This window comes from Actinospongiicola halichondriae, from assembly GCF_049103745.1.
Classification (GTDB): Bacteria; Actinomycetota; Acidimicrobiia; order Acidimicrobiales; family Salinilacustritrichaceae; genus Salinilacustrithrix; species Salinilacustrithrix halichondriae.
In genome coordinates, this window is sequence record NZ_CP171622.1 from 3,902,903 (window position 1) to 3,959,054 (window position 56,152).

At 69.3% G+C, this 56,152-nt stretch carries 56 protein-coding genes and 2 pseudogenes (2 of these 58 cut by a window edge); 28 read left to right on the forward strand and 30 right to left on the reverse strand.

Annotation, left to right across the window (positions count from 1 at the left end; translation table 11 throughout):
* From AB8619_RS19330 to AB8619_RS19350, 5 genes are all read left to right on the forward strand, one after another.
* A protein-coding gene (locus tag AB8619_RS19330) for a pirin family protein (protein WP_436794261.1) crosses the window boundary here: on the forward strand, window positions 1–115 show its 3' portion. The gene continues 623 nt to the left of window position 1, outside the view; only the last 115 of its 738 coding nucleotides appear in the window; the start codon falls outside the window, past its left edge; the stop codon is at window positions 113–115.
* Window positions 112–639, forward strand: a complete 528-nt coding sequence (locus tag AB8619_RS19335) for a VOC family protein (protein WP_436794262.1) — start codon at window positions 112–114, stop codon at window positions 637–639. Before AB8619_RS19330 ends, AB8619_RS19335 begins: the two co-directional genes overlap by 4 nt.
* An 11-nt stretch (window positions 640–650) precedes the next feature.
* Window positions 651–1,199 carry a hypothetical protein gene (locus AB8619_RS19340; RefSeq protein WP_436794263.1) on the forward strand — a complete coding sequence of 183 codons (549 nt, stop codon included), beginning with the start codon at window positions 651–653 and terminating at the stop codon, window positions 1,197–1,199.
* A 120-nt stretch (window positions 1,200–1,319) separates the two neighbouring features.
* Entirely contained in the window at window positions 1,320–2,042 is a 723-nt protein-coding gene (locus tag AB8619_RS19345; protein WP_436794264.1) for a hypothetical protein, read from the forward strand.
* Between the two features lie 39 nt (window positions 2,043–2,081).
* Entirely contained in the window at window positions 2,082–2,903 is an 822-nt protein-coding gene (locus tag AB8619_RS19350; protein WP_436794265.1) for a crotonase/enoyl-CoA hydratase family protein, read from the forward strand.
* Here AB8619_RS19350 and AB8619_RS19355 read toward each other — a convergent pair whose 3' ends face one another.
* Window positions 2,904–3,200 (reverse strand): hypothetical protein, encoded by a 297-nt coding sequence (locus AB8619_RS19355; protein WP_436794266.1) that lies wholly within the window; start codon window positions 3,198–3,200, stop codon window positions 2,904–2,906.
* 151 nt (window positions 3,201–3,351) lie between these two features.
* On the opposite strand from AB8619_RS19355, the gene AB8619_RS19360 reads away from it, so the two are divergent.
* Together AB8619_RS19360 and AB8619_RS19365 are read left to right on the forward strand one after the other, a co-directional pair.
* On the forward strand, window positions 3,352–3,957 hold the full coding sequence (locus AB8619_RS19360; RefSeq protein ID WP_436794267.1) for a GNAT family N-acetyltransferase: 606 nt from the start codon (window positions 3,352–3,354) through the stop codon (window positions 3,955–3,957).
* 54 nt (window positions 3,958–4,011) lie between these two features.
* Window positions 4,012–5,454 carry an MFS transporter gene (locus tag AB8619_RS19365; protein WP_436794268.1) on the forward strand — a complete coding sequence of 481 codons (1,443 nt, stop codon included), beginning with the start codon at window positions 4,012–4,014 and terminating at the stop codon, window positions 5,452–5,454.
* A 74-nt stretch (window positions 5,455–5,528) separates the two neighbouring features.
* Here the strand turns inward: AB8619_RS19365 and AB8619_RS19370 are convergent, their stop codons facing one another.
* Together AB8619_RS19370 and AB8619_RS19375 are read right to left on the reverse strand one after the other, a co-directional pair.
* Window positions 5,529–6,290, reverse strand: a complete 762-nt coding sequence (locus AB8619_RS19370; RefSeq protein WP_436794269.1) for a flavodoxin family protein — start codon at window positions 6,288–6,290, stop codon at window positions 5,529–5,531.
* 175 nt (window positions 6,291–6,465) lie between these two features.
* Window positions 6,466–7,173, reverse strand: a complete 708-nt coding sequence (locus AB8619_RS19375; protein WP_436794270.1) for a hypothetical protein — start codon at window positions 7,171–7,173, stop codon at window positions 6,466–6,468.
* Between the two features lie 91 nt (window positions 7,174–7,264).
* On the opposite strand from AB8619_RS19375, the gene AB8619_RS19380 reads away from it, so the two are divergent.
* On the forward strand, window positions 7,265–12,058 hold the full coding sequence (locus AB8619_RS19380) for a hypothetical protein (RefSeq protein WP_436794271.1): 4,794 nt from the start codon (window positions 7,265–7,267) through the stop codon (window positions 12,056–12,058).
* 5 nt (window positions 12,059–12,063) lie between these two features.
* Here the strand turns inward: AB8619_RS19380 and AB8619_RS19385 are convergent, their stop codons facing one another.
* The 5 genes and pseudogenes from AB8619_RS19385 to AB8619_RS19405 form a co-directional block, all read right to left on the reverse strand.
* The gene (locus AB8619_RS19385) at window positions 12,064–12,786 is read right to left on the reverse strand and encodes a VIT1/CCC1 transporter family protein (protein ID WP_436794272.1); all 723 of its coding nucleotides are present in this window, start codon (window positions 12,784–12,786) and stop codon (window positions 12,064–12,066) included.
* Window positions 12,787–12,986: 200 nt separating this feature from the next.
* A complete protein-coding gene (locus tag AB8619_RS19390; protein WP_436794273.1) occupies window positions 12,987–14,387 on the reverse strand; it encodes a WS/DGAT/MGAT family O-acyltransferase in 1,401 nt (466 codons plus the stop codon).
* A gap of 46 nt (window positions 14,388–14,433) precedes the next feature.
* Window positions 14,434–15,198, reverse strand: coding sequence for a hypothetical protein (locus AB8619_RS19395; RefSeq protein WP_436796422.1), 765 nt, complete (start codon window positions 15,196–15,198; stop codon window positions 14,434–14,436).
* Window positions 15,199–15,204: 6 nt separating this feature from the next.
* Window positions 15,205–15,393, reverse strand: a pseudogene (locus AB8619_RS19400) (SWIM zinc finger family protein); the annotation flags it as partial.
* Between the two features lie 228 nt (window positions 15,394–15,621).
* A complete protein-coding gene (locus tag AB8619_RS19405) occupies window positions 15,622–18,423 on the reverse strand; it encodes a DEAD/DEAH box helicase (protein WP_436794274.1) in 2,802 nt (933 codons plus the stop codon).
* 23 nt (window positions 18,424–18,446) lie between these two features.
* Between AB8619_RS19405 and AB8619_RS19410 the strand changes: the two genes are divergently transcribed.
* Window positions 18,447–18,575, forward strand: a complete 129-nt coding sequence (locus AB8619_RS19410) for a hypothetical protein (RefSeq protein WP_436794275.1) — start codon at window positions 18,447–18,449, stop codon at window positions 18,573–18,575.
* Here AB8619_RS19410 and AB8619_RS19415 read toward each other — a convergent pair.
* The 5 genes from AB8619_RS19415 to AB8619_RS19435 form a co-directional block, all read right to left on the reverse strand.
* Window positions 18,565–19,578 carry a hypothetical protein gene (locus tag AB8619_RS19415; protein ID WP_436794276.1) on the reverse strand — a complete coding sequence of 338 codons (1,014 nt, stop codon included), beginning with the start codon at window positions 19,576–19,578 and terminating at the stop codon, window positions 18,565–18,567. The two genes, AB8619_RS19410 and AB8619_RS19415, sit on opposite strands and share 11 nt — an antisense overlap.
* A gap of 75 nt (window positions 19,579–19,653) precedes the next feature.
* Window positions 19,654–20,043, reverse strand: coding sequence for an FKBP-type peptidyl-prolyl cis-trans isomerase (locus AB8619_RS19420; protein ID WP_436794277.1), 390 nt, complete (start codon window positions 20,041–20,043; stop codon window positions 19,654–19,656).
* Between the two features lie 9 nt (window positions 20,044–20,052).
* A complete protein-coding gene (locus tag AB8619_RS19425) occupies window positions 20,053–20,649 on the reverse strand; it encodes a TVP38/TMEM64 family protein (RefSeq protein ID WP_436794278.1) in 597 nt (198 codons plus the stop codon).
* Between the two features lie 56 nt (window positions 20,650–20,705).
* The gene (locus AB8619_RS19430; RefSeq protein ID WP_436794279.1) at window positions 20,706–21,569 is read right to left on the reverse strand and encodes a hypothetical protein; all 864 of its coding nucleotides are present in this window, start codon (window positions 21,567–21,569) and stop codon (window positions 20,706–20,708) included.
* A gap of 49 nt (window positions 21,570–21,618) precedes the next feature.
* The gene (locus AB8619_RS19435; RefSeq protein ID WP_436794280.1) at window positions 21,619–22,605 is read right to left on the reverse strand and encodes an isopenicillin N synthase family dioxygenase; all 987 of its coding nucleotides are present in this window, start codon (window positions 22,603–22,605) and stop codon (window positions 21,619–21,621) included.
* A 40-nt stretch (window positions 22,606–22,645) separates the two neighbouring features.
* On the opposite strand from AB8619_RS19435, the gene AB8619_RS19440 reads away from it, so the two are divergent.
* Entirely contained in the window at window positions 22,646–23,434 is a 789-nt protein-coding gene (locus tag AB8619_RS19440; RefSeq protein ID WP_436794281.1) for an alpha/beta hydrolase family protein, read from the forward strand.
* Here the strand turns inward: AB8619_RS19440 and AB8619_RS19445 are convergent.
* On the reverse strand, window positions 23,414–24,445 hold the full coding sequence (locus AB8619_RS19445; protein WP_436794282.1) for an NAD(P)-dependent alcohol dehydrogenase: 1,032 nt from the start codon (window positions 24,443–24,445) through the stop codon (window positions 23,414–23,416). The genes AB8619_RS19440 and AB8619_RS19445 overlap by 21 nt on opposite strands.
* Window positions 24,446–24,534: 89 nt before the next feature.
* Here AB8619_RS19445 and AB8619_RS19450 point away from each other — a divergent pair.
* Window positions 24,535–25,216: pseudogene (locus AB8619_RS19450) on the forward strand (TetR/AcrR family transcriptional regulator C-terminal domain-containing protein).
* A gap of 21 nt (window positions 25,217–25,237) precedes the next feature.
* Here the strand turns inward: AB8619_RS19450 and AB8619_RS19455 are convergent.
* From AB8619_RS19455 to AB8619_RS19470, 4 genes are all read right to left on the reverse strand, one after another.
* Complete coding sequence (locus tag AB8619_RS19455; RefSeq protein WP_436794283.1) at window positions 25,238–25,735, reverse strand: N-acetyltransferase family protein; 498 nt, start codon at window positions 25,733–25,735, stop codon at window positions 25,238–25,240.
* Window positions 25,732–26,448: an MBL fold metallo-hydrolase gene (locus tag AB8619_RS19460; RefSeq protein ID WP_436794284.1), complete on the reverse strand. Its 717-nt coding sequence runs from the start codon at window positions 26,446–26,448 to the stop codon at window positions 25,732–25,734. Before AB8619_RS19460 ends, AB8619_RS19455 begins: the two co-directional genes overlap by 4 nt.
* Window positions 26,449–26,514: 66 nt before the next feature.
* Window positions 26,515–27,258, reverse strand: a complete 744-nt coding sequence (locus AB8619_RS19465; RefSeq protein WP_436794285.1) for a CAP domain-containing protein — start codon at window positions 27,256–27,258, stop codon at window positions 26,515–26,517.
* 116 nt (window positions 27,259–27,374) lie between these two features.
* Window positions 27,375–28,163: a PaaX family transcriptional regulator C-terminal domain-containing protein gene (locus AB8619_RS19470; protein WP_436794286.1), complete on the reverse strand. Its 789-nt coding sequence runs from the start codon at window positions 28,161–28,163 to the stop codon at window positions 27,375–27,377.
* Window positions 28,164–28,189: 26 nt separating this feature from the next.
* On the opposite strand from AB8619_RS19470, the gene AB8619_RS19475 reads away from it, so the two are divergent.
* Window positions 28,190–29,179, forward strand: coding sequence for a fatty acid desaturase family protein (locus tag AB8619_RS19475; RefSeq protein WP_436794287.1), 990 nt, complete (start codon window positions 28,190–28,192; stop codon window positions 29,177–29,179).
* Between the two features lie 7 nt (window positions 29,180–29,186).
* On the opposite strand, the gene AB8619_RS19480 is transcribed toward AB8619_RS19475, so the two are convergent.
* A complete protein-coding gene (locus tag AB8619_RS19480; RefSeq protein WP_436794288.1) occupies window positions 29,187–30,107 on the reverse strand; it encodes a diiron oxygenase in 921 nt (306 codons plus the stop codon).
* A gap of 161 nt (window positions 30,108–30,268) precedes the next feature.
* Between AB8619_RS19480 and AB8619_RS19485 the strand changes: the two genes are divergently transcribed.
* Window positions 30,269–31,081 carry a maleylpyruvate isomerase family mycothiol-dependent enzyme gene (locus AB8619_RS19485; protein WP_436794289.1) on the forward strand — a complete coding sequence of 271 codons (813 nt, stop codon included), beginning with the start codon at window positions 30,269–30,271 and terminating at the stop codon, window positions 31,079–31,081.
* Window positions 31,082–31,103: 22 nt separating this feature from the next.
* Here AB8619_RS19485 and AB8619_RS19490 read toward each other — a convergent pair whose 3' ends face one another.
* Window positions 31,104–31,847: an MOSC domain-containing protein gene (locus AB8619_RS19490; RefSeq protein WP_436794290.1), complete on the reverse strand. Its 744-nt coding sequence runs from the start codon at window positions 31,845–31,847 to the stop codon at window positions 31,104–31,106.
* Window positions 31,848–31,914: 67 nt separating this feature from the next.
* Between AB8619_RS19490 and AB8619_RS19495 the strand changes: the two genes are divergently transcribed.
* Window positions 31,915–32,547 carry an HD domain-containing protein gene (locus AB8619_RS19495; protein WP_436794291.1) on the forward strand — a complete coding sequence of 211 codons (633 nt, stop codon included), beginning with the start codon at window positions 31,915–31,917 and terminating at the stop codon, window positions 32,545–32,547.
* Here AB8619_RS19495 and AB8619_RS19500 read toward each other — a convergent pair.
* From AB8619_RS19500 to larB, 3 genes are read right to left on the reverse strand one after another with little or no spacing between them, the layout of a single operon-like run.
* Entirely contained in the window at window positions 32,536–32,802 is a 267-nt protein-coding gene (locus tag AB8619_RS19500) for a DUF4031 domain-containing protein (protein WP_436794292.1), read from the reverse strand. The genes AB8619_RS19495 and AB8619_RS19500 overlap by 12 nt on opposite strands.
* A complete protein-coding gene (gene larC, locus AB8619_RS19505; protein ID WP_436794293.1) occupies window positions 32,803–34,017 on the reverse strand; it encodes a nickel pincer cofactor biosynthesis protein LarC in 1,215 nt (404 codons plus the stop codon).
* A complete protein-coding gene (gene larB, locus AB8619_RS19510) occupies window positions 34,014–34,781 on the reverse strand; it encodes a nickel pincer cofactor biosynthesis protein LarB (protein WP_436794294.1) in 768 nt (255 codons plus the stop codon). Before larB ends, larC begins: the two co-directional genes overlap by 4 nt.
* 19 nt (window positions 34,782–34,800) lie before the next feature.
* Between larB and pheA the strand changes: the two genes are divergently transcribed.
* From pheA to AB8619_RS19525, 3 genes are all read left to right on the forward strand, one after another.
* A complete protein-coding gene (gene pheA, locus AB8619_RS19515; RefSeq protein WP_436794295.1) occupies window positions 34,801–35,757 on the forward strand; it encodes a prephenate dehydratase in 957 nt (318 codons plus the stop codon).
* Between the two features lie 79 nt (window positions 35,758–35,836).
* Complete coding sequence (locus AB8619_RS19520; protein ID WP_436794296.1) at window positions 35,837–36,376, forward strand: NfeD family protein; 540 nt, start codon at window positions 35,837–35,839, stop codon at window positions 36,374–36,376.
* The gene (locus AB8619_RS19525) at window positions 36,373–37,911 is read left to right on the forward strand and encodes a flotillin family protein (RefSeq protein WP_436794297.1); all 1,539 of its coding nucleotides are present in this window, start codon (window positions 36,373–36,375) and stop codon (window positions 37,909–37,911) included. Before AB8619_RS19520 ends, AB8619_RS19525 begins: the two co-directional genes overlap by 4 nt.
* An 18-nt stretch (window positions 37,912–37,929) precedes the next feature.
* Here the strand turns inward: AB8619_RS19525 and AB8619_RS19530 are convergent, their stop codons facing one another.
* Window positions 37,930–38,937 carry an NADP-dependent oxidoreductase gene (locus AB8619_RS19530; RefSeq protein ID WP_436794298.1) on the reverse strand — a complete coding sequence of 336 codons (1,008 nt, stop codon included), beginning with the start codon at window positions 38,935–38,937 and terminating at the stop codon, window positions 37,930–37,932.
* 118 nt (window positions 38,938–39,055) lie between these two features.
* On the opposite strand from AB8619_RS19530, the gene AB8619_RS19535 reads away from it, so the two are divergent.
* The 3 genes from AB8619_RS19535 (at window position 39,056) to AB8619_RS19545 (ending at window position 41,366) form a co-directional block, all read left to right on the forward strand.
* Complete coding sequence (locus AB8619_RS19535; RefSeq protein ID WP_436794299.1) at window positions 39,056–39,946, forward strand: alpha/beta fold hydrolase; 891 nt, start codon at window positions 39,056–39,058, stop codon at window positions 39,944–39,946.
* 17 nt (window positions 39,947–39,963) lie between these two features.
* Complete coding sequence (locus tag AB8619_RS19540) at window positions 39,964–40,623, forward strand: 4a-hydroxytetrahydrobiopterin dehydratase (RefSeq protein WP_436794300.1); 660 nt, start codon at window positions 39,964–39,966, stop codon at window positions 40,621–40,623.
* 128 nt (window positions 40,624–40,751) lie between these two features.
* Entirely contained in the window at window positions 40,752–41,366 is a 615-nt protein-coding gene (locus tag AB8619_RS19545; protein ID WP_436794301.1) for a GGDEF domain-containing protein, read from the forward strand.
* Window positions 41,367–41,450: 84 nt separating this feature from the next.
* Here AB8619_RS19545 and AB8619_RS19550 read toward each other — a convergent pair whose 3' ends face one another.
* Together AB8619_RS19550 and AB8619_RS19555 are read right to left on the reverse strand one after the other, a co-directional pair.
* Window positions 41,451–42,485 (reverse strand): LLM class F420-dependent oxidoreductase, encoded by a 1,035-nt coding sequence (locus AB8619_RS19550; protein WP_436794302.1) that lies wholly within the window; start codon window positions 42,483–42,485, stop codon window positions 41,451–41,453.
* Window positions 42,486–42,490: 5 nt separating this feature from the next.
* Complete coding sequence (locus AB8619_RS19555) at window positions 42,491–43,393, reverse strand: crotonase/enoyl-CoA hydratase family protein (protein WP_436794303.1); 903 nt, start codon at window positions 43,391–43,393, stop codon at window positions 42,491–42,493.
* 51 nt (window positions 43,394–43,444) lie between these two features.
* On the opposite strand from AB8619_RS19555, the gene AB8619_RS19560 reads away from it, so the two are divergent.
* Window positions 43,445–44,194, forward strand: a complete 750-nt coding sequence (locus AB8619_RS19560; protein WP_436794304.1) for an SDR family NAD(P)-dependent oxidoreductase — start codon at window positions 43,445–43,447, stop codon at window positions 44,192–44,194.
* A 95-nt stretch (window positions 44,195–44,289) separates the two neighbouring features.
* Here the strand turns inward: AB8619_RS19560 and AB8619_RS19565 are convergent, their stop codons facing one another.
* Window positions 44,290–45,510: an acetyl-CoA C-acetyltransferase gene (locus AB8619_RS19565; protein ID WP_436794305.1), complete on the reverse strand. Its 1,221-nt coding sequence runs from the start codon at window positions 45,508–45,510 to the stop codon at window positions 44,290–44,292.
* A gap of 39 nt (window positions 45,511–45,549) precedes the next feature.
* Here AB8619_RS19565 and AB8619_RS19570 point away from each other — a divergent pair, with 39 nt between their 5' ends.
* Complete coding sequence (locus AB8619_RS19570; protein WP_436794306.1) at window positions 45,550–47,127, forward strand: NAD(P)/FAD-dependent oxidoreductase; 1,578 nt, start codon at window positions 45,550–45,552, stop codon at window positions 47,125–47,127.
* On the opposite strand, the gene AB8619_RS19575 is transcribed toward AB8619_RS19570, so the two are convergent.
* Window positions 47,128–47,955 carry an SDR family NAD(P)-dependent oxidoreductase gene (locus AB8619_RS19575; RefSeq protein ID WP_436794307.1) on the reverse strand — a complete coding sequence of 276 codons (828 nt, stop codon included), beginning with the start codon at window positions 47,953–47,955 and terminating at the stop codon, window positions 47,128–47,130.
* Between the two features lie 61 nt (window positions 47,956–48,016).
* Between AB8619_RS19575 and AB8619_RS19580 the strand changes: the two genes are divergently transcribed.
* The 5 genes from AB8619_RS19580 (at window position 48,017) to AB8619_RS19600 (ending at window position 52,256) form a co-directional block, all read left to right on the forward strand.
* Entirely contained in the window at window positions 48,017–49,600 is a 1,584-nt protein-coding gene (locus AB8619_RS19580; RefSeq protein WP_436794308.1) for a sulfatase, read from the forward strand.
* Window positions 49,601–49,979: 379 nt separating this feature from the next.
* Window positions 49,980–50,501 (forward strand): type 1 glutamine amidotransferase domain-containing protein, encoded by a 522-nt coding sequence (locus AB8619_RS19585; protein ID WP_436794309.1) that lies wholly within the window; start codon window positions 49,980–49,982, stop codon window positions 50,499–50,501.
* Between the two features lie 2 nt (window positions 50,502–50,503).
* Window positions 50,504–50,764, forward strand: a complete 261-nt coding sequence (locus AB8619_RS19590) for a DUF7218 family protein (protein WP_436794310.1) — start codon at window positions 50,504–50,506, stop codon at window positions 50,762–50,764.
* Between the two features lie 16 nt (window positions 50,765–50,780).
* Complete coding sequence (locus AB8619_RS19595) at window positions 50,781–51,485, forward strand: MgtC/SapB family protein (RefSeq protein ID WP_436794311.1); 705 nt, start codon at window positions 50,781–50,783, stop codon at window positions 51,483–51,485.
* Window positions 51,486–51,572: 87 nt separating this feature from the next.
* Window positions 51,573–52,256, forward strand: a complete 684-nt coding sequence (locus AB8619_RS19600) for a Dps family protein (protein ID WP_436794312.1) — start codon at window positions 51,573–51,575, stop codon at window positions 52,254–52,256.
* Between the two features lie 18 nt (window positions 52,257–52,274).
* On the opposite strand, the gene AB8619_RS19605 is transcribed toward AB8619_RS19600, so the two are convergent.
* Window positions 52,275–53,138 (reverse strand): acyl-CoA thioesterase, encoded by an 864-nt coding sequence (locus AB8619_RS19605; RefSeq protein ID WP_436794313.1) that lies wholly within the window; start codon window positions 53,136–53,138, stop codon window positions 52,275–52,277.
* 136 nt (window positions 53,139–53,274) lie between these two features.
* On the reverse strand, window positions 53,275–55,488 hold the full coding sequence (locus AB8619_RS19610) for an MMPL family transporter (protein WP_436794314.1): 2,214 nt from the start codon (window positions 55,486–55,488) through the stop codon (window positions 53,275–53,277).
* Between the two features lie 157 nt (window positions 55,489–55,645).
* Between AB8619_RS19610 and AB8619_RS19615 the strand changes: the two genes are divergently transcribed.
* On the forward strand, window positions 55,646–56,152 hold the 5' portion of the coding sequence (locus AB8619_RS19615) for a response regulator transcription factor (protein WP_436796415.1). It continues 216 nt past the right edge of the window; the window shows 507 of its 723 coding nt (coding positions 1–507); its start codon is at window positions 55,646–55,648; its stop codon lies off the right edge, out of view.

Sequence of the window (56,152 nt, forward strand, 5' to 3'; positions counted from 1 at the left end):
GACGTTGCACCATGGCGATGCAGCCCGACTCACCGATGCCGGGTCGCACACCATCACCGCCCACGAACGGAGTGAGGTCATCGTGTGGGAATCCGATCAGCAGGTGTCGCGATGAGCGGCAGCAAGTTCGTCGAAGGGCGCGCCGAGCACGGTGAGGACGTCGACCGCTCGGTCGAGTGGGACCGCATCCGCGCCGAGCACCTCCGGCCGTCCGCCGACCGACCGCCCTCGTCGGCACGTGGCGTCCATCACGTGGCGCTGCTCTCGTCCGACGTCGAGACGACGATCCGCTTCTACCAAGACCTCCTCGAGTTCCCGCTCACCGAGGTCTTCGAGAACCGGGACTACCGGGGGTCGACGCACTTCTTCTTCGACATCGGTCACGGCAATGCGCTGGCCTTCTTCGACTTCCCCGGACTCGGGCTCGGGGAGTACGCCGAGGTGCTCGGCGGTCTGCACCATCTGGCCATCTCGGTCGAACGTGACCGTTGGGAGCACCTGAAGGCCAAGCTCGACGACGCCGGTGTCGGCTATCACGAGGCCGGCGGCTCGTCGCTGTACCTGTCCGGCCCCGATGGCGAGCGCATCGAGTTGATCTCCGACCCACTCCAGGAGATGTACGGGCACGCCATCGGCTAGGACCGAGTGCCGTGCGCGCCGATCTCATCGTCCCTTCGCCCGCCGACCTCCCCGGGGTCGGCTGGGTGGCCATCGGCGACGGCTTCGGGGCCGAGGGCGAAGCCGGCCCCGGGGCGCTCCTCGACTGCGTCGGTCCCGACTTCCCCGACGCATCGGTGGTCGAGAGCGCGTCGTCGCCCCATTTCCTCCGGCCACCGGCCACGCTCGTCCACGGCACCGGCGTCCGGTTCGAGACCGAGGCCGCGGCCGAGGCCGCGCACGCGATCCTCTCCGGTCCGGAGTTCGCGGCGTGTCTGGGGCGGAGCGTCGCCGCCGACCTCGAGGCCGGAGACACCACCGCCGAGCTCTTGGGCATCGACCGGGTCGCCACGATGCACGGACACCGGGTGCGCTTCACGGGTGGCGACGGCCGCGGCGTCCGGCCGGTGAACCTCGACATCGCCACGGTGCGGGTGGGCACGACCGTGGGCGTCCTGTGGTGCGGCGACACGCCGGATGCGTTCCCCGCCGATGACCTCGGACAGATCCTCGGCCGTATCCGAGACCGCGGTCGTCCGTGACGCGGTGACTCCGCGACTTCCGGCTCGGCTGCGATGACCGGGATGTCCTCTTCCGCTTCGTCACGATTCGTGCTTCAATGACTACGGAACGTACGGGACGCATGAGGAGGAGCGGGCAGGATGGGGGACTTCGACCAGTGCCCCACCTGCGCAAAGCCGGTCATGGGGCGGACAGCGCTGCTGGCCCACCTCGAGTTCTCCCACGGTGTCGCCGACCCGATCGAGCACCTGCTCGAACTCGAACGACCCGATCGACCCGATCGCGACTGGACCAGGTTGGCTCGTCGCGGCGGGGTCGTGGTCGCCGGAATCGCCGGTGCGGCCGTGGTGGCGATCCTGGCCGTCGGGGCGATCGACGGATCCGACGAACCCGGCCAGGACCTGGCCGCGACGGTCGCGCCGGCGGCCGCTGACGCCCCGCCCGAGGATCCGACCTCCACGTTGGCGCCCACCACGACCGTTCCGCCGACGACCGCCGCTCCGCCGACGACCGTCGTGGCGACCACGGCACCGCCCACGACGACCACCGCGCCGGCGTTGCCGAAGAGCGAGGCAGTCGGTGACGACTTCCGGAAGCCGTTCCTGCGCGACGCCCAGGTCGTGTCGTGCGCTGCCGCCGACGGCGACGACGTGTACGTCGTCGGCTTCACCTTCTCGGGGGCGCTCGACATCGTCCTCGACGGCGTCGGCTACCCCGGTTCCAGCGGCGACGGTGACCATGTCATCGAGCACCGGATCCCGTCGGGGTCCACCGCGTACCTCGACCGCATCGACGTCGCCGACGGCGGGGGCACGCTCCACATCGTCGACATCACCCCGCCGCTGTACCTCGGCGGCTGCTGAGTCACGCGTCGGCCGGGTCAGGTGACACAATCTGACGCTGTGTCAGATTCCATCGCCCCGCCCGCCGTCCTGACCGAGCGCCGAGGTCACGTCCTCGAGATCACGCTCAACCGGCCGGAGAAGAAGAACCCGTTCAACCCCGAGATGCTGGTCCGTCTGGCCGACATCTGGGACGAGCTCGACGCCGACGACGACCTCCGTGTCGCGATCATGACCGGCGCCGGGGGCAACTTCTCGGCCGGCGCCGACCTCGACCGCCTCGTGGGTGCGCTGCTCTCCGGTGCTCCGCCCGAGAACGAGTTCGAGGCACGGCTCCAGGACGACCTCTCGCTGATCTACAAGGGGTTTCTCAAGGAGCACCAGCCGAAGAAGCCGATCATCGCTGCGGTGGAGGGCTACTGCTACGCCGGCGGAACCGAGATCCTGCAGGCGTTCGACATCCGCGTCGCCGGCGCCAACGCGCAGATCGCGATCTCGGAGGTGTGCCGCGGCCTGTTCCCGATGTCGGGGTCGACGATCCGACTCCCTCGCCAGATCCCGTTCACGGTCGCCTGCGAGCTGTTGCTGGTGGGCGAACCGATCAGCGGCACCCGCGCCGCCGAGGTCGGTCTCGTCGGTCACGCCGTCCCGGACGGCGAGGCGATGGACAAGGCCCGTGCGCTCGCCGACAAGATCGCTGCCAACGGGCCGCTGGCCGTTCGTGGCATCAAGGAGTCGATCCGCGCGGCTGCCTACCTCCCCGAGGCCGAGGCCTTCGTGCGGGAGATGGAGATCGGGATGGGTGTGATGGGGTCCAAGGACGCCCGCGAGGGTCCCAAGGCCTTCCTCGAGAAGCGCCCGCCGGTGTTCACCGGCGAGTGATCAGGCTGCTCGTCCGTACCGCTGGAAGCCCGGGATCGTCGGACGCATGGCGATCGCGGTGAGGCGGGCCCGGAACTCGACGGGCACGCCGACCTGACGCCAGGCATCGACGGCGGGCACGTCGACCCGGAGGTGCTGGGCCACGGGGGCGACGCCGCCGCCGGCGGCACAGGCCACGTCGACGAGCGTGCGGTCGACGACGCCCCGGAGGGGCCGCGGGATGAGCAGCTCGGACGCGCTCGCTGCCACCTCCGACATCCTCCCGACCAGGTTCATCGGGTCATGGTGCACGTTCATCTGTCGCTCCTCGTAGGCGATTTCGCTCCGCCGCTCCATCGCAGGTCCTCAACGGTAGCGGCGGCCCATACCCACGCCGCGTCCGACGTAGAACGCAGAGCGTGATGTTCATCTGCCGGACATCTGCGGTCGAGGCTACGGTCGCCCGTCGATGGGGAACTCGCGGGTCATCGTCCATGCAACGGCGACGGACCTCGACGACCTGTCCGAGGGCCTCGCTGCGGCCTTCGTCGACGACCCGGTCCAGCGGTGGCTGTTCGCCGGCTCCGACGACTTCCGGGGCGCCTTGGACCGGTTCTTCCGGTTCTTCGTCGACGAGTACTTCGCGGTCGGTCACGTCTACGTTGCCCGGGCCGATCCCGGAGCCGGTGGCGCCATGTGGGCGCCACCGGACCGCGACATCCTCCACGACGCCGACCGCCTCGCCCAGCTCGTGGCGCTGATGGGGGCCGAGATCGGCGAGGACCCGACGCCACGGCTGATGGAGCTGGCCCGGGCCTCCGAGTACCGCCCGGCCGCTCCGCACTTCTACCTCGGCATCCTCGGCGTGGCCCCCGAAGGCCAGGGCGGAGGGCTCGGTGCCTCGCTGCTCGATCCGGTGCTCGCGGCGTGTGACGCAGCGGGCATGGTGGCGCATCTCGAGTCGTCCAACCCCCGGAACCTCGGCTTCTACGAGCGCCTCGGCTTCGAGACGGTCGACGAGTACCGGTGCGGTGGCGATCCCCTGATGACGATCATGAGCCGCCAGCCGCGCTGACCTCGCAGCCGGCGATTGGTGATCCACCCAATTCGGGCAACTAGCGTTGCCAAAATGGGGGACCAGGAAACTTCGGAAGCGTCGTCGGAACGGTCGGGCGGGAGGATCCGCGCGCTGCTGTCGCCCGGTGACGGACTGCCGCTGCGCGACGTCGCCGCCGCCGGCGGGTGGTACCCGCTGGTGGTCATCACCTCGCTGAACGTCGTCGACGAACTCGACCGCGCCGTGCTCGGCGTGTTCGGCCCCAACGTCCAGCGCTACTTCGGGATGAACGACGCCACGTTCGGGCTCCTCGTCGGTGTCCAGGTCACGGCGCTGGTGCTGCTCGCCGTGCCGATCGGCTACCTCGGCACCAAGATCGACCGCGGCAAGATCCTGCGGTGGTCCGCCCTGGCGTGGAGCGTCATGAGCTTCGCCACCACCTTCGCCGTGAAGCTGCCACTGTTCTTTCTCGCCCGCTTCGGCGTCGGCATCGGCAAGTCGGGCGTCGAACCCGTCGGCAAGTCATTGCTCACCGACTACTACCCGCCCAACGCCTGGAACCGGATCCTCGCCGTCCACAACGCGGCCAACCCGGTCGGCGCCCTGCTCGGCCCGGCGCTCGCGTTCGCCATCGCGGCCGTCGTCGGGCTCGAGCCGGTGACCGAGGTCGTCGACGGCGTCGCGAAGGAGGTGATGCGCTCGCCCGACAACGTCTGGCAGTGGGCGTTCCCCGTCCTCACCGTCCCGTCGGTGATCGCGCTGATCGCGTCACGGAAGCTCAAGGAGCCAGAACAGCAGATGGTGCGCGGGCTCGCCGGAGCGACGCTGAGCGTCACCGGGGCGCCGTCGGGCATGAACTTCAAGGAGGCCGTCGGCCGTCTCCTGCGCATCCCGACCTTCAAGCGCCAGATCCTCGGCATCGGCGTGCTCGGTTTCGCCCTCGTCGGTGTCGTCGCCTTCCTCAACATCTTCCTCGAGCGCGAGTACCAGATCGATGCCACCGGTCGAGCCGTCATCGGCATGATCCTGGCGACGGCGTCGCTGCTCGGCACGCTCATCGGCGGCAACGTCGGCGAACGCATCTTCGCCACCGATCCGGCTCGTGCCGTGAACCTCGTCGGACTCTCGATCGCGGTCTTCTCGGTCCTGCTCGCCTTCGCGGTGTTCCTGCCCAACGTGTGGGTGTTCGTTCCGGTCGCGTGGGTCGGTCTCCTCGCGCTGCAGATCGGCATCGCGCCGCTGTACACCGCGCTCTCAGCGATCAGTCCGCCGCGCCTGCGGCCGCTCATGTTCTCGTTGCTCGGGCTGATGGTCGCCGTGATGGGTGGCATCGCCGGCGGGGTGATCGTCGGCGCCATCGCCGAGGCCCACGACATCCGGTGGGGCCTGGCGTCGCTCGCACCCACGGGCATCATCGGCGGTCTGTTGATGGCGCGCGGCTCGACGACGATCGATGCCGACATCGCGGCGGTGGCCGAGGAGTCGAAGGACGACCCCCTCGCCGCCTTCCTCTGATCACCACCGGCCGCCCGGTTCTGGTGAACGATCGCGCCACCTCGTGGTGGTGAGTGTTCACCAGAACGAGGGGGTCAGCGGGTGGGGTCGGGGTAGCCGAAGCGCCGGCCGGCCTCCCAGTCGCTCGACACGTTGCCGTAGGCGGGGACGCCGCCGGCGTCGCGCAGCATGCGGGCGGTGTGGAGCAGGTTCCACGTCATGAAGGTCGTGTTCTTCATGGTGAAGTCGCGGTCGAAGCCGTTGGGAATGTCCGATCCCTCGACCGGGTCGCCGTAGCTGGGGCCGGGGCCGACCTCGCCGATCCATCCGGCGTCGGGCTGGGGCGGCACGGTGTACCCGATGTGGGCGAGGCCGTAGAGGACCTCCATCGAGCAGGCCTTCACCCCGTCCTCGTTCCCGGTGACCAGACAGCCGCCGGTCTTGCCGTAGTAGAGGTACTGGCCCTTGTCGTTCTTCTCGCCCGACCACGAGTAGAGGCGCTCGATCGCCAGCGTGGCGACCGACGACTTCACGCCGAGCCAGATCGGCGTGCCGATCACGAGGATGTCGGCGTCGAGCACGGCTCGCTGGATCATCGGCCACTCGTCGACGTCGACCCCGCCGTCGGCCGCGTCGATCTCGCTCATGTCGGGCGACATGCCGAAGGCGATGTCGTGGTCGACGACCCGGAACTGCGTCACCGAGACCCCGGCCCTCTCCATGATCGTGACCGAGTGATCGATCAGGTACTGCGTGTGCGACGTCGACGGTGACCGCTTGAGCGTGCAGTTGAGATACACGGCCTTCAGGTCGTCGTAGGCGGCGGGTGCGTCGGTCAGGTCGTCCGAAGTGGCCATGGGGAGAGCTTGCCGCGTCGTTCGTGGCCCCGCTCGGCGGGGTGTCCGTCGAGGTTCTCGGAATCGACCGCAAGGACCCTGACCAATCCACGTTCCCTGGTCAGGATTCACATCTCAACGGGGGTAGTCGTCGATGTCCGGTGTGTCGAAGAAGCGTCGAACCGCGGCCCAGCGGTCACTCGCGGTGTTGGCGGCGTTCGCCATGGCCGTGGTCCCGATCACCCCGGCGGGTGGCGGCATTCTGGGCGACACGCTGCGCGGCGTCCTCGACCCATTGCTCGACGGACTCGACCCCGTGCTCGACCCGGTCCTCGGTCAGGTCGGCGACGCCCTGCGGATCCCACTCGACGAGACGGTGGACGGACTCCTCGAGGGGACGGTCGACGACCTCATCACCGTGGCTGACGATCTCCTCATCCCCGACGACGGCGCGCCCCTCTCGCCGCCGGCGTTCGACGACCTGGCAGCGCTCTCGCTCCTCGAGCCCGTCGATCCGCTGATCGAGGACGTGGTCACGCCCGGTGTCCTTGCCCCCGCGGGCGAGGTCCTCGGACCGCTCGCCGGCACGGGCGTCGGCACGGGCGGATTCGACGTCGGCACCGTGACCGATCCCGTCATCGGTGTGGTCCGCGACGCGCTCGAACCCATCGGGCTCGATGCCGCCGCGTACGTGGTGCGGACCGAATACCGCGCGCCGAACGGCGACATCGTCGAGCACACCCAGGACGCCGTGGTCGACGTGCCCGCCCCGGTCGACGTGAGCGGCGACGGCCTCCCCGACGTGAGTGTCGAGCTCCGCATCGTCACCGCCCGGCCCAGCCTGCCGCGTCCTGCGGCTCCCCACCGCACCGGCGACGCTTCCCGTCTCGGTCGAAGGGATCATCGCCCCCGATGGTTGGAGCTCCCCCGAGCGCCTGGCCGTCGGATTCGACGCCCTCGACGACGACCTCCCTGCGGTTTCCCGAGCCACGATCGTGGACGACGGGACCCAGACCGGCGACCTCGCCGCCGACCTCCACACCACCGACCCCGGCGACTCGCTGGCGCTCATCGCCGGCATCTACGACCAGGGCGCGGACCAGACCCGCGTCGACCCGACCGATGTCCGCATCGACTTCAGCCCGATGCCGATCGACGTCACCCTCGAGGCTGCGGGTGTCACCGGCGGATTCGACGACGGCCGCGTCTCGATCACCACCAGCGAACCCTCCCGGGTCGAGGCCGCGGTGCTCGTCGGCGACGGCAGCGGCGACACGACCGAGGTCGCGGCGATCATCGACCGCGTCCCGGGCGCCATCGACATCGGCCTCCAGCAGGTCGGCGCTGCCGGCGTGACCCTCGACTACGAAGCCTCGGGCCTGGTCGACCTCATCGCCCTCCGCCTGGCCGAGACCACGGCCGGCATCACGCGCTCGGCCCAGGTCGGCTTCGAGGGCGTCCAGGCGACGTCGGCGTCGTTCACCGTTTCGGCCGACGACCTCTCCTTCTCGGCGTCGGCCCCCATCGACGCCCTCACCATCGAGATCGTCGACCCGAGTGGCATCGTCGACCGCGCCACCGTCCTCCGTGCCCGTCTCGAAGGCCTGCCCGACACACTCGACGTCGACCTCGGCGACGGCACGGGATCGAGCCTCGGGCTCGATGCGGGCACCGGCACGCTCGGCTTGTTGGAGCTGCAGCTCACCAGCGGACCCGACACGGCGCTCGCTCCGGGCGTCGACGGTCTCCTGCTCACCGACGTGACCGACGAGTTCGTGACGTTCGTACGGTTGACCGATCTCCGGAACGTGTCGGTCTCCACCACCGACGGCCTTGCGGCGCACCTCGAGACCGCTGGCGGTCAGCCGTTCGCGGCGATCGTCGAGCAGGAGGGGACCAACGGTGTCGACGAGCTCGTCGCATCGCTGTCGGCCCTGCCCGCCGTCGTCGACGTGGCCGTCGCCGACGTCCCCGGTGGCACCAGCCTCGGATGGGCTGCGTCTTCGGTCGTCGACACGCTGTCCCTGCAGGTCGCCCAGGCCGGCGGCCTCTCGGCCGAACTCGTCGTCACCGATCTGCCGACGACACTGGACGTGTCGCTCACCGACGACGGCATCGCCTGGACGGCATCCGACGGCGTGCCCGAGGTCGTGGCCCAGGTGCACGACGCGTCGGGTCTCGCCGGTCGGGCCACGGAGATCCGTGCCCGTCTCGTCGATCTTCCTGCGGCGTTCACCGTCGGCCTCGCCGGCGGCGGGATCCAGGTCGACGCCTCGCCGGATGCGATCGGTCTGGTCGAAGTCCTGGCGACCGACGGCACCACCGAGATCGGCGTCGCCGACGGCGTCGACGGGCTCGTCCTCCTCGATCGTCCCGACGGCTTCGCCGCCGCCGCTCGGATCACAGGGCTCCGGTCGCTCACCTTCGACCCCGATCCCATCGCCCTCGAACTCGCCACCACCGGTGGTCGGGTGTTCGAGGTCGACGTGCAGCAGTCGGCCGCGAACGGATCGGGCACCGACGTCCGCGCCACCATCGACCGCCTCCCGTCCGCGCTCGCGCTGTCGCTCGACGAGATCGCCGGCGACGCCCGCCTCGACTACCAGGCCTCGGCCACGGTCGATTCCCTCCTGGCCTCCGTCGAGCAACGCGACGGTTCTGGCGGGGTCACGACCATCGGGCTCGAGGTCCACGACCTCCCCCGGACGCTCGCCATCACGCTCGGCGAGTCGGCTGTCACCTACCACGCGTCGTCGATCGTCCCGCTGCTGCGGGCCGAGATCATCGACCCGTCGGGTCTGGCCCGCAACGCCACCCGACTCCTCGTGGAGCTGGTCGACCTGCCCACCGATCTCACCGTCGGCATCTCCGACGCCGGAGCGCTCAGCTTCGACGCTCATGGTGGCGCGGTGGGTTCGCTCGAGGCGCTGTTGACCTCCGGTCCGGAGCTCGGTCTCCCCGACGGGATCGACGGCATGTTGTTGATCGACACTCCCGATGACTTCGTCGCCGCCGTGCGGATCACGGGCCTGCGCCACATCACGTTCGATCCGAGCGACGGCACGGCCTTCTCGCTCGGGACGGTGGGCGGCCGGATCTTCGAGGTCGACATCCGACAGGAGAGCGCGGACGGGTCGTCGACCACGGTCCGTGCGACGCTCGACAAGCTGCCGGCCGATGTCACGATCTCGCTCGCCGGTGACGCAACGGGCGGTCTGTCGCTCGACTACACCGGCTCGGCGGTCATGGACCAGCTCCGGGCGACCCTCGTGCAGGAGACGCCGGGCGAATCGCCCACGCAGGCGATCATCGAACTCGACGACCTCCCGACGCACCTGTCGCTCGACGTCGCCGAGGGCGGCTCGGTGACCTACTCGGCTGCGGCCCGGGTGTCCCGACTCGCCGTCCAGATCGACTCGCCCGACGGTCTCTTCGACCGGGCGACCTCACTCCGACTGCTGGCCCTCGACCTCCCGACCGGGATCTCGGCCCAGCTCACCGCCGATGGCGCGCTGTCGGCCACGACCACGGGCGGTTCGATCGGGCTGCTCGAGGCGTTGATCACCAGCGGTCCCGACATCGGTCTCGACGGATCGGTCGACGGGCTCGTCCTCCGGGACACCGCCGACGACTTCGCCGTCTTCGTGCGGATCACGGGCCTGTCGGGCATCGGGTTCAGCACCACCGAGGGTGGAGCGACGCTGTCGCTCGACACCGACGGCGGGCGCATCCTCGAGGTCGACGCCCAGACCGAGAACGTCGACGACGGGACCTCGACCGGGATCCGGGCGACCCTCGACACGCTTCCGTCTTCGGTGTCGCTGAGCCTCACCGACGACCCCGATGGTCGGGGCATCGAGTACCTGGCCTCTGCGCCGATGGACCGGCTCTTCGCCGACCTCGTCCTGGCCGACACCGAGGGCACGAACACCTTCACCCTCGAGATCCTCGACCTCCCCGAGACCATCAGCCTCGATCTCCAGGCCAGCGGTGCCATCAGCTACGCCGGATCGGGCCGGGCTGGACAGCTCGCCGTCCTGGGCGAGAACCCCGATGGCATGTTCCTGCGGGCCAACCGACTCCAGGCGCTGCTCCAGGACCTGCCGCCGACCCTCGAGGTCGTGCTCGGTGAAGACGGAGGCCTCCTTCTCGATGCCGGAGCGAGCACGCTCGGGCATCTCGAGGTGCTGGCCACCAACGGTCTCGACATCGCTCCCGATCCGGGTGTGGTCGGTGCGATCATCCGCGACACCGCCGACGACTTCGTGATCTCGTTGCGATTCGACGACGTGCGCCGCCTGGCCGTGAACCCCGACCCGGTGGCCATCGAGGTGGCGACCGCCGGCGGGCAGACGTTCGTCGTCCAAGCGCTGCTCGACGGTGGCGAACTCATCGACCTCGGTGACGGGGCGATCTCGATCGAAGCCGTGATCGACGTCCTGCCCACCGACGTCGTGCTCGGCTTCGGGCTCGCTGACGGGAGCCAGCAGCTGTCGATCGACGGTTCGTCGTCGATCGACGCCGTGAGCTTCCAGCTCGCGCAGACCGCCGACGGCGCTGCAGCGCCGCTGACGGCCGACCTGCTCATCGAGGAGGTGCCCACGTCGCTCGACCTCTCGGTCGACATCTCGGGCGCCATCACCTACGCCGCTTCGGCGCCGGTGCCGCTCCTCGCCATCGACGCCGTCGACCCCTCGGGGCTCTTCGACCGGGCGACGGATCTCGGGCTCCGACTCGAGGGACTCCCGCTCGGCGTCGACCTGGGCATCTCCGAGGCCGGCGCCGTCGTCATCGACACCACCGGCGGCAAGCTCGGTCAGATCGAAGCCCTCATCACCGACGGTGCCGACAACCGGGTCCCCGTCGGGTACGACGGGATCCTTTTCGAGGACCTGGTCGACCGCTTCGTGGTCTCGGCCCGGTTCACCAACCTGTACGCCGGTGACGTCGCCCAGGTGCCCCAGCCACGAGTGGCCCTCACCACCGACGGCGGTCGTCCGCTCAGCCTCGGCCTCTACGAATCGGTGCCGGGCAAGGCGAGCCGCATCCCGGGCGTCGCCTACACCGAGGCCTCGCTGGTGAACCTGCCGGCTCAGGTCGACCTCGAACTGCTCGACGGCGCACCCGGCACGATCAACATCGCCTACGACGCCAGCGCGACGGCACAGGCCCTCACGCTCGAGACGAACGCCGGCAACCGCTGGGTGACCGAGGCGTCGATCACCAACCCCGTGCCTCGGCACTTCCTGGCCTGCCAGGCCGCCGACGGTCGATGCGCCGACAGCGGGCGGAACAACGCCAGCGTCGGATCGTTCCGGTTCCTCGCCGACCAGCACACGACGCTCAACGTCCTGGACTGTGCGGCCCCGCTCAACAGCAGCTGCACCCGCCAGAACGGGAGCAAGCTCACGAGCGTCGAGAACCTCCGGGTGAAGTCCTTCGGCTTCGAGGCCGACTTCTCCGACTGCGGGTTCCTCGGCCAGCAGGCGTGCGGTCACCTCTTCGCCGACACGCTCCCCGACGGCGCCGGCAACAGCTTGTCGAACGCCGACACGCTCCAGGGGCGCATCTTCAACAAGGACGGCAGCACCGAGCTGACGCTCGACTTCGGGGCCAACTTCAAGGCGGCGAAGCGGCTGGTCGTCTTCAGCAAGTTCCCGAACCTGTTCTTCTCCCGACTCAGCACGACGAAGACCGGGTCGGTGAACTGCACGTCGGGGACGGGCATCAACATCAAGGTCCAGATCCTCTTCACCCTGAACCTGAACGGCAACACCCTGCTCTGCTGAGCAGGTCAGGCGATCGACGAACCGACGAGTTCACCGATGCCGTAGGTCACGGCCATGGCGAGTGCGCCGCCGACGACGAGCCGCAGTACGGCCGTCCTCGGCGGTGCGCCGCCCAGGCGTGCGCTGACGACGCCGGTGATGAGCAGGGCCACCAGGACCGCGACGAAGGTGATCGCGATCCGGGTTCCGGACGGCGGAACCAGGATGGCGACCAGGGGCAGCACGGCGCCGAGGGCGAACGCCACGGCCGACGAGCCGGCCGCGACCCACGGGCTGGCGAGCTGGTGCTGGTCGATGCCGAGTTCGATGCTGAGGTGCGTGCCGAGTGCGTCGTGCTCGGTCATCTCGTCGGCGGCGCGTCGGGACGTCTCCGGTCCGAGCCCTCGCGCCTGGAGCAGATGGACGAGCTCGGCGTGCTCGGCCTCGGGCATCGCTTCCAGCTCGGCGCTCTCCTTGGCGATCAACGCCTGCTCGGTGTCGCGCTGCGAGGACACCGACACGTACTCGCCCAACGCCATCGAGACGGCGCCCGCGCACAACCCGGCGACGCCGGCCGTGGCGATGGCCGAGGTCTCCGTCGTGGCCGCGGCGACCCCGACGACCAGACCGGCGGTCGAGATGATGCCGTCGTTGGCACCCAACACGCCGGCTCGCAGCCAGTTGAGCTTCGCCGCCACCGAGTCGGAGTGGGGCTCGTGGCGATGGGTCATCTCACTCCGGCTCGACATGGCAGTGAGCGTACGGAATCGGCGGGGGATTCCGGCAGGCGGAGGGTGGCGACCGCCCCATCCCGCCGGCCCGTTGCGGAACGTACCGATCGGCACGTTGCGCTACGGAAACGTGGTGGAACGTACCGATCGGTACGTTGCGAACATCGGCGCCACACGAGTCGCCGTCAGGTCCGCCCGCCGGTCGGGGGAACCCGAACTCAGGCTTCTTCGAGCTCGACCAACGACTCCTCGAGGTGCTCGAGCAGGTTCTGGAGGTGGGGAACGGCATTGCGGTCGCCGATGAGGCCGAAGTCGAGCGACCCGTCGTAGCTCGAGAGCGTGATGTTGAGCGCCTGGCCGTCCATGGGGATGCTCACCGGGTACGAGCCGTCCATGCGAGCCCCGTTCCAGTAGCGGGTCTCCTGCGGCCCGGGCACGTTCGAGATCGTGATGTTGTACGGCGGCCGACGGAACGAGTCGAAACGGAACAACGGGCCGGTCGCCATCGGGATGAACGAGATGGCCGACAGCGCCATGATCTGCCCCTGCGACAAGCCCTCGAACCGCGCCTTGCCCGCATCCATCGACGCCTTCACCAACTCGAAGCGCTCGGCACCGCTGTCGGTGTGCGTCGCCAGGTTGGCGAGGATCACGCCGACGGCGTTGCCCCCGGACCGGTCGTCGACGGCGCGGAGCGACACCGGCACCATCGCGATCAGCGGCGTGTCGGGAAGCGCGTTCTCGCCCGCCAGGTAGCGGCGCAGCGCCCCACCGCACATCGCCAGGACGGCGTCGTTGAGCGTGCCGCCCAGACGCTTGCCCGCAGCGCGGACCCGGCCGAGGTCCCACGACTGCGCCGCGAAGCGCCGGGCACCGGTGATGGGCACGTTGAGCATCGTCTCGGGTGCCTGGTATGGCAGTACCGAGGCGTGGTGGTCGAGGCCGTCGCGGATCGTGTCGGTGAAGCGGCCGCCGGTCGCGGCGAGGTCGAAGCCGAAACGGCCGAGTGACGACGCGGTGTTGAGCGCCCCCGCGGCGAGGTCCTGCCAGCCCGGGATGCCACGCCCCTCCGGCACGGGTTCGGTCTTGGCTTCGCGGACCCGGGTCCGTGCCGCCCAGGGCGGGGGCATGTCGCGTTCGTCGGGATCGGTCGACAGCGCGTCCGACAGCATGCGCATCGCCGACACGCCGTCGACGAGCGCGTGGTGGATCTTGGTGTAGACCGCGAACCGACCGTCGTCGAGCCCCTCGATGAGGTGCGCCTCCCAGAGCGGTCGATTGCGGTCGAGGAGCGTGCCGTGCAGTCGGCCCACGACCTCGAGCAGTTCGCGGATCCGACCGGGCCGGGCCAGGCCGGTGTGCCGGACGTGATAGCTCAGGTCGATCTTGTGGTCGACCTCCCACTGGATGCGTCCGATCAGGGGCTTGCTGCCCGGTCGCCGGCACAGGAGCGGGTGGAGTTCGTGCGGGTCGGTGAGTGCCGACTCGTAGATTCCTCGCAGGTAGTCCCAGTCGGCGCCCTCGGGCGTCGTGAACAGCTGCAGACCGCCCACGTGCATGGGTCGTTCTCGGGCTTCCATCACGACGAAGGGAAGGTCCGTCGGGTCCATCAGTGCCATGCGCCGGACCCTAGGTCAGGGGTCGGTTCAGGATCCGGCGTTCGGCTCAGTCACGCAGGTCGCGCAGGAGGAGGTCCTCGACGTCGGCCTCGGGCGGCGCCGCCATCGCCCACCGGCCCGACGCCTTGGAGAACAGGTACCAGAGGCCGTCGTGACTCCGACGGAACTGGAGGCGACCTTCAGCCGTGACCCGGTTGCCGCCGACGTGCACCCGGCGCTCGGCGAAGCCGGTGTCGATGACCAGGTCTCGGGCCGCAGCCATCTCGAGTGGGGGAGGCGTCCAGCGTGGCTCGTCGTTGGCCCGGACGCCCGTGGCTCCTGCCATCTTCCATGCGGTGGCCAGGACATCGAGCTCGACGGCCGGGATGCCGCTGCGGAGCGCCAGCTGATCGCGCTGGAGGGGCGAGGCGTCGACGGCTCGGCGGGCGAGGTCGGATCGCTCGTCGAGCGCGAGTCCGGTGTCGGTCGCTCCGGCACAGAGTTCCCACGCTCGCCGCGCCGCGTCGGCGACGAGGGCACGCAGACCGTGGCCGTCGAAGGGTGCGTGGGCCGGAGGCTCGCTCGGCCACGCCGCGGGGCGACTCGGGGCGTTGGCCACGAGCGGGACCGAGGGCAACTCGACGGGGGTTCGTGCCCAGGCGTCGGCGGCGTCGACGCCCTCACGGTCGTCGTCCGTGGCGTCTTCGCCGTCGATCGATTCGGGGGCGGGATCGCCGGCCCGCCGGGCACGCACGCCGTCGAGCACCTCGTCGCGACGCCGGCCGCGCAACAACAGCAACACGAACGGGTCGGCGTCGAGCGCGTCGGCCACGAGGTAGCAGGCTGCGGCCGCGTGCTTGCACGGGTCGACGTCGTCGGGGCACGAGCAGGCGGTCCGCAGGTCGCGCGCGGGGGAGGAGTTCGACCTCGACCGCGGCAGCGTCCTCGACGACACCGGGGTCGAGTTCTCCGTCGAGCAGCGCTGCGGCATGCCCGGCCTTGGCGGCGATCGCATCGAACACTGCATCCCACTCGTCGTCGCGGAACTCGCGGACGTCGAGATACACCTCGTAGGGATCGGGCTCGGAGCCCTGTACGAAGCCGGTGACCGCACCGGGCTTGATCGTCAGGTCCTCGGCCCGACCCTGACGGGCGTAGGTGCGACCGCGGCTGAGCCGTCCCGTCGACCCGCCGGCGATGCCTTCCAGCGCTTCGATCCACGCCTGACCCCACCACGTGGCACCGAAGGCCCGGCTCATGACTCGCCGCCCAGGTCGATGAGGGCCCAGAGTTCGTCGTCGTTCAGTTCCGAGACCCAGGTCTCGCCGCCGACGATCACCGAATCGGCCAGGGCGCGCTTGGTCTCGAGCACTTTGGCGATGCGCTCCTCGAGCGTCCCCTCGCACACCATGCGATGTACCTGGACGGGTCGGTCCTGGCCGATGCGCCACGCCCGGTCGCTGGCCTGGTCCTCGACCGCGGGGTTCCACCAACGGTCGTAGTGGAAGACGTGGGTGGCTCGCGTCAGGTTGAGGCCGGTGCCGCCGGCCTTCAGCGAGATCACGAACACGGGTACGTCGCCGGCCTGGAACCGGTCGACCATCTGTTCGCGTTGCTTGACCGGAACCGAGCCGTGGAGGAACTGCGACTCGATGCCCAGCGTGTCGAGGTGCGCCGACAACAGATGGCCCATGTGGACGTACTGGGTGAAAACCAGCGCGGCGTCACCCTCGTCGACGATGACCGACAACAGGTCGGAGGCCGCGTCGAGCTTCCCCGACCGACCGACGAGCGGGGTCTCCTGGCCGAGGTACTGCGCCGGGTGGTTGCAGATCTGCTTGAGCGCGGTGAGCAGTTTGAGGACCAGACCACGGCGATCGAAACCGTCGGCCTTCTCCACGTCGTCCTTGAGCTCGTCGACGACCGCCTTGTAGAGCGTCGCCTGCTCGACCGTGAGGCCGACGAAGTGGTCGGTCTCGGTCTTCGGTGGGAGATCGGGGGCGATGTGCGGATCGGTCTTGCGGCGCCGCAGGAGGAACGGTTGGACCACGGCAGACAGCCGAGCGGTGGCCTCCTCGTCGCGCTCCCGCTCGATCGGCGTCGCCACCTCGCGCTGGAATGTGTCGAGCTTCCCGAGGAGCCCCGGCGTGGTCCAGTCGAGCAGGGCCCACAGGTCGGACAGCCGGTTCTCGACCGGCGTGCCCGTGAGCGCGAACCGGGCCGTCGACGGGATCGTCCGCATCGCCCGGGCCGTGCGGGACATCGGGTTCTTGATGGCCTGCGCCTCGTCGGCGACGACCAGCCCCCAGGGGACCTCGGACAGCTTCGCGGCGTCACGACGAGCGATGCCGTAGGTGCACACGACGATGCCTTCGTTCCCGGCGCCGGCGGCGATGACGTCGTCGAGGCTGCGACCGGTGCCGTGATACCGACGAACGTCGACACCGGGCGTGAACTTCGCGGCCTCCCGCTCCCAGTTGGACATGAGGGTCGCCGGACAGACCACCAGCGTCGGCCCCGACCCCCGGCGCAGGAGATGCAGCGCCAACACCTGGATGGTCTTGCCGAGGCCCATGTCGTCGGCCAGGACCCCGCCGAGGCGGAGGTCGGCCATCTCGGCGAGCCACGCCAACCCACGCTCCTGGTAGGGGCGGAGCTCGGCGTCGAGATCGGCCGGGACCTCGCGGGCCCGCACGTCGTCGACGTGGTGGAGTCGTTCGGCCAGGTCGACGAGGGGTCCGGTGAGCTCCGCCTCGACCGCATGGCCGTCGACCGAGACCGTGCCCGACAACGCCGCGGCGAGTACGTCGCCGAGACCCACCTCGGTCCGCTCGTTGAGCTTCTTCAGCCGCGCCGGATCGGCTCGCACCCAGCGTCCGCGCAGCCGGACGACAGGACGCTTCGCCTGCGCCAACTGGAGGAGTTCGCTCTCGGTCAGCCCGGCGCCGTCGACCGTTGCGTCCCAACGGACCTCGCCGATCGAGTCGAGGTCGAGGCCGCTGCTGCTGACGGCTTCGGGCTGGGCCGTGCCCACGACCGGGCGGAGTTCGATCGCTGCGAACACCTCCGACGGCCACAGCACGGGCAGGCCCGCTGCCGCGAGGTCGTCGGCCACCGGACCGAACAGCGCCTCGACCTCTTCATCCGTGAGCTCGAGCTCCTCGGGCGTGGACTCCTGGAGGAGTCGACCTGCTGGCGGCCACACCGAGGCCGCACGTCGCAGGGTCAACAGGAGGTCGGTCTCGACGTCGGTGCCGAACCGGGCGATGACCGCCGCCGGTGCGGTCCACAGCTGTGCGGCATCGAGCACGAGGCTCGGGTCGACCCGACTCTGGACCTGGAGCACGCACCGGACCGGCTCGAACTCGATGTCGGCGTGGTCGAACGGGTCGGGGTCGTCCTCGTCGTCCGGCCGGGGCTTGGGCTTCGGGAGCTCGACCCGGAGGCCGAGCATCGTGTCGCCACCGGTGCCGGCGGTGACCGAGCTGAGCCAGGACTCGACAGCGGTCACGTCGGTCGTCGACTGGGCGGCGAAGGCGTCCGATCCCGACATCGCCGCGGCCGACGAGGTACGCACGAACGCGTCGGCCACCGCGTCGAGATACGTCGTCGTGGCCACGTGGGGCGACAGCATGCGACCCGGGACATCGGTCGGCAGGGCGTGGACGGCGGCCGGGAGGGCGTCGGCCAACTGCGTGAGCCGCGTCCGATCGTCGACATCGAGCGGCCCGATGCGCCAGGTGTCCGCGCCGTTCGCGGCCGCAGACGGGAGCAGCCGACCCCGACTGATGAGATCGAGCGCGAGACGAGTCGCCACGGAGAGCGCACGTACCGACGGACGTACGTCCTCGTCGGCCGCGAGCGCAGCCAACGGACCGATCAGCTCGGCGACCGGCACCAGGTCGGCCGGCACGTCGGCGGGACCGTCGGCGAGCATCAGGTTCAGCGTCGAACGGCCTGCGCCGTCGTCGGTCTGCGGGTCCCACAGCGCAACCACACCGTCGCGACCCACGGCTCCTGCGACGAACGTCGCTTCGAGTCGTGGCCCCAGGTGCATCCTGTCGACGCTATCGAGGGCCGGTGACAGCCAGAACCTGCGGACGCGACCTCGTCGCGAATCCTGCGCTGGTCGCGCCGATGGAGGTGATCGCCCCGCTGCTCGAGGAGCAGCGGGGCTCGTGGTCGAGTGGTCTCGGCGTCAGCCGGTGAACGTGGGCTGGGCCTTCGTGGGCACCGCCGGCGTCGCCGTCCCGGAGCCGACGCCGTCGTCGGGGGCCGTCGTCGAGGTGCTGGTCGTGGTCGTCGACTCGGTGGTCGTGGGCAAGGGACAGTTGCCCGGCACCGGGGCGTACGAGCCGCTGCCGTTGCCGTCGACCTGCACCGAGGCGCCGACGCCGACGTCGGTTGCCTCGGCGATGGCAAAGCTCGAACCGCCGCCGCCACCGCCACCGGAACCGCCATCGACGGCTGCGCCGCCGCCACCGCCGCCGAAGAAGCCGCCACCGCCTCCGCCGCCGCCTCCAGAGCCGTTGGTCACGGCGTCGCCGCCGTCGCCGCCGGCGAGCGAGCTTCCTGCTCCACCGTCGGCCCCGATCTCTTGTTGGTACGTGCCGCCGAGGCCACCGTTGCCACCTGCGGCCGAGGTGCCCGGGTCACCGGGGCCACCCCAGTTGGGGTTGCCCGGGTCGCGAGCCTCGCCGAGCGAACCGTCTCCCGGTCCGGAGGCGCCGTCGCCGCCGTTCATGTTGTAGGCGCCGCCGCCACCGCCACCGCCGGCGACGATGACCGGGTCACCGTCGATGGTCACGTACGAGGCGCCGCCGCCACCACCGCCACGGATCGAGTTCGACTGGGTGTTCAACCCGCCGTTCCCGCCGCCGCCGAAGCCGCCGTCGGTGGAGCCGGAGATGCCGGGGCCGCCGACACCACCGATGACGATGGTCAACACGTCGCCCGGCGTCACCGGGACCGTGCCGGCGATGTCGCCGCCGGTGCCTGGCGTGGCCTCACCGCTGCCACCGTCGGCGCCGGCGAGGTCGAACTCGACCGCGCAGATCGAGCCGTCGTCGGGGACGGTGTAGGTGACTGCGTCGCCGGTGTAGGCGAGCGGGATGGACTCCGTCGCCGTCCCGGCGGAGGCCGCCGTCGTCCAACAGGTCGCCAGGACCAGTGCACCAGTGGATGCGATTGCGAAAGCGCGCGTATGACTCATGGAGTCCTCCCGTGATGTCGCGACGTCCGCCGTCGCTGCTGCCCCGACGGTACCGCCGAACGGGAGGGCTGTCGATCAGCGGACGGCGAGGAGGTCGACCACGAAGACGAGGGTCTCGTTCGGGCCGATGACGCCGCCGGCGCCCTGCTTGCCGTAGGCCTTGTCCGGCGGGAGCACCAGACGACGGCGACCGCCGACCTTCATGCCCTGGACGCCTTCGTCCCAGCCGGAGATGACCATGCCCGCGCCGAGGCGGAAGCTGAACTGCTCGTTGCGATCCCAGCTGGCGTCGAACTGCTGGCGCGTCTTCCACGCCACGCCCACGTAGTGGACGTCGACGGTGTCGCCGCTGGCGGCCGTCTGGCCCTCGCCCTCGACCAGGTCCTCGATCATCAACTTGATGGGCGGGATCTCGCCCGGCGGGACGTAGACGTGCGGCTTGCTGGAGAGGTCGTGTTCGGCCATCTCGGCAACCTAGAGGATGAGGTCGAGCACACCGCCGCCGGCGACGACGTAGAGGACCGTCGGCGGGATCAGACCGACGCCGGTGCCGATGACGATCGTGCGGGTCGGGATCGACGAGAGACCGAGGAGCCAGTCGGCCGGTGCTGCCAGGTAGGTGAGGGTGCGCAGCGCGAGGACGGCGAGGAGGCCCCGTCGGGCGATCCGCTCGTCCCACTTGCGGAAACTGGCCGGCATCTTCGCCTCGACCGTCTGGCGGCCGACCGTGCGGGCGAACCAGACGCCGGCACCCGACGAGAGATACCCGGCGACCAGGCACACGGCGATGGCGACCGGTGCGGGGAAGACGACGGCTGCCGGCAGCACGAACACGAGGCCGGGCACGCCGACCGGGACCAGCAGGGTGAAGAGCACGGTGTAGAGGAAGGGCCCGAGCCAACCGGCGCTGTCGACGAGATCCTTCAGACGTTCCTCGTCGCCGAGGACGTCGGTGAGACCCGAGCGACGGGCCACGACGAACACGGTGATCGCGAGGCCGATGAGCAGCAGCCTGCGGCGGCGGTTCCGTCGGGGCGCGCCGAGCGCGGGCACGGGGTCGGCGATCGTCACCCCCAACGATTCGTCGGCGGGCCCCCCGGTACCTCCCTGTGGCTACGCGGCTGTGGTCACTCCGCGACGGGTCGGAGCGCTCCGACGAGTTCGACAACGCCGGCGCCGTAGGTCTCGTCCAGTTCAGCCTGGACGGCGGGGTCGGCGACGGCCACCCCGATCTCCACGACGCCGCGGACGATGTCGGTCGAGGCGTGGAAGGCGTCGAGCGAGCCGAAGACCTCGTCCTGGATCGACCGCAGTTCCGCCTCGGTCCGCTCCGCTTCGCTGACGCACAGCGCACCGCCGAACCGGGATCGGAGCTCGCTCTCGTGGCGGTCGAGATCGCCGGTGAATCGGACGTTGAGGACGAGCTTGGTCGGGTCGTTCATGCCCAGCTCGGTGGCCGCGGAGTTCATCGACTGGTCGACCCAGAGCCCGGCGAAGTCGGTTTGCGCCTGGGCATAGGCGGCGGCTGCCTGTTGTCCCTCGTCGGTCGCGGTCGCCTCGTCGATCACGCTCCACCCGCCGTCGGGCGCTTCGCACGGGGTGGCGAAGTCGGTCGGACCGCTGACGTCGTCGTACACCGGGTCGGTGGGCGGCTCGGTCACGGTGAAGGTGTCGCCGTCCCAGGTCCCGACGACGGTGAACTCGCCCCATGTCGTCCCGTTGGCCGACTCGGCGTCCAGCGTCGACCAGTCCCAGCCGACGATGTCGGGTCCCCCGCACTGCGGCGGGTACGACTCGGCCACACCCCCGAGGCAGAGCTGGGGACCGTGGTCTGCGCTCTCGAGCACGGTCGTGGTGGCGGTGTAGGTGGCGTCGGACGGCGCTGCTGGAGCTGTCGTCCCGCCGTCGTCGTCGGTGGCGACCGGCGTGCCGTCGTCGGCGCATGCCGCCACGAACAGGGTGAGGGCGACGATCGGCCACAGGAATCTCATGGTGGTCAGACGTCGAACGACCCGCATTGGTTCCCGCGGATTCCCGGCGTCAGTCGACGCGGCGTGCGTCCTCGACGAGGTTGATCTCGTAGAGGACCTGGTCGAGCAGGTCGGCGGCCTCGATGCCGGCGTAGCGGACCGGGTGTTCGGGGGTCACGCACGACGGGAGGGGAGCGAGGATCGTCCACGGCGTCGGATGGCAGAACTGCACGACCGAGTAGCGCTCGCCGTCGTGGTCGGGATCGGCCACCACCCGGTGCCAGCCACTGGGGATGATCCCGTTCGAGATCCGCTCGAGCATGATCCCGGTGTTGACGATGACATGCCCGTCCGGCGGCGCCGCGTCGACCCAGACGGTCTCGCCGTCCGATCCGGTCTCGACCTGCAGGCCCTTCGACGTCGCCCGCGGGAGGACGGTCGTGAGGTTGATGTCGGCATGCGAACCCGCCCACACGTGCGGCGCGTCCGGCGCCGACGACATCGGTGGGTAACGGATCGCCCGGTTGAGGACCGGGCCGTCGGTGAGCAGCGGATCGAAGAAGTCCTCGTGCGCGCCGAGTCCGGTCGCGACGATGCGCAGGAACCGACGCTGGAGGTCGAAGACCTGGTCGTGGAACTCGGTCAACACCTTCGTGATGCCGGGCACGGCCGCCTCGGGCAGCACCGGGTCGTGGAATCGGTGCGGGTACTTGCGCCGCATCGGATGCCCCTCCGGGATCGTCGGACCCCAGTTGAGCATCTCCTTCCAGTCGGGCACGTCGGACGTGGCCGCGGTCTCGACCAGCAGCCCGGTGTAGCCGGCCTGGCCGTGGGTGCCGGGGGCGATGGTCTGGTCCTTGACCGACTGTTCCATCGAGAAGAACTGCTCGAGCATGCCGTAGGCGTCGTCGAGCATGGTCTCGGACAGGTCGGTGTCACAGAAGACGAAGCCGGTGGCCAGGCTCTGCATGACGCCGTCGACCACGGCTCGGCGGGCCGCGCTGTCTCCGTTCTCGAATGCCAGGAGGTCGACGTCGAGGATGGGGTCGCTGCTCACGTCAACGACGGTATCGCCGTCGAACGGCAGACTGCCCGCCATGACGGAGGGGATCGCGGTGACGAGGCCGAGTCGGATCCCGTATGGCGACCACCGGGAGCAGTTCGGTGATCTCTGGATGCCCGACGACGACGGGCGGCCGCTGCCGGTCGTCGTGCTCGTGCACGGCGGGTTCTGGCGCCAGCAGTACGCCCTCGACCTGATGGACGGTCTCGCCGAGTCGTCGGTGGACCGTGGGTACGCGGTCTGGAACATCGAGTACCGGAGGGTCGGGGGTGCCGGCGGCTACCCGCAGACGCTCGACGACGTCTCGGCTGCGGTCGATCATCTCGCCACGCTCGGCGACGACCGCCTCGATCTCGGGCGGGTCGCGATCGTCGGCCACTCGGCCGGCGGGCACCTCGCGGTGTGGGCGGCCAGTCGCGGGTCGCTCCCCGCCGGTGGATCGTGGGCCGCTCCCGTCGTCCAGCCGATGGTGGCCGTATCGCTCGCCGGCGTGCTCGACCTCGTGGCTGCGGCCGAGTCCGGCGTCGGTGGTTCGGCGTGTCCCGACCTCCTCGGAGGTGCACCGGACGCCGAGCCGCACCGCTACGCCCTGGCGTCGCCGATTGCGCTCCTGCCGTGCGGGATCCTCGTCGTCGGGGTGCACGGCACCCGAGACGACATCGTGCCGACGGAGCAGTCCGAGCGATACGTGCGGGCTGCGAAGGCCGCCGGTGATCCGGCCGAGTTGGCCGTCATCGAGGGCGCCGACCACTTCGACGTGATCGATGCCACGAACGCGGCGTGGACGGCGGTCCTCGACCGGCTAGTCCTCGCCTTCGGCTGAGGTGACCCGCAGGACCAGCTTGCCGCTGACCCGACCGGTGGTGAGGAGGTCGAGGGCCTCGGCCGCCTGTTCGAGTGGCAGGACCCGGTCGACGGCCGGCGTGACCTTCCCCGCCTCGATCAACGCGTTGATCTCGAGCAGGTCCTCGCCGTTCTCGGACGAGATGAAGGTCCCGAGCTTCTGGGACACGAACGGCGACAGCGCCATCGCCCGCAGCTGACGGTCGGTGCCACCGAGCCAGCGTCCCCCGCCCTCGCCGCCCACGATGACGAGCGTGCCGTCGTCGTCGAGGACCCGGCGCAGGTGGGTGAGCTTCCGGTTGCCGCCGGTGTCGATGATCACGTCGTAGCGCAGCGAGCCCTCGGTGAAGTCGGTGGTCGAGTAGTCGATCACGTGGTCGGCGCCGAGCGATCGGACCAGGTCGACCTTGCCGGTGCTGGCGACCCCGGTGACCTCGGCGCCGTAGGCCTTGGCGATCTGCACGGCGTAGGAACCCACGCCGCCGGACGCGCCGACGACCAGGACTCGCTGGCCGGGCTCGACCTTCGCGTGGTCACGTACGGCCTGGAGCGCGGTGAGACCGGAGATCGCCACAGCGGCAGCGTGTTCGGGGTCGAGGTTGGCCGGCCTCGGCGCGAGCTTGGCCGCCTTGGCCACCGCGTACTCGGCGAAGGCGCCGATACCGACGCCGTACACCTCGTCGCCGATGGCGAATGCGTCGACGTCGGCGCCCACCTCGACGACCGTGCCGGAGAGGTCCAGGCCCGGAACCGGCTGCTTCGGTGCTCGGATGCCGAATCCCGCGGCGCGCACCGCGTAGGGCAGGCCGGCCATGAGGTGCCAGACGCCGCGGTCGACGCCGGCGGCGTGGACCCGGACGAGGACCTCGTCGGGGCCGACGGTCGGGCGTTCGATCTCCTCGACCGACAGGACCTCGGCGGCGACGGTGCCGAAGCGTTCCTGTCGAACGGCTCGCATCGTGGTGGTGGGGGCGGGGGTCGTTGTGCGCATCGGGGGAATCTCCTGCTTGGTTCACTTACGCTGTAAGTAGTAACACTTATGGTGTAAGTTCGTCAACCACGAGTCCGGAGGACCACGCCATGCCGACGACCGAACCCCGTTCCCGCCTCGATCGCGACACCGTCCTGCGATCTGCGGTCGCGCTCGCCGACGAGATCGGGATCGAGGCCATGAGCATGCGGAGGCTCGGGGAGGTCGTCGGCGTCGAGGCCATGTCGCTGTACAACCACGTCGCCAACAAGGACGACCTCCTCGACGGCATGGTCGACCTGGTCTTCGCCGAGTTCGAACTGCCGCTCCTCGACGAAGACTGGAAGGTCGCGATGCGGCGGCGAGCGCACTCGGCCCGCGCCGTCCTCGGGGCCCACCCCTGGGCGATCGCGCTCGTTCGAGTCGCGGACCTCGCCCGGCCCGGCCACCCTCACGCACCTCGACGCCGTGCTCGGGTGCCTGCGCGCCAACGGCTTCTCGCTCGAACTCGCCGGCCACGCGTTCGCGCTGCTCGACGCCTACACCTACGGCTTCGCCATGCAGGAGGCGACGCTGCCCTTCGACACCGGCGAGCAGACCGCCGAACTCGCCGAGTCGATGATGGCCGAGATGCCTGCGGGCGAGTTCCCGCACCTGGTCGAGTTCGCCGCCGGCCGGGTCATGCAACCGGGCTACGACTTCGGCGACGAGTACGGATTCGGCCTCGAACTGGTCCTCGACGGTCTCGAGCGCCATCTCGACGTCGAGGGCGTCGGGGGCCGACGCCTGTGACGTCGAGAATGGGGTGCGGGGTCAGCTGAGGCGGCGTTGGAGCAGGACCAGGTCGAGCCAGCGGTCGAACTTGCGGCCGATCTCGGGCATCCGGCCGACCACCTCGAACCCCAAGGTCTCGTGGAAGGTGACCGACCCCTCGTTCTCCGCGTCGACGGCGGCGACCATGACGTGCATGCCAGCGTCGACGGCGTGCGCGATGAGGGCCTCCATCAGCGCCCGCCCGACGCCCTTGCCTTCGTGCCCAGCGGCCACGTGCACGGTGTTCTCGACCGTGTACCGGTAGCCGGTCCAGTGCGGGTTGCGGAACTCGCCGTACGCCGAGAAGCCGACGACGTCGCCGCCGTCCTCGGCCACGAAGACGCCGTTTCCGGCAGCGGTGCGGATGGCGAACCACGCCTCGCGTTCGGCGAGAGTCTGCGGTGTCTCCGACCAGGTGGCGGTGGTGGTGACCGAGACGTTGTAGATGTCGACGATCGACGGCAGGTCGGCAGCGGTCGCCGGCCGGACGATCGTCACCGGCCGAACATGCGGAGGAACATGTCCTTGTCCTCCGGCTGGAAGACCATGTTGAACTTCCGCACGTAGTCCATGTCGGCCGACGGCTCGGCCGAGTAGAGGTGGCCGGGGAACAGGGTGGCGTCGCCGGGGACCTTGGCCAGCTTCTGGGTGAGTGACTCGTAGAGCTGGCCGGCGTCGCCGCCGGGGAGGTCGGTGCGGCCGCAACCCTCGAGGAACAGGGTGTCGCCGGCGACGAGCTTGTTGTCGACGAAGAAGCACTGGCTGCCCGGCGTGTGTCCGGGGGTGTGGATGCACTCGATCGGGATCTCGCCGACCATGACGGTGTCGCCCGACACGTGGGTGACCAGGTCGGAGTCGCTGGCGCCGGTGACCCGCTGGACCCAGGGCTTCTCGTCCTCCTGGACGTGGATCGGCACCGGGTGCAGTGCGAGGAGCTCGGCCACGCCCTGGATGCCGTGGCCCATCATGTCTCCACCCACGTGGTCCGGGTGGTAGTGCGTTGCGAGGGCGCCGGTGAGCTGCATCCCGTCGGCGGCGACGACGTCGAGGAGTCCCTGGATGTCGTAGGCGGGGTCGATCGCCATCGCCTCGCCGGTCTCCCGATCGCCCACGAGATAGACGAAGTTGACCATCTGCCTGGCGATCATGTCGCCCTGGGCGAAGTCCCGCCCGGCGAGCAACTGGCGGAAGTAGAGACGATCCGAACTCATCCGATGCACCCTACGGGGGAGTCGTGAGGCTCAGCCGAACGTCTCCCTGAGCGCCCGCCCGGTGACCTATCCCCAGAAGTTCTGGGTGACCCAGTACTGGCCGCTGGCGTCTCGGACGCAGCCGACCGTCACGTGGCTGAACGCCGGGTTCTGGATGTTGTGGCGGTGGCCCGACGACTTCATGAAGGCCTGGAACAGGCTGCCGAGTTCGTAGCCCCGGCCGACGTTCTCGGCGGCGGTCGAGTAGTTGCGGTGCTTGGCGATCTGGCCGCCGTAGTTCGGGTTGTGGGCCAGGTTCTGACCGCTCGACATGTGGTCGCTCCAGTTCACGGCGATGTACTGGATGCCGGTGTCGAACGAGAGGTTGCCGCTGCGGTTGGCGTTGATCTGGTTGTACATGTAGCTCTCGCACCCGGTGTCGCGGTTGGCGACCGAGGGGGGCGGGGGCGGCGGTGCGGTGGTGGGCGGCGGGGGCGGCGGTGCGGCCTGCGTCGCCGGCGGGGCGGTGGGCTGCGGAGCCGGCGCTGCCGTGGTGGGCGGCGGGGGCGGTGCCGTCGTGGTGGTGGGGGGAGCCGTGGTGGTCGTCGTGGTGGGCTCGGGCAGGGCGCCGACGGCGCCGAGGCCCTGGGCCCCTTCGACTGCGGCGTCGACGAGGTCGTCGACCTCGGAGATCGCCTCGGTGACCGGTGCAGCCGCCTCGACGGGTGCGTCGCCTGCGTCGCTGCCGGCGTTGGCAGCGACGGCGACGCCGGTGACCGTGACGGTCAACCCGACGATTCCGACCCAGATGGACTTCCTCCCGAATGCCATGACTAGTCCTTCGGCCCGGAAGCACCAGAACTTTCGGAATTTCCCACTCCGAGTGGCGGCTTATCGACGGCTTCGTCCGGAATACCCCCGAGTGACTACGCCGAGTGACCAGTCATTCAAGGATTCTGGAATGACTGATGCCACGCGCGCCACGTGTCCTTGAAGGCCGAGTCGAATCGCAGGAAGGTGTCGCGAAGCCTCGAACCCGGCCAATCCGGGCGCAGGAACTCGACCGGGAGGTCGGGGTCGGCCACCAGCAGTCGCACGGCGTCGGCGGCGACGACGAACGTCTCCCCGAGGGCCTCGATCTGTCGGCGGTCGAGGGCGTCCTGCCAACGCTCCATCTCCGCGGTCGTGGCCCTGGCACGTTCGGACCAGTCGTCCAGTGCGAAGTGTCGGATGAGCGCGTCCGGGTCGTCGGGCCGGACATCGCGGAGCCACGTCGCCTGATCGTCCATGACGGCTCGGGCATCGACGTCGTGGTCGGCGTGCAGTTCACCGGGGCGCATCCACACCCCTTCACGGATCTCCGCCAGCTTCAGCCGTGTCGCCGCCGTGCGGAACGCCGATCGGTCTGCGGCGCTGCGGCGTTCACCCGTCACCACGGCGGCGATCCAGGTGCCGTCCCATGGGCGACGCGTCTGGTTCCGTGCCGACTGCTGGCGTGCGTGCCGCACCAGCAGCGGTCCGGTCAGCGCGTAGTGCCCGTCCTCGGCGACGACCTCGCCGTTCGCCAGCATGCGCGACAGCGCAGTCCGGGTCGCGCCCTCGCGCAGTCCGAACAGCTCACCCGAGCGGACGAGCGCCAAGGCGGGCAGGCGCGGCGGGTCGACGCCGAGCAGGGTCGACGCGATGACCGACCGGGCCGTGAGCGGCCGTCGGTTGATGTCACGTGTGGACGACACGTGTTCCAGAAACGTAAGATGCGATCATGGTCTCGGCAGATGGTGGCACGCGCACGATGGTCCCCGGCGACGAGGCACTCCCGCAGGTGCTCCCGACCGACCGGTTGCTCGAGTCGGCGAAGCCGGTGCGAGAGATCCGTGACGAACTCCGCCAGATCGACGACGTGCGCAACGTGGGCAGCGTGGTCCTGTGTTGGGCTCAGGTCGCGGCGACGATCGGCTTCGCCCTCCACGTCGACACCATCTGGTCGTGGGCCATCGCCTTCGTCTTCATGGGGGCCGCACACGCTCGTCTGGCCATCCTCATGCACGAGGCAGCGCACAAGCTCCTGTTCTCGAACAAGCGGGTCAACGACCTCGTCGGCCGCTGGATCGGCTCGTATCCGAGCCTGGTGCCGATGGAGTTGTACCGGCGGAGTCACTTCGCCCACCACAAGGAGGAGTTCGGCCCCAACGAACCCGATCTGCCGCTCTACAACGGCTATCCGATCACGCGATCGTCGATGAAGCGGAAGCTGTGGCGCGACCTGCGAGGCAACACCGGTTGGAAGAGCCTCAAGCCCCTGGTCCTCGCGGTGGCGAAGGAGGACGGCTTCGGCATCGCCCGCAAGATCCTCCTCACCCAGGTGGTCCTGGCCGTGGTCCTCACGGCGTGGGGCGTGTGGGCTGCCGGTCTCGTGGGGCTCCTCACCTATCCGGTCCTGTGGCTCGGATCCTGGATGACGATCTGGCGGGTCATCAACCGGCTGCGCTCGATCGCCGAGCACGGCGGGATGGAGATGTCGCCCGATCGCCGCCGCACCACCCATCACGTGCGCCAGAACCTTCTGGCCCGCTTCTGGGTCGCCCCGTTCAACACCGGGTGGCATCTGGCCCACCATGTCGACATGGGAGTGCCGTTCCGCAACCTCCCCGCCCTCCATCGCGAGCTCGAGGACGCGGGGTGGGTGACCGACGCCTACACCTATCCCAACTACCGCTCGCTCTGGCGGGCGTTGTCGTCGCGTCCCGAGTAGGTCGGGATCAGTCGAGCGGTTGGCCGCCGGCGTCGACGCCGCAGGTCTGCTGCCAGGCCTTGGGCAGGTCGCCGCGGAAGACCCCGTTGTCCTGGAGGACGCGGAGCACCGGTCGGGTCGCCTGGTGACGGAGGGCGGCTCGCTCGGGGGAGACCCGGGCGGCCTTCCAGGTGTCCCAGTCCGGGAGACCGACGGTCGTGTACACGCCGGGCTGGACCAGGAAGTCGAACATCTGGCCGACGACGAACGGCGCGACGTGGCGCACGGCGAAGCGGTCGCGCCAGTTGGCGGTCGCCCACAGCTCGCCGAAGACCGCGCGGGCGAAGCTCAGATGACGCGCCTCCTCCGAGCGGTGGTAGCGGCTGACGTCGCGGATGAAGGGGTCGGTGTCGGGGTGTTCCGACGCCAGCTTCTGGAACAGGTCGGGCGCTTCCTCGCCGGCGAGGACCAGGGTGAACAGCAATGCGGGGCGCGAGGTGATCTGCGCCGTGCCGAACCGCTCGAGCATCCGGAAGATCGGCTTGTCCATCGGCTTGGGGGCCTGCCCGTCGAGCTGGGTCAGCACCCGGGCGAAGAGCCGCTGGTGGCGGGTCTCCTCGCCGATCTCGTGGAGCATGTAGGTGATGCGTGGATCGGTCAGGTCGGGCGCCATCGCGATCATCCGCGAGAACCCGGCGTTGAGGATGGCCTCGAAGCGCAGACCGTTGTCGAAGATCGATGCCAGTTCCTCCCTCGCCAGCGTGTGCCGCTGTTCGGCGGTGAGGTCGAGATCGAGGCCGGCGACCGACAGCAACTCGTCGGGCAGCACCTGCCGCGACAGGTCGAGGTGACCCTGGACGTCGACGTCCGGGTCGATCACCCGCTTGGCCGAGGCGGTGTTGAGACGCTCGATCCGCGTGGTGGTCGGTGCGTCGGTCGTGATGGTCATCGGTTCGTCCCCCGGGAGAAAAAAGAGCGCGTGTTCTCTTTGAGAGTCGCATGTGTCCGGTTCGGGTGCAACATGACGTTTGTCTCGTCCGAGTCTCGTCGTCGGACTGGTCCTCGCGCCGGTCCTCGCGTCGGCGCAGGATCGCCGCATAGGGTCCGGCCATGCCCGCCGCCACAGACCGTGCCGCCCTCGTCGCCGCTCTCGACGATCAGTTCGATGCGCTGCTCGCGCTCGGCCGTGACCTGACCGACGACCAGTGGAACACCTCGAGCGACGTGCCCGGATGGACGGTCAAGGACAACTTCAGCCATGTCATCGGCACCGAGCTGATGCTGCTCGGCCGACCCGACGCCACGGTCGACGTCGCCGGCGCCGCCCACGTGAAGAACGACATCGGGTCCTTCAACGAGGTGGCCATCGAGACGCGGCGCTCGCGGTCCGGCCGTGAGGTGCTCGCCGAGTTCGCCCTCGTCGCCGGCGAGCGCAAGGCAGCGTTGGCCACGATGACCGACGCCGACTTCGACGCCGAGTCGTTCACCCCCGCAGGCAAGGACACCTACGGACGGTTCATGCAGATCCGGGTCTTCGACTGCTGGATCCACGAGCAGGACTGCCGCGGGCCGCTCGGCATCCCCGGCCACGAGTCCGGGCCCGCGGTCGAGGTCATGCTCGACGAGATGACGACGGCCATGGGCTTCGTCGTGGGGAAGAAGGCGGGGGCCACCGAGGGTCAGTCGGTCCGCCTCGTGCTGACCGGGCCGACGAAGCGGACGATCGACGTGCGGGTCGACGGTCGGGCGACCGTGGTCCACGACCTCGACGACCCGACGACGACGATCACCCTGCCGATGTCGCTGTGGGTCCGCTTCGCCGCCGGACGTCGGCCGGGCGACCCCTCGCACGAGGACGTCGCCATCGCCGGCGATCAGGCACTGGGCACGTCGGTGATCGAGAACGCGGCGTACACCATCTGACCGGGCGGCCGGTGCGGCCGCCTCAGGGTTCGACGACGACGGGGTCACCCGTGGTGATCGTCCCCGGTTCGAGGACCCAGGCGTAGGCCCGGGACCAACCAGGGTGGAGGCGGTGGTCCATCCGGTCGGAGCGACCGATGAACCACTGGTCGTTCTTCCGGCACGGTTCGGCCCACCCGGAGATCTCGCACGTCACGTTCCCGATCAACAGGCGGACGCCCGGTCGCAACGTCGACCAGTCGATGCCCGCCACCGTCACGTTCTCGCCCGCGAGTCCTGGTCCGATCGGGTGGCCCTCGTCCGCGAGCGCGTCGATGACCTCGGTCGACCAGAGACACAGGGCCTGGAACGGACGCCCGTGGTGTTTGCGGTTCGCCTGGCGGTCGCCCACGAGACCGCGGAACCCCACCTCGGCCGTGGTGATCGCAGCCTTCGGCACGCCGCCGTCCGATGCACTGAGTTGGACTACGGAACCGACCCGGGTGGGGACCCCGGCACCGACCTGGTGCAACACCCGGCTGAGATCGCGTAGCCCGTGGACGCCGGCATGCACGGCGGCGACGTCGACCGCATCGGCGTCGATCGAGGCGATGGTCGAGCGCAGACGGGTGAGCAGTTCGTCGACGGACGGATGCTCGAGGTGGACCGGGTCGACGGGATCGACCATGTCGTCGCACATCGACGCGAGCCACTGCGGGCTCTTTCGGAGGTCGCGTTCCGAGTAGTCGTCGGCGGTGAACCCGCACCCGTCGCAGACGTCGCCCATCGGCCGGAGTCTGGCACCTCGATCGGTCGACGGGCGCCGGTCGGCGACGCGCTGCCAGACTCGGATCGTGCACGAGCCAGACGACCGCTGGGGTGCCGCGCTCGACGCGGCCGGAGCACACACGGGCGACCGGTTCGCCGCGTTCGCCGACCTGGTCGCCCGCCACGGTGAGCCGGGTCGCCACCACCACGACTTCGACCATGCGTCCGATGTCGTCGACGCCGTGCTCGGGATGCACAGCCAGGGAGACGACTGGGCGGTCGCCGTCCTCGCCGGCTGGTACCACGATGCCGTCCACGACCCGCGGGCGCCGCGAGGGGCGAACGAGGGAGCCTCGGCGGTCGTCGCCTTCGACGCGCTGTCGAGCCTCGGGGTCACCCTGACCGCACTCGGCGCCATCACCCGCCTCGTCTGCCTCACCGCATCGCACGAGCCCGGTCCGACCGACCGTGCCGGTGCCGTGCTGTGCGACGCCGACCTCTCGATCCTCGGTGCGGACGACGAGCGTTACGACCGCTACGTGTGCGACGTCCGGGCGGAGTACGCCCACGTCGACGACGACGCCTGGCGCGACGGCCGCCGATCGGTGTTGCGGTCGTTCCTGGATCGACCACGGCTCTTCCACACGATCGTCGGTCGCGATCGGTGGGAGGCGACCGCACGAGCCAACATCTCGCGCGAGCTCACCTCACTGGCCTGAGCTCGACTTCCGACGGCGCAGGCCCGCCTCGCGCAACCGTCGAACGAGGTAGCGACTGTCGACGGGCGTCGCCCCGAGCTCGATCGCCTCGAGCCGGAGATGCGCCGGGACGTCGTAGTGGTCGCCCTGGAACGCTCGACGCGGGATGCCGAGTCGGGCGGCGAAGTCGTGGAGTTCGTCGTACGACTCGTCCGACACCAGGTGTGCCCACTTGTGTCCCCGCCACGGCCACACGGCCGGGTCCACCAGGATCATCTACGCGGGTTCGTCGGGGTCGAAGCCGAGGTCGCTCGGATGGCTCGGCAAGCGTCGGCGTGCGGCTTCCTCGGCGAGCGAGACGACCTCGCGGAGCGGGCGTCCGGTCCGTCGGGCCACGTCGGCGGCGTCGTCGTGTTCGACCTTCGTGCGGCCGGGCGAGACCTTGATGCGGATCGGATGACCATCGACCGCGACCGAGTCGAACGAGCGGGCGGCGGGCCACCGGTCGACGTGTTGTGCTCGCACCCCGAACGAACCGGTCTCCGACGTCAGGACCTTGGCCACCTCCGAGGCGGCTGCGGCGTCGACGAGCGCACACACGAGGTGACCAGGACGCCCCTTCTTCATGACCACGGGGACGATCCACGCGTCGGCGGCACCGGCGTCGAGCAGCGCGGCGACGGCGTGCGCCAGCGTCTCGCCGGTGGCGTCGTCGACGTTCACGGTCAACTCGACCAACGGTTGCGCTTCGCCGACCATCGACTGTTCGACGGCGAGCGTCCCGGTCACCAGTTGGACTGCGTTGACCCGACCGTCGAGTTCGCGGGTGCCCGCGCCGTAGCCGCTGCTGCGCACCGTCATCGCAGGCATGGGGCCCCATCGCTCGACCGTCGCCGACAACAGTGCCGCCCCGGTGGGAGTCGTCAGTTCGTAGGGCACGTCGACGTTGGCGACGGGGGCTTCACGGAGCAACTCGACGACCGCCGGAGCCGGGACCGGGATCATCCCGTGTGCCGACCGCGTCATCCCCACCCCGGTGGCGACGGGGCCGGCGTGGACCACGTCGATCCCCAGGGTCTCGAGCGCCGCGCAGGTCCCGACGATGTCGACGATGGCGTCGATGCCACCGACCTCGTGGAAGTGCACCTGGGAAGGAGGTCGGCGGTGCAGGTGCCCCTCGACCTCGGCGAGCCGGTGGAAGGTGGCGAGCGACCGGGCGCGCACACGCTCGGGGAGGCGGGCCTCCTCGATGAGTCCGTTGATGTGTTCGGCCGTGCGCACGACGCTCGACTCGGTGACGTGCACGACGGCGTGGGTGGCGGCGATGCCTCCGCGGAGGACGTCCTCGAACTCGAGCGACCACCCGTCGACGGGCAGTCGGTCGAGGATCGCTCGGACCTCGTCGACGTCGGCACCCGCGGCGACGCACGAACCGAGGGCCATGTCCCCGGCGATGCCGGAGAAGGCGTGGAACCAGGCGACCGAGGTCATGTCCGGTCGGCCGACTCTCGCTCGAGCACGCCGAGCAGTCGGAGGGCAGCGCAGGCGGCGCCGTACCCGTTGTCGATGCCGACGACGCTCACGCCGGCGGCGCACGACGAGAGCATCGCCAACAGGGCGGTGACCCCCTCGAACGACGATCCGTATCCGACGCTGGTGGGCACGGCGATGATCGGGGCGCCGGTGATCCCACCGACGACCGAGGCCAGTGCGCCCTCCATGCCCGCGACCACGACGACCACGTCGGCCGACGAGACCATGTCGACGGATTCGAGGAGTCGGTGGACGCCGGCCACGCCGACGTCGGTGAGTCGTGTCGCGGCGATGCCGTGGGCGGCGAGGACCGCGGCGCATTCGTCGGCGACGACCAGGTCGGCGGTTCCGGCGGTGGCGACCAGGACGGTGAAGCCGTCGACCGGGTCGGCCGATCGCCACACCACGGTGTCGCCCACACGGTCGCCGCCGGGGTTCGCCTCGAGCGATGCCGCGGCCTGGGCGTCGTCGACGCGTGTCAGCAGGATCGGCCGTTCGCCGACGCTCAACAACTCGGTGACGATGGTGGCGCACTGCGACGGCGACTTGCCGGGTCCGTAGACCGCTTCGGCGAGTCCCTGACGGATCGAACGGTGATGATCGACGCGAGCGTGGCCGAGGTCGGCGAAGGGGAGTCGGCGGAGTCGGGTGACGGCATCGTCAGGATGCACCGCTCCTGCGGCGACGTCGTCGAGCAACTGGCGGAGGTCGTGGGCGTCCACCGCCCTATCCTTGCCGCTCGTGACACCCCCCGCGGACACGTCTCCCCTCGACACCCCGGGCCGCATCGCGTTCCTCGGCCCCGAGGGCACCTTCAGCGAGCAGGCCCTGCTCACCCAGCCGGACTATGCGGCGATGGAGTTGGTCGCGTGTCGCACGATTCCCGAGGTGCTGCACGCCGTTTCCGATGGTGCCGCCGACGTGGCGTTCGTGCCGATCGAGAACGCCATCGAGGGTTCGGTCAACGTCACCCTCGACGCGTTGATCTTCGACCACGAGTTGAAGATGCAGCGCGAGGTCGTCATCAACGTCGTGATGTGCCTGCTCGCTCCCGCCGGCGTCGGCCTGGCCGACATCGACCGGGTGCTGTCGATCCCCGTCGCCACGGCGCAATGTCGCAGCTACCTGAGTGAGCACCTCCCCGACGCCGACGAACTGGCCGCCAACTCGACCGCGGTCGCCGCCCGCATGGTGGCCGAGGAGCGCGACGGGCGGACGGCGGCCATCGGCACCGCGCTGGCGGCCAAGGTCCACGGTCTCGAGGTGCTGGCCGAGGACATCGAGGACCACGCCGACAACCAGACCCGGTTCGTCGCCCTCACCCGTCAGGGGATCCCGGCGCCGTCCGGCCACGACAAGACGTCGATCGTCGTGTTCCAGAAGGCCGACGTCCCGGGCTCGTTGCTCACGATCCTCCAGGAGTTCGCGGCCCGGGGGATCAACCTGACCCGGCTCGAGAGCCGCCCCACCAAACGGGGCCTCGGCGACTACTGCTTCATCATCGACCTCGAGGGCCATGTCGGCGACGAGCTCGTGGCCGACGCCCTGCGCGATCTCAAGTCGAAGAACGAAGACGTCCTGTTCCTCGGCAGCTACCACGCCGCCGGCGACCACGGTCCCGAGGTCCGTCGCGACGCCGAGGCCGCGTGGCGCGACGCGAACGACTGGCTCGACCGTCTGCGCGACGAGATCCGCTGACCGGTCAGGACCACGGGAGGATCCTCCCCGGCCGAACTCCCCGGCAGCGGGGGCATTCCGAGACATAGGGTCCGAGGTGATGACGACCCTCTTCGTTGTCCTTGCGATTGCTGGCGTGGGGATGTTGCTGATCGGTTTCGTCCTCGACGACTTCCTCGAGGGCGTCCTCGAGGGTGCATTCGATGCCCTCGACGTCGACGGCGGCGGGCTCCTGTCCGTCCCGGTGGTCGGCGCGTTCCTCGGTGCGTTCGGCATCGGCGGACTGTTGGTCGACAACGCCACCGAGGGCGCGGTCGTGGCGAGCTTCGCCGGAGCGTCCGTGGGCGGCGTGGTCCTCGGCTTCGTCGCGTTGAAGCTCTCGCGGTCGTTCATGGACATGCCGACCGACGCCACGCTCACCAGCGGCGACTACATGGGCCAGTCCGGCCGCGTCATCACCGCCATCGCCGGTGGTCGGGGCGAGGTCATGGTCCACGTCGGCGGGTCACCCCAGAAGCTCACCGCTCATGCCGACGTCGACATCGACCACGGCGACCCCGTTGTCGTCATCGAGGTCCTGAGCTCCAGTTCCGTCCGCGTCATCCCCCTCTCCGAGATCCTGGAGGATCCCTCACCGTGAACATCGCGCTCATCGCCATCGCCGCCGCCATCGGTCTGATCGTCGTCGTGGTCGTCTATCTACTGACCCGCATCAAGGTCGCCGGTCCCAACGAGGCCTTCATCGTCACCGGGAGAAAGGGACAGCCCGTCACCAACCCGGAGACGGGAAAGGTGACGACCGACCTCTCGGGGCAGAAGGTGGTGATGGGTGCGAGCGTCTTCGTGCTGCCCTTCGTCCAACGACTCGAGTCGCTGAGCCTCTCCAGTCGTCAGATCAGCGTCGGCGTGGGGTCTGCCGTGTCGGCCAACGGCATCCGGTGTTCGCTCGAGGGCGTGGCGATCGTGAAGGTGGGCGGCACCGAGGACGCCGTGCGCGCCGCGGCGCAGCGCTTCCTGGGGCAACAGGACGAGGTCGACCGGTTCACCACCGAGGTGCTCGCCGGCTCACTACGATCGATCGTCGGTCGGCTCACGATCGAGGAGATCATCCGCGACCGAGCAGCGTTCGCCCGTGAGGTCTCCGAGGAGGCTGAGGTCAGCCTGACCAACCAGGGACTCGTGCTCGACACGTTCCAGTTGCAGGACATCAAGGCCGAGGGCGACTACATCCAGGACCTCGGTCGTCCCGAGGCCGCCCGGGCCGAGAAGGAAGCCAAGATCGCCGAAGCGGTGGCGCAGCGGGAGTCGGAGCAGGCGCGACTCCGCGCCGAGGAGGAGGTGGCCGAAGCGCAACGCACGCTGGCGTTGCGCGTCGCGCAGATCAAGGCCGAGACCGACGCCGCCGAGGCCGAGGCAGCGGCCGCCGGACCTCGTGCGAAGGCAGCCCAGGACCGCGAGGTCATCGCGGCGCAGCAGGAGGTCGCCGAGGAGCAGGCCTCACTCAAGGAGCGCGAGCTCGACACCGAGGTCCGCAAGCCGGCCGACGCCGAGCGGTACGCCGTCGAGCAGGAGGCAGAGGGTCGCAAGATCGCCTCGATCCGAGACGCCGAGGCTCGACGCGAGTCGACGATCGCGGCCGCCACCGCGACTGCGGAGGAGAACCGCCTCATCGGCGCCGGCGAGCGCCAGCGGCGTGAAGAACTCGCGAAGGCACGCGAGATCGAGGGTCGGGCCGAGGGCGAGGCCGAGAAGGCCCGTCGTGAGGCCTTGGCCGAGGCGGTCCGTGCCGAAGGTGACGCCGAAGCGGCGGCGATCCTCGCCACCGGTCAGGCCGAGGCCGAGGCGATGGAGAAGAAGGCTCAGGCGTACGAGCAGTACGGCGATGCCGCCATCGTCGACCTGTTGGCCAAGGCGCTTCCCGAGGTGGTCTCCCGGGCCGCCGACCCGATCGGATCCATCGACAAGCTCACGGTGATCTCGACCGACGGCGCGTCGGCCATCACGAAGACCGTGACGTCGAACGTCGCCCAGGGGATGCAGCTTGCTTCTGACCTGACCGGTGTCGACCTGACCGAGCTCTTCGGTCAGCTGGCCAACCGTGCGACCGACGGCAAGGGTGCGCCGGCGCGCACAGGTGTGCCCGTCAGCGTCGTGGACGCCGACCCGACCGACTGAGCCCCGGGTCCTCGGGGCTCAGGGCTTCAGGAACGTCTTGCCGATGTTCGTGCCCTCGAAGAGCGCGTTGAGCGCGGGCACGGCATTGGCCAAGCCGTCGAAGACGTGGCTCCGATACGTGAGCGCGCCGGCGTCCATGAGCCGGCGGAGCTCGGTGTTCGCCTCGTCGTAGCGGTCCCAGTTGTCGAGGGTGTTGAATCCCTCCATCCGGGCTCGCATGCCGAGGAGCTTCACGTAGTTGGCCGGCCCGGGATGGTCGCCCGACAGGTAGCTGGAGATGACGCCGCAGAGCACCACCCGGCCGCCCTGGGCGATCCGGCCGAGCACGGCGTCGAGGATCGGTCCTCCGACGTTGTCGAAGTAGACGTCGACGCGCCCGGGGCAGTGCTCCCGCAACGCCGCATCGAGGTCAGCGGTGCGGTGGTTGATGCACGCGTCGAATCCGAACTCCTCGACCACGACCCGGCACTTCTCATCCGTCCCGGCGATCCCGACGACTCGAGCGCCCTTCTCCTTGGCGATCTGTCCGGCGATCGACCCGGTGGCGCCGGCCGCTGCGCTGACCACCACGGTCTCGCCGGCCGCGGGCTTCCCGATGTCGTGCATGCCGAAGTAGGCGGTGGCGCCCGTCGACCCGAACACGGCGAGCATCGCTCCCCGGTCCACGTCGTCATCGGGCCCGCCGACCTTGGTGGTGAACAGGTCGTCGAGCGAGACCGAGTAGTCGCTGAACCCGCCGAGCGAGGTCACCACGTCGCCCACCTCGTAGGCGTCGCACCGCGTCTCGACCACGGTGCCGACCGTGGCCGCACGGACGGGGTCGCCCAACTCGAGCGCCGGCAGGTAGCCGGGCTGGCCGTCGAGCCACGTCCGGACCGCGGCGTCGACGCCCACCAGGTCGGTCCGGACCAGCGCCTCGCCGTCGGTGATCTCGGGGACGGGCCCCTCGACCAACTCGACGTCGGCGGGATCGACCAGCCCGCTCGGCCGCCGTCGGAGCACCACCTGCCGATTCACGTCAGTCACGGCGCGGACGGTACCAACCCCCACCACCCCGAACTCGACGTCCTGAGCGTCGGCCCCCGACGGTGGTGACGTCGAGTTCGGGATGGGGGCGGTCGGGTGGCTGTGCAAACCTGCCCGTATGGGACTTCTCGAACCGCGGCTCGACGGGGCGGTGGTCCTGCCGGACGGGCGTCGCACCGGATTCGCCGAGTACGGCGTGGCCGACGGCTTCCCGGTGCTGTGGTTCCACGGCACCCCGGGGGCACGCCACCAGGTGCCACCGCTCGCGCGTTCCGCCGCCGTGGACCTACGCCTCCGGGTCGTCGGGGTCGAGCGTCCGGGGATCGGGCTGTCGACCAACCATCGCCACGACTCGGTCGCCGGATTCGCGAGCGACATCGAACACGTCGCCGACCGTCTCGGCTTCGAGCGCTTCGGTGTCGTCGGGCTGAGCGGGGGAGGGCCCTACACGCTCGCCGTCGCCCACCGGCTGCCCGACCGGGTCGCGTCGGTCGGTGTGCTGGGTGGTGTCGCACCGACGGTCGGACCGCACGCGTCGCGGGGTGGATTCGTGCCGCTCGCCCGCACCTTCAACGGGCTGCTCGGGACTCTCGCGACGCCGTTGGCCGCGACCTTCTGGGCGATGATCAACGGGCTGGCTCCGATCGCAGGGCCGGTCTACGGCCGCGCCACCCAGCTGATGCCGGCTGGCGATCGGGAGGTCTTCGCATCCGACGGGGTCGAGGAGATGTTCCTCGGCGACCTGATCAGTGGCTCCCGACGGCAGTGCATGGCGCTGGTCCACGATGCCGTCCTCTTCGGCCGCCACTGGGGATTCGACCCGACCGAGATCGAGGTGCCCGTGTACTGGTGGCACGGCGATGCCGATCCGATCGTGCGCCTCGACCATGCGCGGAACCTCGCGGCCGAGATGCCGACGGTCACCTTCGAGGTCCGTGAGGGTGAGAGCCACCTCGGCGGCTTCGGCATCGCCCGCGAGGTCCTCGACGCCGTCACCTCCCATCGGTGATCTGGCATCGTTGACGCATGACCGAGTCGACGGAATCCCTGACCCGCTCCCAGGCCGCGGCGAGTGATGGCATCGACGACTGGCGGGTCGTCGCCCACACGCTCCAGTCGTCGTTCCGGACCGGATCGATGGCCGCGGGAGTCGAGTTCGCCGGTCGGATCGTCACCATGGCCGACGAGGCCAACCACCACCCGGACCTGACCGTCACCTATCCGCGGGTCCACGTGCTGCTCACGACGCACGACACCGGCGGACTCACGACGAGAGACGTCGACCTGGCGAGGAAGATCTCCGCCGTCGCCGCCGAGATGGGGATCGAGGCCGACCCGTTGGCGGTCGCCCAGGTCGAGGTCGCCATCGACGCCATGGACATCCCCGCGGTCAAGCCGTTCTGGGAAGCCGTGATGGGCTACCGGTCCAGCTCCGACGACGACGCCACCGACCCCTACGGCCGCGGGCCAGCCCTCTGGTTCCAACAGATGGACGAGCCACGGCCCCAGCGCAACCGCATCCACGTCGACGTCATGGTCCCCCACGACGCGGCTGCGGCGAGGATCGAAGCCACGATCGCCGCCGGCGGCACGCTCGTCTCCGACGCCGAGGCGCCGTCGTTCTGGGTGCTCGCCGACCCCGAGGGCAACGAGGCCTGCATCTGCACCTGGCAAGCCCGCGACTGACCCGACCCGCCCGCCCCCCCAACCCCAAAAATTTCGTCATCTCCTCAGGAGGGACCTGAGCAACTGACGCAATTTTCACGATCTATGGGTCTTGACAGCTGTGTACATCGGCGCGATGTATATATGTCATGAGTATCAACATGGACTGGCACGGTCACGAGAAGACGATCGAAGTCGACGATCTCGTGGCGAAGATCGACAAGGCCGTCAACGGCGGAGCGGTCGCGGTGGCGCTCACGGACCTCGACGAGTTCGGCGTCCTCAACGAGACGCTCGGCCGTGAGGTCGGCGACCGGGTGTTGGAGGTGTGGATCAAGACGCTGATCGGTTCACTCCCGCCCGATGCGATCGTGGGGCGGCTCGGCGGCGACGAGTTCGGGATCGCATTGCCGAACGCGTCGGCCGAGAACGCGCTCATCCAGTTCGAAGAGGTGCGCGCCCACCTCGCCGAGCACCCGGTCGAGGGTTGGACCATCGGGGTCACGTTCGGCGTCGCTTCCCGTCCCCCGCACGCCGAGGAGACGTCCGATCTGTTCCGCTGTGCGAACGAGGCGCTCGCCCGCGGCAAGCGAGAAGGCGGGGGACGGGTGGCGATCTACGTCGAGGAGAAGATGGTGCTCAAGAGCAACTACTACTCCCGGGCTTCGCTGCACCGCCTCAACAAGTTGGCGTCACAGACCAACCGCACCGAGGCGTCCCTGTTGCGCGAGGCGCTCGATGACCTGTTCCAGAAGATGCGCTGACCCCAACGAACCCGAAAATCTCGTCATCTCCTCAGGAGGGACCTGAGCAACTGACGAAATTTCCCGTTGGGGGAGGGGAGGGTGCTACTCGGACCAGGCCTTGAGCTTCTCGATGGTGCCGAGCGGGTCGGGGCCGATGGGCTGCACGTTGAGGTGGGTGACGCCCACGTCCTTGAACACCTGGAGGCGTTCGCGGACGTAGCCCTCGTCGCCGATGAGGCTCGACAGGTCGATGTACTCGTCGGGGACGGCGCCGAAGGCTTCCATCCGCTTGCCCGACAGGAACAGGTCCTGGATCTCCTCGGCCTCCTTCTCCCAGCCGTAGCGGCAGAAGAGGTCGTTGTAGAAGTTCTTCGTCTTGGCGCCCATGCCGCCGACGTAGAAGCCGATCAGACCGCGGGCAGCATCGCGCGCTTCTTGGATGTGGGGACCGTCGCCGATGGCGACCATGCCGCCGGCGATGATCTGCAGCGGCGCCCGCTCGGGATCGCGCTTGGCCTTGCCGGCCGCGAGCGACTCGCCCCACACCTGCTCGAAGCGGTCGGGCACGAAGTGGATCGTCTGCCAGAGATCGGCGACCTCGGCCGTGAGTTCGACGTTCTTGGGTCCGATGCTGGCGAGCGCGATCGGGATGTCGTTCTCCGGCGTCTTGTTCATGAACTTCAGCGGCTTGCCGAGCCCGGTGCCGCCCTCGGTCATGGGCAGTTGGTAGGTCGTGCCGTCGTGGACGACCTTCTCGCCGCTCCACACCTTCCGGCAGATCTCGATCGTGTCGCGGGTCCGGCCGATGGGCTTGGAGAACGGAACGCCGTGCCAACCCTCGATGACCTGCGGGCCCGACGAACCGAGACCGAGGATGAACCGACCGCCGCTCAGTGCGTCGAGCGTCGCCGCCGTCTGGGCGATCAGGGCCGGGCTGCGTGAGTAGAGCGGGATGATCCCGGTCATGAGCTTCACGCGCTCGGTCTGGCCGGCGAGGAACCCGAGGGTCGACACCAGGTCGTACCCGTAGATCTCGGCACCCCACAGGAGGTCGACACCGGCCGACTCGAGGTCGCGGGCCTGCTGTGCGAGCTTCTGCGGGTCGCCGCCGAAGCCGATGGTCGTGCTGATCTGCATGGTCTTCAGATGCCTTCGCTCAGGGGGAACAGGTCGGGGAACTCGGGGTTGCGCTTCTCGGCGTTGGCGCCGAACGCCTCGGCCATGTCGTCGGTGTCGAACATCGCAGCGTTCCAGTTGGCGACGAACTCGAGGCCGTCGTCCACGCGATGGTCACGGGTGTAGTTCATGGTCTGCTTCGAGCCCCACACGGCCATCGGGCTCTTGGTCGCGATCTGCGCGGCGACGTCGAGCACGCCGTCGACCAACGACTCGTGGTCAGGGAAGACGGCGTTGACGAAGCCGGCCGCCTGCGCTTCGGCGGCACTCCAGCGGCGACCGGTGTACGCCAGCTCACGGACGATGCCCTCGGGGACGAGCTTGGGCATGCGCTGGAGCGTGCCGACGTCGGCTGTCATGCCGATGTCGATCTCGGCGATGGAGAAGAACGCGCCCTCGTCGGCGTAGCGCATGTCGGCCGCGCAGACGAGGTCGACGCCGCCGCCGACACAACCGCCCTGGATCGCGGCCAGCACCGGCATCCGGGCGCGCTCGAGCGCGTTGAACGTGTCCTGGAGTCGCATCGCGGTACTGCGGAAGCGCTCGTTGCGGCGGCTCCGGTGGCCCGACGACCCGCTGCGCGGGCCGATGTCGTCGTTCGACGTGAACACCGACAGGTCCATGCCCGAACAGAAGTGGGGGCCCGTGCTCGACAGCACGATCGCCCGGACCGATCCGGCGGCCGAGAACTCGTCGACGATCAGCGGCAGGTCGTTCCAGAACGACGCGATCATCGAGTTGCGCTTGTCGGGTCGGCTCATCCGGATGTGGGCGACCTTGTCGCTCACCTCGACGTCGAAGCACTCGTAGCCCATGGGTGGTTCCTCGTTCTCTGCTCGTGGCGTCTCGCCGTTGCGACCGATGACCATAGGGGGAGCGACCCGGCGACGAGTGCTCCCGGACGGTGCTAGTCATGCGCCATGACCGACACCTCCCGTCGCATCGCCATCGTCGCCAACGCCAGCTTCTTCATCGGGCCCGCCGTCGCACGAGGACTGGCCGAGCGCGGCCACGACCTGGTGATCGGTGACCCCGAGGACGGACTCGTCGCCGACCTCGAGGCGGCAGGCGCGGCGGTCGAGGTCGTCACCGGCGTCCGGGATCTCGCCGAGCCCGAGTCCGCCGGAGCGTTGGTCGCCACGGCGTTGACGCGCTTCGGTCGGATCGACGCGGCGACGGCCTTCTCCGGTCAGGTCGTCACCGGCCGGTTCACGACTTCGTCGATCGACGATCTCCGGGCCGTCACCCGAGGATGCCTCGAGGCGCCGTACCGCTTCCTCCGCGCCGTCGTGCCGGTCATGGTCGAGCAGGGGAGCGGCCAGGTCCTGCTCTTCACCAGCGCCTCCGGGGCGCGTCCGACGCCGGGCGCCCCGCTGTATTCGTCGGTCCGAGCCGGGGCCAACCACCTGGTCCGCAACGTCGCCGACGAGGTGGCCCGCAACGGCGTCCAGGTCAACGCCATCGGTACCAACTTCATGGACTTCCCCGAGTTCCGCCGGGCCAGCGGTGCTGACGATCCCGAGGTCCGTGCGCAGATCGAACAGCAGACGCCGATGCGCCGGCTCGGCACGGTCGAGGAGTGTGCGGCCCTGGGGCTCGGCTTCCTCGACGGCACCTGCGAGTTCGTGACCGGTCAGTTCATCGCCCACGACGGCGGCTGGGCCATCTGATCCGGCCGGCGTCGCCGGCACCCACCGTTCTGGTGAACGACCACGTCACCTGATGGTCTCGATCGTTCACCAGAACGGTCTGGGGTTGCGGGGTGTCAGACGCGCTCGATGATGATGGCGGGGGCCATGCCGCCGCCGGCGCACATCGTGATGAGCCCGAACTGGCCGTCGGTGCGCTCGAGCTCGTCGAGCACGGTGCCGATGAGGATGGCGCCGGTGGCACCGATGGGGTGGCCGAGAGCCATGGCGCCACCGTTGACGTTCACCTTGCTGCGGTCGAGGTCGAGGTCGCGCTGGAACTTCTCGGCGACGACGGCGAACGCCTCGTTGATCTCCCAGATGTCGATGTCGTCGACCGTGAGTCCGGCACGGGCCAGCACCTTGTGGGCGGCGGGGACCGGGGCGTTCAGCATGAGCGTGGGGTCGTCTCCCATGTTGGTCGTGGCGACGACGCGGGCACGGGCCTTCAGGCCGTGGGCCTTGGCGTAGTCCTCGCTCGCCCAGAGGATCGCGGCGGCGCCGTCGACGACACCGGACGAGTTGCCGGCGTGGTGGACGTGCTCGATCACGAGGTCCGGGTACTTCTGGTTGATGAGCTCGCGGAAGGTCGGTCCGCCTTCGTGGCTGTAGTCGGCGATGGCCGGGAAGCTCGGAGGGAGCTGTGCCAGCGACTCGGCGGTCGTGTTGGGCCGGGGGAACTCCTCGTGGTCGAGGGCGACCGAGCCGTCCATGTTCAGGACGGGGATGAGGCTCTTGTCGAACCGTCCCTCGGCGATCGCGGTCGCGGCACGCTTCTGCGACTCGGCGGCCAGCGCGTCGAGCGCCTCGCGGGGAATGCCCTCCATCGAGGCGATGGCGTCGGCGCACACGCCCTGATGCGACTGCGGGTGGATCTCCTGGAGGTGCGCGTTGCCCGCACCCATGGGCATGAGGCCCTTCTTGGGGAGCGACATCATCTCGGTTCCGCCACCGACGACGAGGTCCTCCATGCCGGCCATGATCGCGTTGGCAGCGATGTTGTTGGCGGTGATGCCCGAGCCACAGAAACGGTCGAGCGTGACGCCGCTGGCGCGCACGTCGTAGCCCGCGTCGAGGGCGGCCATACGGCCGAGATCGCCCGACTGCTCCTTGACCTGCGAGCTGGTTCCCCACACGACGTCGTCGACGTCAGAGGTGTCGAACCCGTTGCGGTCGACCAACGCCTCGAGGACCGTGCGGCCCAGGTGCTGGGGGTGGAGATGCGCGAGCGCACCCTTTCCTTGCTTGCCGATTCCCCGGGGGGTACGGACAGCGTCGATGATCAGTGCGTCAGCCATGGTGAGTTCGTAACACCTTCTGGGTAGCGTCGCGTCATCATGTCCGAGACCAATTCGCCCGCATCCGCTGCGGATCATCAGGTCGTCGTCGTCGGGGCAGGCCCCGCCGGGCTGACGGCAGCGTTCCAACTCCACAAGTACGGCGTCCCGTCGACCGTGCTCGAAGCCGACGACATGGTCGGCGGCATCTCCCGCACCGCGCAGCGCGACGGGTGGCGCTTCGACATCGGCGGCCACCGCTTCTTCACGAAGGTCCAGGCCGTCGAGGACCTGTGGCACGAGATCCTCCCGGACGAGGACTTCCTCATGCGGCCGCGCAAGAGCCGCATCTTCTACGACGGCAAGTACTTCGACTACCCGCTCAAGGCCTTCAACGCCCTCAAGAACCTGGGCGTCCTCGAAGCCGTGCTCTGCGTCGCCTCGTACGCCAAGGCCAAGATCCGGCCGCCGAAGGACCAGACCAACTACGAGGGTTGGCTCGTCGCCCGCTTCGGCCAGCGCCTCTACGAGACGTTCTTCAAGACCTACACCGAGAAGCTCTGGGGCGTCCCCGTCCACGAGATGCCGTCCGACTGGGCCGCGCAGCGGGTCAAGGGGCTCTCGCTCGGCAACGCCATCGTCAACGCGCTTCTGCCCAAGCGGAACCAGAAGGACATCACCTCGCTGATCGAGGAGTTCCAGTACCCCAAGTACGGGCCGGGGATGATGTGGGAGGTCTGCCGCGACAAGGTCGTCGCCGACGGATCCACCGTCGAGATGGAGACCACGGTCACCAAGATCCGTCACGCCGACGGTCGGGCGACCAGCGTCGTCGCGACGCACGCCGACGGGACCACCACCGAGTACCCCTGCACCGACGTCATCTCGTCGATGCCGATGTCGCATCTCCTCGAGGCGATGGACCCGCCGGTCCCCGACCATGTCGAGGCCGCCGCCGCCGACCTCCGCTACCGCGACTACCTCATCGTGGCGCTGGCGCTGCCCGAGGCACTCGTCGACTTCGACGACAACTGGATCTACATCCACGACCCCAAGGTCCGGACCATGCGCATCCAGAACTTCGGTTCGTGGTCGCCGTACATGGTCAAGGACGGGATGAACACCCTGGGCCTCGAGTACACGGTCTGGGAGGGCGACGAGGAGTGGAACGCCGACGACGAGTGGCTGATCGAGCGAGCGAAGCAGGAACTCGAGCAGCTCGGACTCGCCAAGAAGGGCCAGGTCGAGGCGGGCTACGTCGTCCGTCAGGCCAAGGCGTACCCGATCTACGACGACCGCTACGCGAAGAACGTCGACGTGCTCCGCGCCTGGCTCGAGACCGACGCCGCCAACGTCCACCCCGTGGGCCGCAACGGCATGTTCCGGTACAACAACCAGGACCACTCGATGTTCACCGCGATGTTGACGGTCGAGAACATCATGACCGGCTCCACCCACGACGTGTGGGAAGTCAACGTCGAGGAGGAGTACCACGAGGAGTCGGGTGCCGAGGGCGGTTCGTCGCTCCCCGAGGTCGCTCGTCCCGCAGGTTCGCACGGCACCGGTCGTGACGCTCCGGTGATCCGCCGCGAGGTCATCGAGGCGAACAAGCCCGGTTCACCCGGCGCAGCCGAGTAGCTACAGCCCCTGCGCGAGGCGCATCACGCGGTCCTTGATCGCGGTCGGCGTGATGTCGGCGGCGACGGACATCAACCGAGCGTCGACCCCGACGAGGTAGCGCGACCGCGGTGACGAGGTCGACAGCGCCTTGGCGATGACCTTGGCGCAGGTCTTTGGCTCGCCCATGAGCCCGGACCACATCGACAACAGACTGCCCAGCCGTTCGTACGAGCCGGTGTAGTCGGACCCTTCGCGCTTGGCCATGTCGCGCTCGAGGTCTTCCCAGATGTTGGTCTTGAAGCCACCGGGCTCGACCAGCACGACGTCGATCCCGTCCTTGGCCACCTCCATGCGCAGCGCATCCGACACGCCTTCGAGCGCATGCTTCGTGCCCTGGTACCAACCGGTGAGCGGAGTGGTGGTGCGGCCGTAGATCGACGAGATGTTGACGATGCGTCCGCCGCCGGCGGCACGCATGGCCGGGATCGCCAGCCGGGCCAGTCGGATGGGCGCCACCACCATCGTGTCGAGGATCTGATGGACCTCGTCGTCGGCCACGTCCTCGACCGCGCCGGTCATGCCGTAGCCGGCGTTGTTGACGAGCCCGTGCAACGCGCCCATCTCGGCCATCAGCGCCGCGCAACCGTCGGCGTCGGTCACGTCGAGGATCGCGGTCTCCACGTCGACCCCGGCTTCGCTGGCCGCGGCAGCCACGACCTTCGCCTTGGCCTTCGACCGAACGGTGCCGGTGACCCGGAAGTCGCGGCGGGCGAGCTCGAGGACCGTGGCGAGTCCGATGCCCGAGTTCGCGCCGGTGACGAGGACGTGGCGTTCGCGTTCGGTCATGCGTCCACCCTGGCACGATCGTCGCGGCGGTGGCGCTCGGATCGGTGGTAGCAACGGGCGCATGGAAGCTTCCCGGGCGCCCGAGAACGTCGCCGTCATCCTGCTCGACTCCCTGAACCGACACATGCTCGGCTCGTACGGGGGGACCGAGTTCGAGACGCCGAACCTCGACCGGTTCGCCGCGCAACAGGCCACGCGCTTCACGCGCCACGTCACCGGCTCGCTCCCGTGCATGCCTGCACGACACGACATCCTCTGTGGCGCGCTCGACTTCCTCTGGAAGCCGTGGGGGTCGATCGAACTGTGGGAGCAGCCCATCACGCGCGTGCTCAGCCACAGCGGGGTGACCACCGCGCTGGTCACCGACCACCCACATCTGTTCGAGACCGGTGGCGAGAACTACCACACCGATTTCGACGGCTGGGACTACCTGCGCGGCCACGAAGGCGATCCGTGGCGGACGCACCCCGACCCCACCTGGGTGGGCACGCCGGCGATGCCGGCCAGAGACGGCGGCTGGTGGATGAACCGCATCATGGGGATCGAGGGGATGGACCGTGGCTACGACCGGTCGCGCACCTTCTTCCGCGACGAGACCGACTACCCCGGCCCCCGCACCATGACCGAGGCTGCCCGCTTCCTGACCGAGGCGACGCCACACCACGACCGCTGGTTCCTCTTCGTCGACGAGTTCGACCCCCACGAGCCCTTCGACACACCCGCACCCTGGGCCGGCCGCTACGAGGACTCGCCGCCGGAGGATGAGTGGATCATCTGGCCGCCCTACGCCGACGGGGCGATCGGCAAGGGCTTGTTGACCGAGGCCGAGGGTCGCCACGTCCGCGCCAACTACGGCTCGAAGCTGTCGATGATCGACCACTGGTTCGGGAAGGTCCTCGACGCCTTCGACGAGCAGGGTCTGTGGGAGAACACGGCGCTGATCGTCTGCACCGATCACGGCCACTACCTGGGCGAGGAACGCGAAGGGCGCGACATCTGGGGCAAGCCCGGGGTGCCGCAGTACGAGCCCCTCGGCCACACGCCGCTGCTCATCCACTGGCCGGGGCGCGACGGTGGCGGCACCTGCGACGCGCTGACGACCAACGTCGACCTGTTCGCCACGATCGCCGACGTGTTCGACGCCTCGGTGACTCACCGAACCCACGGTCGGTCGATGGTGCCGCTGCTGACGGGCGAGGCGACCGAGATTCGCGAGTGGGCGATCGGCGGCTACTACGGCGGCTGGGTCCAGATCACCGACGGGACACGGAAGTACGTTCGTGGCGCTGTCGGCGAGAACTTCCCGATCTCGATGTGGTCGAACCGGTGGTCGACGATGCCGATCCACATCCCCGGGTTCGAAGGGCTGCCGGCGCCCGACCAGCGCGCCTGGCTCGACACCATGCCGGGCTCCGACATCCCGGTCATCCGCCAGCCCTACGTGCCCGGCGACAAGCTCCCGTTCTGGGTGGCGAGCGGCAACGCGGTCGACCGGCACTTCCTCTTCGACCTCGACGTCGATCCCGACGAGCAGGAGAACCGTCGCGACGAGTCCGCCGCCGACGACCTGGTCGCGATGTTGCGGTCGGCGCTCGTCGACCTCGACGCCCCCGACGAGCAACTCGCCCGCCTCGGCCTCACCTGAGCCGGCGGCCGGCGCCCGGTGCCATCGGGACGGTGCCATCAGGCCGCGTCTTCGCGACAGGTGTTCGGAACGTACCGATCGGCACGTTGGGTGTCGTTTACGTCGTGGAACGTACCGATCGGCACGTTGCGCACCGGGTCTGGGTCCGGCAGCCGGTGCCATCGGGACGGGTGTTCGGAACGTACCGATCGGTACGTTGGGTGTCGTTTACGTCGTGGAACGTACCGATCGGCACGTTGCGCACCACTGGCGGGTCGTACGCGCCGATTGGCGCGTTGGGTGCGGGCGGGGAAGGGTCGGGTCCTGTCGGGCATGACGGTGGCGCCGGTGGGGTAGGTGCTCGGCGACCGCCGACCGCCACGACATCAGGAGGCGCCACATGGCCCGCATCGCAATCGTGTTGGGACCCGACTTCGAGGACGTCGAGTTCTCGCATCCCCGAGACGCACTCGTCGACGCCGGCCACGACGTCGACATCATCGGGGTCGAGGCCGCCACCGAACTCACGGGCAAGAAGGGCGACGTCCAGGCCACGACCGACCGAGCGGCGACCGACGCCGACCCGTCGGACTACGAGGCCCTCGTCGTCCCCGGCGGCTACAGCCCCGACCACCTCCGGACCGACGGCGACCTCGTCGGGTTCGTGCGCAAGATCGGGCTCTCCGACGTCCCGGTCGCGGCGATCTGCCACGCGGGTTCTCTGCTGATCGAGGCCGAGTTGGTCGACGGGAAGCGATTGACCTCGTGGCCGTCGATCAAGACCGATCTCCAGAACGCCGGTGCCCGATGGGTGGACGAGGAGGTCGTCGTCGACGGCAACCTGATCAGCAGTCGCAACCCCGACGATCTCCCGGCGTTCTGCGAAGCACTCCTCCGTGCGATCGATGGGGAGGAGAGCTGATCATGCCCGGCCAGAAGGACCCCGGCCCCAGCGTCAAGGACGACGAGCAGTACGAGGCGCTCCGTCGCGAAGGCGCCAGCAAGGAGAAGGCGGCGCGCATCGCCAACACCGACCGCTCCACTGCGGCCAAGCGCGGCGGCGAGGCGTCGCCGTACGACGAGTGGACCAAGGACGAGCTCTACGACCGTGCCCGGGAACTCGACATCGAGGGTCGTTCGGACATGACGAAGGACCAGTTGATCGACGCGCTCCGGAACCACTGAGGGAACGGGCGCGTCGATGGATCTCGGACTCACGAGCGAGATGGTCGTGCGGGTCGCCCTCGCGGTCGCGCTCGGCGCAGCGATCGGGCTCCAGCGCGAGATCGACGACCAGCCGGCCGGTCTGCGGACCCATCTGGCGGTTGCGCTCGGCGCATCCCTCTTCGGAGTGATCTCCACGCTCGGGTTCTCGGAGTTCGAGGCCGCGTCGGCCGACACCAACGTCCAGGTCGACGTCACCCGCGTGGCGTCGCAGGTCGTCGTCGGGATCGGCTTCCTGGGGGCGGGCGTCATCTTCCGTCGCGGCGGCGACGTCCAGAACCTCACGACCGCCGCAACGCTCTGGGCCACCGCTGCCGTGGGTCTCGCTGCCGGCGTGGGCGACGGAGGCATCGCGATGTTCTCCGCCGCGCTGCTCGTGGTGGTCCTCGCGGTCCTGCGGATCCCTCGGGACTGGATCCGCCGCCGCTTCACCCGACAGGTGCGGACCGCATCGGTTCGCCTGGTCTCGGGAGCGGACCCTGCGGGCTTCGACACGTGGCTCGGCCAGCTCGAAGGCGCCCGCGTCGAGGTGGTGTCGACGGAGAAGCACGACGGCCGGCTGCGGTTCCGCGTGCGCGTCGACGCCGATCCCGGCCGGACTCCGGAGCAGATCGTCGCTCCGCTGGTTCGCCGTCATGAGATCGACGACGTGCGCTTCCTCGAGGCGCCTGCGGACGGCTGAGAGCGCCGATGCGCCGAGCCGAGACGCATGGATCCGGACGTCGGCGGGTACAGAGAGGGCCTCCAGCACCCCCGACCATGGAAGGACATGTCCACGATGAACCAGGACACCACCACCGCCCAGGACCGACCGCTCCGCACGGTGTCCGGGATCGACTCCAGCCACGCCGAGAAGATGATCGATCTCCTGGCGCAGCGACTGACCTCGATGATCGACCTCGAGCTCACCCTCAAGCACGTGCACTGGAACGTCGTGGGCCCCAACTTCATCGCTGTCCACGAGATGCTCGACACCTTCGTCGTCGAGGTCCGCGACATCGTCGACGAACTCGCGGAACGGATCCGCACCCTCGGCGGCGTCCCGAACGGTCTTCCCGGTGCCCTCGTCGAGTCCCGCACCTGGAACGACTACTCCCTCGGCCAGGCGTCGACGCAGGAGCACCTCCGCCAGCTCGACGTGGTCTACGACGGCATCGTCCTCGACCATCGTCGGGCCATCGTCCACGGTGCCAACTTCGACCCGGTGAGCGAGGGCATCCTCGTCGACGAGACGGCCACGCTCGAGATGCAGCAGTGGTTCGTCCGCTCGTTCCTCCGTGGCACCCAGCCCGACGAGGACCGGCACCGCTTCGGTGACGCCGACCGTGCACCCACCGACGACGAGGTCGCAGCCGCCGACAAGGCCGGCGACGTCTCCGACGAGGTCGGCGAGCACTACCGCGAGATGGCCTCCACCGGCGCCAACGCCAAGGGCGAGGGCCAGATCAGCTGACTGAGAACCCCACCGACGTCACTTCTTCATCCACGGAGCATTCGTCGGATCGAACCGCATCATCGAGGCGGTCTGGCTGGCGGTCGCCATGAGGTGACCGTCACGGCTCCAGACGTGCGCCGCACCATGGCCGTAGTCACCCACGGCCAGGTGCGGACGCAGGTCGATGAGGATCCAGTCGGTCTCGACGAACGTCCCGATGCGGATCGTGTTGTCGAGGCTCGTGCCTCCCGCGATCGTGCCGCAGGCGTGGGCCACCGACATGGGGACCATGTCGGCCATGTAGGCGGCGATCGCCGGCGTGATCGGGCCACCGTCGCGCCGCCGCACCCAGATGCAGAGACGACCGGGTCCGGGGTCGGGGTGCTCGATCACCTCGGCGCTGCGCATCTCGACCACGGCGCTGAACCCGGTGTCCCGTGGGATCGGCGGCAGCGGGATGTCGGGCATGATCTCTGCGAACGCCGCGAAGGGCGTGTCCCAGCGACGGGACTCGTCGGGCGGAGCGACCTTCGGCGCCGCCTCGAAGGTGCCGTCGAGGCCGCCCTCACGGTGGTGGCCGGTGGCTCCCAACGAGGCGAAGACGACCTCGCCCGTCGGGCTCGTCCCGGTGACCCGCACCTGGTTGGTGCGACGACCGGGAGCCAGGATCTCGGCGTCGACCTGCACCTCGGTGCCGAGGCCGACCGTCGAGACGAACTGCGTCGTCATCCACAGCGCCGATCGATCGGTCACCCGTTCCGCAGCGGTGATCGACACTGCGATCGCGGTACCGCCATAGAGCTTGCCGTCGAGGCGAGCCAGGTGGTTCTCGACCGTGAAGTCGAACCGCCCGCTCTCGCCCTCGCGCGTCAGACCCAGGAACTGCTCGTCGACCTGCATCCGGGCAAGCTAGCGAGGCGAGGTCGATGTCGAGGAAGCGTCGAGGCCCCCGCGTCGCGATCGCCAACGCCAGCGACGCACTGCGTCGCTGGCCTCGACTTCGCCCTACCACGGGCGGGCGGGATGCCCGTGGGTCTCAGACGCCGACCAGGATCCGGTTGTCGTCGTCAGTGCTCTCGTCGCCGTCGTCCTCAGTGGCCTCGAGGCTGTGCATCAACTGCTCGCCCTCGACGTCGACGTTGGGGGTGATCCGGTCGAGCCAGGTCGGGTACCACCAGGCCCGGTCACCGAAGAGCGTCATCACCGCCGGCACGATGACCATGCGGACGACGGTTGCGTCGAGCAGCACCGCCGCCGACAGGCCGATGCCGAACATCTTGATGGTCGGGTCGTCGCCGAGGACGAAGCTCCCGAAGACGCTGACCATGATGATGGCGGCAGCGGAGATGACCCGGGCTGATGCCCCGAGACCGGTGAGGACGCTCTCGCGGGCCTTGCCTGTCTTGGCGTACTCCTCGCGGATGCGGGTCATGATGAAGACCTCGTAGTCCATCGAGAGCCCGAAGAGGATGGCGAACATCAGCAAGGGAAGGAAGCTGATGATCGGCACTGTCGTCTCCAAGCCGATCAGGTCCTTGAGCCAGCCCCATTGGAACACGGCGACCAGGACGCCGAAGCTCGAGGCGATCGAGAGCAGGATCGCGATGGCGGCCTTGATGGGCACGACGATCGAGCGGAACACGACCATCAGCAGGATCAGCGTGAGATCGACCACGAGGATCATGAACACGGGCAATGCCGACAGCATCTTGTCGCTGATGTCGATGTTGGACGCCGTCGATCCCGTGAGGGCGACAGCGGCACCGGTCTCGGCCTCGACGTCCTGGAGTCCATCGCCGCGGAGACGGTGAACCGTGTCCTCGGTGGCCTTGTCGGCGGGGCCGGACGTGGGGATGGCCGAGATGACAGCGGTGTCACCGGCCTCGTTGAGGCTGGCCGGGCTGACGCTGTCGATACCGGGATCGGCTTCGATCGCTGTGGCCACTGCGGTTGCGGCCTCAGCTCGATCCCCGGCGGCGGTCAGGTCGACGACAACGGTCAGTGGACCGTTGAAACCGGGGCCGAAGCCCTCGGCCAGCAGGTCATACGCCTCGCGCATTGTGTTGCCCTCTGGCTGCGTTCCGTCGTCGGGAGAACCGAGGCGGAGGCTGAGCGTGGGGACAGCGAGCAGGAGCATGACCAACAGTCCGCCGACGAGCGAGATGACAGGGTGCTCGGTGACCTTCTCGGCCCACTTGGTCCCGAGGGTCTTCTCGCCGGCGCTCGACGTCCTGGCCTTCATGCCGGGAAGGGTGACCTTGTCGATGTTGTGACCGGCGAAGCCGAGCAGGGCGGGGAGGAGGCTGATGGCCACGAGCACGGCGATGAAGACGGTGGCGGCGGCAGCGAGACCCATCACCGTCAGGAACGGGATCCCGACCACGGCGAGACCGCCGATGGCGATCACGACGGTCATTCCGGCGAACACCACGGCGCCGCCGGCCGTCGCGTTGGCACGTGCCGCCGATTCCTCGACGTCGAGGCCGTCGGCCAGGTTCTGGCGATGGCGGGTGACGATGAAGAGGGCGTAGTCGATACCGACCGCCAGGCCGATCATCGTGGCGAGCACGGGGGCGGTCTCCGAAAGGTCGACGAACGCCGACAGGAGCGTGATGCCCATGAGCCCGATTCCGAGGCCGATCAGCGCGGTGATGAGCGGGAGTCCCATCGCGATGACCGAGCCGAACGCGAACAGGAGGACGACCACGGCCACGGCGAGGCCGATGAGCTCGGACGAAGCCGGTTCGGCTTGCGAGTGCGCCGAGACGACACCGCCGCCGAGCTCGACTTGGATGCCTTCGGTCTCGAAGCCTTCGGCGAGCATGATGAGCGACTCGTAGGCCTCCTCGGAGACCGAGATCGCGTCGACCGCGTACTGCACGGTCGAGAACGCGATGTCTCCATCGGGCGAGATCGCTCCGGTGGTCGAGGGGTCGGAGGCGCCGACGGCTTCGGGGAGGTCTGCGAGTTCGGTGCTGAAGGCGGAGAGCTGCGCAGGGTCGAGCGCGGCTCCGTCTGTGGATGCGAAGACGACGCGAGCGCTGTCGCCGGACTGCGCGGGGAAGCGTTCGGTCAGCAGGTCGATGGCTTCCTGCGATTCGGTGCCAGGAATCGAGAACTCGGTCGAGGTCTCGCCGCCGGCGGCCTGGGCGATGACACCCAGCAGGACAAGGCCGATCAGCCATGCGCCGAGGACCTTCCTGCGGTTGCGGACGCTGAAGTGTCCGAGTCGATAGAGCAGTGTTGCCATGTCGGTGTTCCTTCTCGGGGTGGTGGGGGTGTGCCCATCAAATGCGCCGATCCTCAGAGAACCCTTGGAACAGCCGTGGAGACCGCGCCGACCGCTCCGGCGCCCGTTCGCAGCGTTCTCTGAGCGAACTCCAAGGATCATGCGGTTCACTGGGACGATGTCCACCGGCCCGCGACTCGACAACACTCCCCGAGGAGAGGGCCGGAAGATCCTCATCGTCGATGACGAGGACTACATCACCGACCTGTTGGGAACCGCGCTGCGGTTCGTCGGATTCGAGACCGCAATCGCCCACAACGGCAACGACGCGCTCCGTTCGATCGGTGACTTCGGCCCCGATCTGGTGGTTCTCGACGTCATGATGCCGAGTCCGGACGGCTTCGAGGTCTGTCGACGCATGCGAGCCGACGGCGACAACACGCCGGTGATCTTCTTGACCGCCCGCGATGCTCCTGACGACCGCGTCGCCGGATTCCTCAAGGGCGGCGACGACTATGTGACGAAGCCGTTCGGTCTCGAGGAGATGGTGGCCCGGGTGCATGCCGTTCTGCGGCGAACCGGGTCCGGCGACGTGGCGACGAACCTCCACGAGTATGCGGATCTCGTGATGGACGAAGACGCACATCGTGTGACTCGACACGGGGACGCGATCGATCTCTCACCA

Bases quoted from the DNA above. Each gene is read 5' to 3' on its own strand.
- AB8619_RS19335 (WP_436794262.1), top strand. From the start codon at position 112: ATGAGCGGCAGCAAGTTCGTCGAAGGGCGCGCCGAGCACGGTGAGGAC.
- AB8619_RS19385 (WP_436794272.1), bottom strand. From the start codon at position 12,786: ATGTCGAGCCGGAGTGAGATGACCCATCGCCACGAGCCCCACTCCGAC.
- AB8619_RS19575 (WP_436794307.1), bottom strand. From the start codon at position 47,955: ATGACCGAACGCGAACGCCACGTCCTCGTCACCGGCGCGAACTCGGGC.
- AB8619_RS19445 (WP_436794282.1), bottom strand. From the start codon at position 24,445: ATGCGCACAACGACCCCCGCCCCCACCACCACGATGCGAGCCGTTCGA.
- AB8619_RS19360 (WP_436794267.1), top strand. From the start codon at position 3,352: ATGGGGAACTCGCGGGTCATCGTCCATGCAACGGCGACGGACCTCGAC.
- AB8619_RS19345 (WP_436794264.1), top strand. From the start codon at position 1,320: ATGGGGGACTTCGACCAGTGCCCCACCTGCGCAAAGCCGGTCATGGGG.
- AB8619_RS19415 (WP_436794276.1), bottom strand. From the start codon at position 19,578: ATGAGTCATACGCGCGCTTTCGCAATCGCATCCACTGGTGCACTGGTC.
- AB8619_RS19405 (WP_436794274.1), bottom strand. From the start codon at position 18,423: ATGCACCTGGGGCCACGACTCGAAGCGACGTTCGTCGCAGGAGCCGTG.
- AB8619_RS19480 (WP_436794288.1), bottom strand. From the start codon at position 30,107: ATGACCATCACGACCGACGCACCGACCACCACGCGGATCGAGCGTCTC.
- AB8619_RS19565 (WP_436794305.1), bottom strand. From the start codon at position 45,510: ATGGCTGACGCACTGATCATCGACGCTGTCCGTACCCCCCGGGGAATC.
- AB8619_RS19590 (WP_436794310.1), top strand. From the start codon at position 50,504: ATGCCCGGCCAGAAGGACCCCGGCCCCAGCGTCAAGGACGACGAGCAG.
- AB8619_RS19600 (WP_436794312.1), top strand. From the start codon at position 51,573: ATGTCCACGATGAACCAGGACACCACCACCGCCCAGGACCGACCGCTC.
- AB8619_RS19535 (WP_436794299.1), top strand. From the start codon at position 39,056: ATGGGACTTCTCGAACCGCGGCTCGACGGGGCGGTGGTCCTGCCGGAC.
- AB8619_RS19605 (WP_436794313.1), bottom strand. From the start codon at position 53,138: ATGCAGGTCGACGAGCAGTTCCTGGGTCTGACGCGCGAGGGCGAGAGC.
- AB8619_RS19555 (WP_436794303.1), bottom strand. From the start codon at position 43,393: ATGGTCATCGGTCGCAACGGCGAGACGCCACGAGCAGAGAACGAGGAA.
- AB8619_RS19580 (WP_436794308.1), top strand. From the start codon at position 48,017: ATGGAAGCTTCCCGGGCGCCCGAGAACGTCGCCGTCATCCTGCTCGAC.
- larC (WP_436794293.1), bottom strand. From the start codon at position 34,017: ATGACCTCGGTCGCCTGGTTCCACGCCTTCTCCGGCATCGCCGGGGAC.
- AB8619_RS19365 (WP_436794268.1), top strand. From the start codon at position 4,012: ATGGGGGACCAGGAAACTTCGGAAGCGTCGTCGGAACGGTCGGGCGGG.
- AB8619_RS19390 (WP_436794273.1), bottom strand. From the start codon at position 14,387: ATGGCACTGATGGACCCGACGGACCTTCCCTTCGTCGTGATGGAAGCC.
- AB8619_RS19465 (WP_436794285.1), bottom strand. From the start codon at position 27,258: ATGGCATTCGGGAGGAAGTCCATCTGGGTCGGAATCGTCGGGTTGACC.
- AB8619_RS19375 (WP_436794270.1), bottom strand. From the start codon at position 7,173: ATGATCCCTTCGACCGAGACGGGAAGCGTCGCCGGTGCGGTGGGGAGC.
- AB8619_RS19500 (WP_436794292.1), bottom strand. From the start codon at position 32,802: ATGATCCTGGTGGACCCGGCCGTGTGGCCGTGGCGGGGACACAAGTGG.
- AB8619_RS19420 (WP_436794277.1), bottom strand. From the start codon at position 20,043: ATGGCCGAACACGACCTCTCCAGCAAGCCGCACGTCTACGTCCCGCCG.
- AB8619_RS19520 (WP_436794296.1), top strand. From the start codon at position 35,837: ATGACGACCCTCTTCGTTGTCCTTGCGATTGCTGGCGTGGGGATGTTG.
- AB8619_RS19460 (WP_436794284.1), bottom strand. From the start codon at position 26,448: ATGAGTTCGGATCGTCTCTACTTCCGCCAGTTGCTCGCCGGGCGGGAC.
- AB8619_RS19430 (WP_436794279.1), bottom strand. From the start codon at position 21,569: ATGAGATTCCTGTGGCCGATCGTCGCCCTCACCCTGTTCGTGGCGGCA.
- AB8619_RS19540 (WP_436794300.1), top strand. From the start codon at position 39,964: ATGACCGAGTCGACGGAATCCCTGACCCGCTCCCAGGCCGCGGCGAGT.
- AB8619_RS19475 (WP_436794287.1), top strand. From the start codon at position 28,190: ATGGTCTCGGCAGATGGTGGCACGCGCACGATGGTCCCCGGCGACGAG.
- AB8619_RS19550 (WP_436794302.1), bottom strand. From the start codon at position 42,485: ATGCAGATCAGCACGACCATCGGCTTCGGCGGCGACCCGCAGAAGCTC.
- AB8619_RS19485 (WP_436794289.1), top strand. From the start codon at position 30,269: ATGCCCGCCGCCACAGACCGTGCCGCCCTCGTCGCCGCTCTCGACGAT.
- AB8619_RS19570 (WP_436794306.1), top strand. From the start codon at position 45,550: ATGTCCGAGACCAATTCGCCCGCATCCGCTGCGGATCATCAGGTCGTC.
- AB8619_RS19440 (WP_436794281.1), top strand. From the start codon at position 22,646: ATGACGGAGGGGATCGCGGTGACGAGGCCGAGTCGGATCCCGTATGGC.
- AB8619_RS19595 (WP_436794311.1), top strand. From the start codon at position 50,781: ATGGATCTCGGACTCACGAGCGAGATGGTCGTGCGGGTCGCCCTCGCG.
- AB8619_RS19370 (WP_436794269.1), bottom strand. From the start codon at position 6,290: ATGGCCACTTCGGACGACCTGACCGACGCACCCGCCGCCTACGACGAC.
- AB8619_RS19560 (WP_436794304.1), top strand. From the start codon at position 43,445: ATGACCGACACCTCCCGTCGCATCGCCATCGTCGCCAACGCCAGCTTC.
- AB8619_RS19585 (WP_436794309.1), top strand. From the start codon at position 49,980: ATGGCCCGCATCGCAATCGTGTTGGGACCCGACTTCGAGGACGTCGAG.
- AB8619_RS19610 (WP_436794314.1), bottom strand. From the start codon at position 55,488: ATGGCAACACTGCTCTATCGACTCGGACACTTCAGCGTCCGCAACCGC.
- AB8619_RS19490 (WP_436794290.1), bottom strand. From the start codon at position 31,847: ATGGGCGACGTCTGCGACGGGTGCGGGTTCACCGCCGACGACTACTCG.
- AB8619_RS19355 (WP_436794266.1), bottom strand. From the start codon at position 3,200: ATGAACGTGCACCATGACCCGATGAACCTGGTCGGGAGGATGTCGGAG.
- AB8619_RS19545 (WP_436794301.1), top strand. From the start codon at position 40,752: ATGAGTATCAACATGGACTGGCACGGTCACGAGAAGACGATCGAAGTC.